Consider the following 57671-nt stretch of genomic DNA (forward strand, 5'->3'; position numbering starts at 1 on the left):
GAAGCCGAGCAATCGGCGGAGCTAACCGGTACTAATAGGTCGTGCGGCTTGACCATACTTCTAAGGCAAACATCGAAGCGTCGCGCCCGGAGTTCGGGTGACGAGCAGCGTGACACAGCTGGCCCTGCCGTAGAGCACCGCGAGAAGCGGGCTCCGGAGGGTTCCGATTGGACGCACCCACAAGTTTCCGGTGGTGATATCGAGAAGGTCACACCCGATCCCATACCGAACTCGGAAGTTAAGCTTCTTGGAGCCGATGGTACTGCCAGGGCAACCTGGTGGGAGAGTAGGACGCCGCCGGGATTTTCTTCGAACCTGCGCATGGTGAGAGCCGTGCGCAGGTTTTTTTTTGTCATTTTGCTTTGACCTCGGGATGCTGCTCTGCAGCATCTTCGCGGCGCCGAGCTCACCTTGGGACTTGGCTTCACTGGCGCTGCTTTTGATCAACGCGTCGCGACCCCCGCGATCGTTGGTCCCGACATGCGCCAGGAGCCTGTTGAAGGCTTTCGTTTTGCTGTCTGGCTTGAATTTTCGCTGGTCGCAGATCTGGGCGTTCGCGCGGCGTGCGGCGCGGCGCGCCGCGTGAGAAGAAGTGCCAGCGCAGGCGGCAGCGAGGGGGCCGGCAGGGGACGGCGGCGCGAGATCAAGATGACGCTGCGAGTTTCTTCCGGCCGCCAGGCGTTGCTACCCTAGGGGAACCTTGGGATTCAAGCGCAGGAGAATCGCTGCGGTCGCCGGGGGGGCCCTCTGTGGCGGGCTCGTCGTCGGGTTCGCCCCTTTTGTGCGCTACCAGGCCGAGCAGGCGGCTGATCGGTACGGGGCATCGCTGTCGATCGACCAGGTTCGGCCGACCTGGAGCGGCGTCTCCCTGAAGGGGGTGGACGTCCAGCTGCGCGGGGTGCCGAGCATCTCCATCCGCCTGGAGGAGGTCGCCGTCGGGCTGGGCGTTTCGGGACGGCGCGTGACGATGCGCGGGGGGACGGTCTCCGCCGTCGGCCCGCGCGAGGCGATCCTCCACGAATTGGAGACCTGGCGGGCGGGGCAGCCGGCAGGACGCGCCGGCACCGCGACGAGCGATGGGGGCGGTAGCACCGAGCTGGAGGGCTTGCGGCTCGTCTGGACCGATCGGGCCGACTCGCCCGCGGAGAGCCTGTCGGCCGACAACGTGCACCTGTCGCGCGCGGGAGGGCGGACAGCCATCGCGGCGCGCGAAGCGATCCTGTCCCTGGGACGGGCAGCCTTCTCGGTCCGACACGGCCGGCTGGTGCTCGCCCTGGAGCAGGGGCGGTACCAGGTGAGCGAGCTCTCGGCCGAATCCATCGACGCGAACGTGGCGCTCCCGGAGGGGACCCCTGAACCTCAGGTCGTGCCTGAGCAGAGCGGGCGCACCCATCCGGCACAGCTGACGAGGACGGCCGAGCGCGGCGACGGGGCCGAGGCGGGGCGGAATCGAGGGGCTGCGGTTCGAGAAGCCCTTCTGCGGGCGGCGCAGGGCATCGATCTGGCGCTCGGCAAGGACGCCAAGGTCGACGTCGCAGGTGTCACCGCGCGCCTCCGGCGCGACGCCGATCACCTCAACCTGGGACCGGGGCACCTCGCCGTGCGGCGCGAGGCGGGCTCGCTCGTGGTGGAGCTCTCGCCTGGAGAGGCCGCCATCGCGGCCGCCGGCGCCGACGCCCAGCAAGCGCTCACCTTTCGCCTTCGCGTGCCGCTCAGCGACGCGAAGGAGATCCCGCAGGAGATCGTCGCCGATGTGCAGGGCGGACCCATCTGGCTCTCCACCCTCGGCGTCCATGAAGGGGACATGGGCCTGTTCGATGTGGCGAGGACGTCGATCGTCAGCCGCGCGCGGGTCGTCCTCTCGGCCGACGGCCAGACGCTTGGCGTCGACGGCGAAGGAAGGCTGAGAAACCTCTCTCTGCGGAGCGCGGCACTGGCAGACGAGCCCATCGCAGGCCTCGACCTGGCATGGCGAGCGAAGGCGAACGGCAAGCTCGACGGGTCCAAGCTCGTCGCCGAGGACGCCGAGGTCGACCTCGGTGCGCTGAGGCTGATCGCGCACGGCGAGTACGAGCACGCCGGGAACTCACACCGGGTCCGCGGCACCTTCGAGGTGCCCCTCACGGCTTGCCAGTCGATGCTGGATTCAGTGCCCAAAGGGATCGTGGCGAAGCTCCACGGCATGAGGCTCGCCGGCTCGTTCGGGATCGAAGGGAAGCTCCGGTTCGATACCGCGAACCTCGACCGGAATTTTTTGCTGGACTGGGGCGTCTCCAACACCTGCCGCGTGACGGAGATGCCGCCGGAGCTCAGCGTCGATCGCTTCAAGCGCGCGTTCCGGCGCCTGGTTTACGGGCCCGGGAGCAAGCGCGTCGACATCGAGTCCGGGCCAGGGACCGCCGATTGGGTCCCCTACGAGGACATCTCCCGCTTCATGGAGGTCGCCGTGCTGACCACGGAGGACGGCGCCTTCCACCGGCACCACGGGTTCGACGAGGAAGCCATCAAGAACTCGATCCGCGAGAACCTCCGGAAGAGGAGGTTCGTGCGGGGGGCGAGCACCGTCAGCATGCAGCTCGCCAAGAACCTCTACCTCGAGCGGACCAAGAGCGTGGCGCGCAAGCTCCAGGAAACCTTGCTCACCATGTACCTGGAGCAGGAGCTCACCAAGGAGCAGATCATGGAGCTCTACCTGAACGCTGTGGAGTTCGGGCCGCTGGTCTACGGCATCGGCGCCGCCGCGCGGCACTACTTCAATGCGTCCGCGGCGCAGCTCTCGCTCGGACAGGCGCTCTACATCGCCTCGATCCTCCCAAACCCGAGCGTGCAGCACTTCGATGCGAACGGCGAGGTCACCGCTGCGTGGAGCGGGTACCTGCGCAAACTCATGCAGATCGCGCACAGGCGCCATCGGATCTCCGACGAGGAGCTGGAGAAGGGGCTCCAGGAGGTCGTGGTGCGAGGCTCCCCGGCGCCTCATCTGGCGCCCCGCCAGCCCTCCGAGGACGGCGGTGAAGCCGGCGAGGAGAGATCGGGAGAGGACGAGGGGGGTGCCTGGGCGGCGCCTTGACGCCCACACGCGCAGGCCGGGCCGTCAGCGCTTCGACGCGGCGGTCCGGAGCTTCGCGAAGAACGCGCGGAGCACGCCGGCGCACTCGTCTGCGAGCACGCCCGACGTCACCGCGAAGCGATGGTTGAGCCGGTTGTCGCGCCCGATCGCGAAGAGCGTGTCGACCGCTCCCGCCTTCGGGTCCGGGCAGCCGTAGACGAGCCGCGCAATCCTGGCATTGACGAGCGCGCCGGCGCACATGGGACACGGCTCCAGCGTCGCGTAGACCGTCGCCCCTTCGAGCCGCCAATGACCAAGCCGCCTGGCAGCCGCCCGCAGCGCGTCCACCTCGGCGTGCCCCGTCGGATCCTGGTCGATCTCGCGGCGGTTTCGACCGCGCGCCAGCACCGTCCCCGACGCGTCGACGATGAGCGCCCCCACGGGGACGTCACCGGCACCTGCCGCAGCCTCGGCCTCCGCGAGCGCCTCGCGCATCCACAGCGCGTCGACGCTCGCTGGTTCCTCCGGCTGTGCCACAGGGGAGAGGAGCAAATCCGCTCCGTCATCCATGACATCCATGAGAGGCTGAGGACCTTTTACATGACCGATCAGGCGCGCCCAGGAAGATTCGAACTTCCGACCCCCGGCTTCGTAGGCCGATGCTCTATCCAGCTGAGCTATGGGCGCTCTGGTGAAGGCAAGTGCAAGGCGTGGCTACGCCACCGCACTCCCGCGTCGCGCTCGGTTGCGCGAAGTGAGTGCCGGCGTTTATACGCCCCCGAGCGAGCTGTCAAAGGAAAAGTGATCGATGCCTGAGGGCGCCTGCTCGGAGCGCAGGACAAAAACAGGGCGCGCGGCGACTCCGTCACGGAATGGCCGCGCGCTTTCACACGCTCTCGAAGGGCAAGCGAAGCTCTGAAAGCGCACCACGGGACGAGCAGGCCAAGCTGACGAAACGGGAAGAAGCTGTAAGCCAAGCAGCAGCGGCGCCATGAAGAGGCGGGATGGCGCCCGCTGAACGACCAAGCACAAGCTAGTGAGGCCCGTTACGAGGGGAGGAGGACCGAGACACGCTGCAGCCCACAGCGCAGAACACGGCCAATTCCGCCTGGAGCAGCCTCTGTGCCATCTCCCAGCCTCGTCCTCGGCGCGTCCTCGCGCGCGCGTACGTCCAGCGGAATACTCACGTTTCGCCGCGGTTTCTTCGGCTGTCGTGGATCCGTGTCCGACGAGTGCTCGGGCAGCTGTGTCGCGTGCCATGCCGTGTTTCGCAATCTTTGCGGACCGAGAGCCCCGACCAACGGACGCTGTGACGCGTCGCGCTATCGAGGGCCACGCGAGCGCCTATCGGGGGCCGCCGAAGAGGTGGTCGTGCGGGGCGTCGGCATGACAGCGTTTGCAGAGGGGCAGGGCGCCGCGGTGGGTGGAGGTGCCCTGGGGCGTGAGGACGAGGTACTCCCAGTTGCCGCCGTCGGGGTCGTAGCCAGCCGGTCGCTTCACCATGGCCAGAAGCGTGTCGGGCTCCGATGCGCCCGCCCGGTAGTGGAACTCGACCACGGCCGCGCCAGAGGGGAGAACGCGATCCGGACCGAGCTGCGGGTAGGGCGCAGCCGCCGCGTTGACCCTCACCTCCGCGTCCATCTCGCCAGTGAAGTGCTGGGAGCGAGCTCGACCCGTGACGGGCTGGAAGCTCGCGAGCTGCCCGGCGAGCTCCCACGCCGAGGGCGCCGCGGCCGGCGGTGCAGCCGGCGTGGCGGCCGGCGCGCGCGCCTCGGGGACGGAGCTGGAACCGCGTCCGATCCACTCCGTGGTCTCCGCGACGTGAGCGGGGGACAGGGACGGCGGGGGCGGCGCACAGCCGAGCGGCAGGGGGGCCCACCCGGAGCGGACCCGCGCCTCCGTCGAGAGCGTCATCGAGGCGAGCGACGCCGCAGCGAGCGCGCACCACGCAGAGAGGCGGGTTCGGGACCGCACCGGTCGAGATGCTACACTGCCCGGATGTACCTGGCCTCTTCCAGGCGAGGCCGCGCATGGCGCGCCCTCTGGGCCGCCACGCTGGTGTCGCTGTCGGGCGCCGCGCTGCTGGGAGGCGCCCCGCACGCAGCCGCCGAGGAGGCGTCCCGCCGCGCCTGGCTGGGCGTGGAGCTGGAGCCGGGGCCGGCCGGGGGGGTGGTCGCGAAGCACGTCGTCACCAGCTCGCCGGCGGCCAAGGCGGGCATCGTGGACGGGGATCAGGTCATCGCGGCGGATGGCGTCCAGATCGACGAGCCAAAGCAGCTCGTCGCGCGTGTCGCGCTCGCGGGGCCTGGAAATGTGGTGAACCTCCGGATCCGGCGCGGCGGACGAGAGCGAGACGTCGCGCCGACGCTGGTGCCGTTCCCCGGGCACGATCAGATCCTTCGCCTCGACAAGATCGGCACGTTCGCGCCAGCCTGGAAGTCGCTCACCACCGTCGGAGGGACCGTCCCGGCGAACATCGGGACCCTGCGCGGAAACGTGGTGCTGCTCGATTTCTGGGCGACGTGGTGCGGGCCGTGCCGCTTGATGGCCCCGCAGCTCTCGGCGTGGCACGCGGCGTACGCCGCGCAGGGGCTGCGGGTCGTGGGCGTGACGACCGACGACGTGAGCGTCGCGACGAAGACAGCGCAGGCCCTCTCGATGCGCTACGCGGTCGCGGCGGACGGGTCGGAGTCGACCTCCGCGGCCTACGGCGTCAAGGCGCTCCCCACGATGTTCGTGATCGACAAGAAGGGCGTCATCCGGGACGTGGTGGTCGGGTACGACCCGACCCGGCACGCCGAGATCGAGAAGCTCCTCAAGGCGCTGCTCGCGGAGCCCGCGCCGGCGCCGTAGCCGCCGCGGAGCCGCGCGGGCTGGACCGGTGCGCTCTCCATGCTCCTCTCCATCGACGAGTTCCTCTGGGCGCTGCGCCGCGACGGCTTCGCCGTCTCGACGGCGCAGGCCATCGATGTCACGCGCGCGTGCGCCCTCGTCGGGTTCGGCGACCGAGGGACGCTGCGCGACGCCATCGGCGCGGTGGTCGTCGAGCGCGCCGCCGATCTCCGCCGGTACCGCGCCTGCTTCGACCGCTTCTTCTCCCCCGCGGGCGCGCACGTCGGCGATCTGTGGGGGCGCCTGCGGGAGCGAGGGTTCTCGGATGGGGAGCTCTCCGCCCTGCGCGATCTGCTGAGCGCGGCGGCGGAGCGGAGCGGCGCCTCGGGCGACGCGATCGCCTTTCAGGCGCTCGCAAGGACCGCGGGGGAGCTCGACCGAGCGCTCCAGGCGGCCGGCATCGCGCGCGTGCTCGCGCCGATGACGAGCTCGCTCCAGGTCGGGTTCTTCGCGCAGCGGGTGATGGATCAGCTCGGGGTGCCGGCCGTCGCGAGCGCGCTGCGGCGGATCCGGAGCGCGCTCGAGGAGGCGCTCGGCGAGGAGCGGGGGAGGGCCCTCGCGGAGGCGCTCGCCGCTGAGCTGGAGCGCATGCGGCATCGCGTGCGCGAGCACGTGACGCTGTCGCTCCGGCGCGTCGAGGGCGAGGAGCCAGCTGCCCAGGGCCGCATGGATGTCCCGTTCGCCTCGCTCGGCGAGGGCGAGATGGAGGAGGTGCGCCGCGCAGTGAAGGAGCTGTCCGTGCGGCTCCGGGGCGTGGAGCGGCTCCGGAGGCGCCGCGCGCGGCGCGGGAGGATCGATCCCCACCGGACGCTGCGGCGCAGCCTCCAGACCGGCGGCGTGCCGTTCCAGCCGGCGCGTCGAGCGCGGCGGCGCGACAAGCCGCGCCTGATGATCCTGTGCGACGTGTCGGACTCGGTCCGCGTCGCCGCGCGGTTCATGCTCGAGTTCGTCTGCGCGGCGCAGGAGCTCTTCGACCGGACGCGCTCGTTCGTCTTCGTGAGCGAGCTCGCCGAGACGACCGAGCTCTTCGAGGCGTTGCCGGCGAGCTCGGCGCTCGAGCGGATCCAGCGCGGCGAGGTGGTGAGCCGGGCGCACAACTCGAATTACGGGCGCGCCCTGCTGGCCTTCGAGGAGCGACACGGGCGTGACGTGGACCGGCGGGTGACCCTCGTGATCCTGGGCGACGGGCGCACGAACTACTTCGCGGACGAGGCGGAGGTCGTGAGGAGGCTCCGCGACCGGGCGCGGGCGCTCCTGTGGCTGTGCCCCGAGGGGCCGGGCGCCTGGGGGACGGGAGACAGCGCGATGCCGCGCTACGCCGCCGCGTCGACGAAGGTGCTGGTCGCCCGGACCGCGCGGGAGCTCGAATCGGCGGCGCGGGAGGTGGTCGCCCGGCGCGCTTAGGGCTATGGGTCGCGCCATGTCGCTCGATCAGAAGCTGCGGGATCTCACGGCGCGCATCGAGAAGGGAGGCGCGCAGAAGTACCACGACAAGAACGCGGAACAGGGCAAGCTGTTCGCGCGGCAACGCGTCGCGCTGCTCGTCGATGAAGGCAGCTTCATCGAGGACGCGGCGCTCGCCAACGCGCTGGATCCCGAGCTGCCGGCCGACGGCGTCATCACGGGCACCGGGACGGTGGGCGGGCGCCCCGTGTGCGTGATGGCGAACGACTCGACGGTGAAGGCCGGCTCGTGGGGGCGCCGCACCGTGGAGAAGATCCTGCGCGTGCAGGAGACCGCGCGGCGCCTCCGGTGCCCGCTGCTCTACCTCGTCGACTCCGCGGGGGCGCGGATCACCGATCAGATCGAGATGTTCCCCGGGCGGCGCGGCGCGGGCCGGATCTTCTACAACCAGGTCGAGCTGAGCGGCCTCGTCCCGCAGATCTGCCTGCTGTTCGGCCCGTCGGCGGCGGGGGGCGCGTACATCCCGGCGTTCTGCGACGTCGTGTGCATGGTCGAGAGCAACGCGAGCATGTACCTGGGCTCTCCGCGGATGGCCGAGATGGTGATCGGCGAGAAGGTCACGCTCGAAGAGCTCGGCGGAGCGCGCATGCACTGCTCGGTCTCGGGGTGCGGCGACGTGCTCGTGAAGACCGAGGAGGAGGCGATCGCCTTCGCGAAGCGCTACCTCGCGCTGATGCCGCAGAGCTCCGCCGAGACCGCGCCCCGCGTCGAGCCGAGGCCGGAGAAGCCAGGGCAGCGGCCGCTCGAGGACGTGATCCCCGCCGACGAGAACAAGCCGTTCGACATCATGGCCGTCATCGACGCCATCATCGACGAGGGCAGCTTCGTCGAGATCAAGAAGCTCTATGCGCGAGAGATCGTGACGGGGCTCGCGCGCGTCGAGGGACGCGCGGTCGGCATCGTCGCGAACCAGCCAAAATACAAGGGCGGCGTGCTGTTCGTGGACTCGGCCGACAAGGCGGCGCGGTTCATCTGGCTGTGCGACGCCTTCAACATCCCGCTCCTGTACCTCGCCGACGTGCCCGGCTTCATGATCGGGACCGTCGTCGAGAGGCAGGGGATCATCCGGGCCGGGGCGAAGATGATCGCCGCGGTGAGCGAGGCGAGCGTGCCGAAGCTGTCCGTCGTCGTGCGCAAGGCGTACGGGGCCGGGCTCTACGCGATGTGCGGGCCGGCGTTCGCGCCCGACGAGTGCATCGCCCTGCCCTCGGCCTCGATCGCGGTGATGGGGCCGAGCGCCGCGGTGAACGCCGTCTACTTCAACAAGATCCAGGCGATCCCGGCGGGACCCGAGCGCGAGGCGCTCGTGCAGAAGCTGCGCGACGAGTACCGGGCCGACGTCGATCTGGAGAAGCTCGCGAGCGAGCTCGTGATCGACGCGATCATCCCGACGGCGAACCTCCGCCGCGAGGTGGCGCGCCGCTTCGAGCGGTACGCTGGCAAGATCGAGGAGAGGCCGCGAAAGAAGCACCTCGTGCCGCCGGTGTGAGCGGCACACGGCGCGCTCCGGAGAGCGCGCGGTGAGGGCGGCGCCCTTCGAGACCTCGGCCGCGCGCGGACGTGGTGACGTGGTGTAGACTCGCGGCGTGCTCGCCCGCAGGTTTCCGCTCTCCATCGCGCTGCTCGGCCTCACCCTCGCGGCGGGTGAAGCGCGCGCCGACGTCTCGGCCCCGGCGGTGGCGCGCCTGCTCGGCTCGCGCCTGGGTCGGCACCCGCTCGCCGATCCGCGGGGGCGCATCGCCGTGACGGTGCCGCTGCCCGCCGGCGCCGACGCGCGAGCGCTCGGGCTCCTCCCGGTCGCGCCAGGCTTCGGGACCATCCGGCTCGCGCCCGGCGACGTCGGCGCCTTCTCCGCCGCGCACCCGGAGCTCAGGCTGCTCACAGGACCGCCGCGGCGGCCCCTGCTGGATCGGTCCAAGGGGTGGATCCGCGTCGAGCCGTACAGGAAGGCCACCGGCGCGGACGGCAAGGGGGTGGTCGTCGGCGTCGTCGATACCGGTCTCGACGTGACCCACCCGGATTTTCGAGACAAGGACGGCAAGACACGGATCCGATGGATGCTGCAGGCCGGAAGCCCGAAGGGGCTGCACGCGGCGCTCGAGCACACGTACGGGTGCGATGATCCGGACCAGTCGGCGTGCGCGATCTTCTCCGACGCCGACATCGACGCCCTGCTCGCGCAGAGCAAGCCCGGCATCCTCCGCGATATCGCGGGGCACGGCACGCACGTGGCATCCATCGCGGCAGGCAACGGCGGGCCGATGGTCTCGGAGCGGCCGCGGTACATCGGCGTGGCGCCCGCCGCGACGCTGATCATCGCCGCGCCGGCGCGGCCCGGCGAGGGCTTCGACGATCCGGACATCCTCAAGGCGGTGCAGTTCATCTTCGACCGCGCCGAGGAGCTGAACATGCCGGCGGTCGTCAACCTGAGCGTCGGGAGCGATTTCGGGCCCCACGACGGGACCAGCCCGCTCGAGGCAGGGCTCGCCGCGATGGTCGGCAGCGCTCATCCGGGGCGGGCGATCGTCGTCGCCGCCGGCAACAGCGGCGCGACGTACGAGATCGACGGCGAAGGGTCGCTCGGGATCCACACCGAGGCCCACGTGTCGGCGCACGCCGAGACGCGCGTGCCCATCCGCACGCCGAGCGCGGAGCGCGGCGAAGGATACGTCTGGATCACCTTCCGGCCCGGGGACGAGGTGTCGGTCGGCCTCGACGGGCCAGGCGGCGAGGCGTGGATCGGCCTGATCGAGCCCGGAGACGACGCCGGCTACACAGGCGACGACGGCGAGACGACCGGCGCGGTCATCAACCGGCTCGCGAACGGGAAGTCGCCCATTACCGCGGCGACGAACAGCGCCGTCGTGGCCTTCAGCGGGGCGTGGAAGGCGGGCGAGTTCGCGATCCGCCTGCGAGGCCAAGGAGACGCGCAGCTCTGGGTGACAGGGCTCGGCGACGTCTCGCCGTCGCACGATCTCGGGCTCCTTTTCCCGCGCGCCATCAAGCAAGGGACGATCAACGTGCCCGCGAGCCACCCCGGGCTGCTCGCCGTGGGGTGCACCATCAACCGCGTCCGCTGGCAGCCGCAGGGCAGCTCCACGAGCGTGCGCCTCACGAGCCTCGACGGCGTGGACATCGAAGAGGACAGCGCCTGCTACTTCAGCGCGGCTGGCCCCACGCCGTTCGGCGTGGCCAAGCCGGAGATCAGCGCGCCCGGCGGCCTTGTCGCGGCCGCCATGGCGAGCGGCGTCGACCCGCGCGACGATCCCGGAGGGCTGTTCGATACGCCCGGGTGCCCCGGTGACGAGCCTTGCTTCGTCGTCGACGACTACCACGCGATCGCGTCAGGGTCGTCCATGGCGGCGCCGCAGGTCGCAGGGGCGATCGCGCTCCTCTTCCAGGTCAACCCGAACCTGACCCAGGCGGAGGTCACGGAGGCGCTCCAGGCAGGCGCGCGGTACCCGAGGGGCGCGGTGCCGCTCGACGCGCAGCTCGGTCCCGGCGTGCTCGATCTCGAAGGCGCGCGCCTCGCGCTCGAGGCCGTCGAGACCGGCGAGAACGAGCCGGCGCTCGACAAGAGCTGGTACGTCCTGTCGAGCACCTACGCGAGGCCCGACCCGTCGTGGCCGGTCTGGGGGACGATCGAGCTGCGACGCCCTGACGGCGCCCCGGTGAGGGGCGTCGATGGGAAGCTCACGGTCGCCGTCCGCGGCGGGGTGATGCACACGCCGCTCCGGGAGGTGCGCCGCGGGCTGTGGCAGTTCGCGGTCGCCGCGCCGCGCGGCTCCGGAGGGGCGACGCTGGCCGTCGAGGTGCTCTACGACGGCGCCTCGCTCGGCGCGCGCGAGCTCCCGGTGGGGAGCGACGTCTGGATGGCGAACGGAGAGCTCGAGGCGACCAGCGGCGCGTGCGCCTGGGCCGCGGGTCGCCCGGACGGCACGCCGCCGTCGAGCCGCGCCGCCTGGGGCCTCGCGAGCCTCCTCGTGGCGGCGTCCGCGGCGCGCCGTCGGCGCCGCGGCTGAGCACCCCCGCTGCCCGCGCGCCCTTGCGTCGCCCGGGCGCGCGCGGCTGCCGTCCGCCGCCGTCCGTGTCACCGTGGCCAAGCGGCGGGGCGGGGTAGAGCACGACGGCGATGGAGCATGGACGAATGGAGAAACGGGTGATCGTGGATCGACCTCCCGCGGCAGAGGCGGACGCGGGGCACGCGCGCGCGCCCCGGCCGCTGCGGTTCGCGGCGCGCACAGGCTGGGATCTCTCGGGCAACAGCCTCGCCTCCGTGCTCGCCGAGGCGCGCGGGGCGGGGCGCGCGCTCGTCGATTTCACCGAGTCGAACCCGACGCGCTGCGGGATCGCCGAGACGGCTCACCTCATCGCGCCGCTCGGCGAGCCGCGCGGCGCGCGGTACGCGCCGCTGCCGCTCGGCGATCCGGCGGCGCGCGCCGCGGTGTCGCGCTACTACCAAGAGCGCGGGCTCGACGTGGATCCGTCGAGCGTCGTGCTGACGGCCAGCACCAGCGAAGCGTACGGATGGCTGCTCAAGCTGCTCGCCGAGCGCGGCGACGACGTGCTCGTCCCCGTGCCGTCCTACCCGCTGCTCGAGTACCTCGCCTGCCTCGAGGACGTCGCGCTCACGCCCTACCCGCTCCTCAGGGAGGAAGGATGGCGCATCGACCTCGGCGCGCTCGAGCGCGCGGCCGGCGAGCGGACGCGCGCGGTGGTGCTCGTCCATCCGAACAACCCGACCGGCTCCTTCGTGCGCCGCGACGACGCCGCCGCGCTCGAGGCGTGCGCCAGGGAGCGCGGGCTCGCGCTGATCGTCGACGAGGTCTTCGGGGACTACGCCCACGGAGACCTCGCCCCGGACCGCTTGCCGAGCTTCGCCGGCTCGCGGCAGGCGCTGACGTTCGTGCTGAGCGGGCTCTCCAAGGTGATGGCGCTGCCGCAGCTCAAGCTCGGCTGGATCGCGGTCTCGGGGCCGCCGGAGCTCGCCGCGGCGGCGCTGGAGCGGCTCGAGGTCATCGCGGACACCTACCTCTCGGTCGGCACCCCGGTGCAGCTCGCGCTGCCGGAGATCCTCGCCTCGCGGGCGCCCGTCCAGCGCGCGATCCTGTCGCGCGTGCAGGCCAACCTGGCCGCGCTCGACGCGGCGCTCGCCGCGCGCGCCGGGGGCGCGGTCCGGCGGCTCCCGATCGACGGCGGCTGGTACGCGACGCTGGAGGTCCCGCGCGTGCATGACGAGGACGGCTGGGTCGAGCTCCTCGTGCGCGACGAGGGGATCATCGTCCACCCCGGCTACTTCTTCGATATGCCGCGCGACGGCTTCCTCGTGGTCGGCCTGCTGCTCGATCCGGACGTGTTCGCGGAAGCCGCGCTGCGGCTCGTGGGCCGGATCGCGCGCGCGATCAGCGGTGAATGAGGACCACCGTGGAGCGGCCGGCGTCGCGGGAGGCCCGCAGGCCGTGCCACCCCTCCGGCACCGGCGGGTCGGTCCAGGCGAACATCTGCTTCGCGTCGATGGGGGAGAGGTTGACGCAGCCGCCGCTCTTCGGCTCGCCCCAGGCGTCGTGCCAGTACGCGCCGTGCAGCGCGTGAGGTCCGCTGAAGTTCTGCACGAACTGCACCTCGGAGTGGACGATCTTGTCGTTCGTGCTCGAGACCATCGTCGCCGTCACGAACTTCCCGTCGATGCGGAAGCGCCCGGTCGGCGTCGCCGCGGTCTCGATGGCGGGGATGCCCTGCCTCGGGACGCCGCCGCGCCCCGGTGAGATGAGCGTCGCGAAGACCGGGGTGAGCTCTTCGTAGGCGACGAACCACCCGCCGAGCACGCTGACCTCGATCCACTTGCGCGGCGACGACGGATCGCCGTCGCCATCGAGCGGCGAGCTCTTCGCCGCCTCGATCACGACGGCATCGTCCGCGCGCACGTAGATCCCCGGCTCCTGCGTCTCGAGGAGCCGCTCGCCGTCCTCGACCTCGGCGCGACCGGTGAGCCCGACCGAGGCGAGCCGCGCGAACGACGCGCCGGTCGGCTCGAAGCGGCCGCCGGCGCCCCGCTGGTACTTCGGCCGATCGGTCTTGCGGAAGAACGCGAGCGGGAGCGAACGCCCGTCCTTCAGCCAGACGCCCTGGAAGCTCGAGCGCGGGTAGGGCTTCAGGCGATCCTTCGGCATGTACGCCTGGTCCGAGGTCACCACCCAGGTCCGATCCTGCGCGTCGAACGCGCGGGTGAACGCCACCGTCGAGCCGTTCACGATCCGGTCGCGCCCCTCGCGCACGAGGCCGCCGAATGGAAACAGCGCCGGGGCGGCGACCCCCGCGGGCTTCAGGTCGACGCCCACGAGGGCCTCGTCGATCTCGCGGATGGCTTCCTCGCCAGCGCCCTCGGCGGCGCGCACCTTCGCGATGTTCGCGAGGTGCTCCTCGAGGTCCCACTCGGAGCGCCGCTGCTCCTTCGCGCTCGGGAGCTGCGGGTAGCGCGGCGCGCCGGTCGACTCCGCGTAGTCATAGGGCCACGGGGAGTCGACCCTGGGCGCGTGAGGCCGCAGCGCGGCCACGACCGGGTCGTTCGGGTCGACCGCGGCGCTGGCGCCGGCGCAGACGTAGCCCCGCGGCTCGATGGCGTACCACGCGTCGCACCCCTCGCCGGGCGTCCGCGCGGACTCGAGGCTGCCGCCGCGCAGCGCGACGGAGCCGCCGAGCCCCAGGTAGCCGCTCCAGCCCCGCGTCGGGTAAGGGCCAGGGCTGATCCACGCAAACCGCGCCTTGGAGTAGATGCGCGCGCCCTCCGCCGCCGCGCTGGTGGGCGGCGGCGTTGCCGCCGCGCTCGCCGCGGGCGGCGCGTCGGCCTCCGCCTGGGCCGGGTCCGACGCCTTCGTGACGTGCGCCGCCTCGACGACCGCGGCGCGCGGCGCGGCCGCTCCCGAGGACACGCGCGGCGCGTCCGCCTCGGGGGGCGCCCGCAGGGCCTCCGCCTCGAGCGAGGCAGGCGCCGCCTCGGCGGGGCTCTCTTCGGAGCAAGCTGCGGCGCCCCCCGACGCGATCGCGCACGTCAGGGCCGCGAGGAGGAAGGAAGGCGGTGAGCTAGCCATGCAAGCGGGAGAGACTAGTTGCCGGATGCGGCCGCGGACAAGCGAACGACAGCCGCGCCGCCGGCGGCTGCCAGCCGGGGAGCCGCGCTCGCTGCTAAAGCCTGCCGAGCACGGCCACCACGAGCAGGATGACCCCGACGAGCGCCGCCGTGATCATCGCGAACCTCATGAGGCGCGGCTTCAGCCACTTCCACAGGACGAGGCGAGCCACCTTCCACAAGAGCACCAGGATCTGCCGGAGGACCTTGCCCACGACGAGAGCGTAGCGCAGTCCCGCGGCGCGCGCTGCCAGCAAGGGCGGTAGAATTCGCGGCCAATGGACGAGCCCTGCGGCCCTCGCCGCCTCGGACCAGGCGGGACGCAGCGCGCCTGCCGGGCACCTCAGCCAGCGGCCAGCCCGGCGTGCGGGCGGTCGCTGCGCAGGGTGCGCGACGTCACGTCAATTGATGTCGACGCTCACCTTCGATGCATAGCTGCCAGGAGAGGGGAAGGTGATCTCGCGCAGCGCACCGGCGACACACTCGGCCGCCTCCTCGCCCCGTTCGTCGTTGCTGGACACGCCCACGCTGAGCGGCTTGCCGTCGGTGTCGATGTAGAGCGTGGCCTTGATCTGGCTGGCGCCCGCCTGGCTCCGGCACGACGCGAGCGCCGGCCTCGCCTTCTTGTACGGCGTCCCGAGCTGGTCGGGCGTCCAGGGCACGGGCAGGCGCTCGTCGCTGCTCGGCTCGAAGGTGAAGCTGTTCTCCGCCAGGCCCTCTCCGCCGACCGGCTTCGGCCACCTCGTCGCCTTCAGGACGCTCAGCATGCACGCCTCGGTCTCGCGATCGCCCAGGTTCGAGTCCTTCACGAACGCCCAGCGCGCCGTGCCCTCCTCGGTCACCCGGACCTTGAAGCGGATCTCGCCCCCGAGATAGGGGATCCGCTGGACGCCTTTCTGGTAGCAGCGCGAGAGCCGCGACGACGCGCGCTCGAACGCCGCTTGCACCTTCTCCTCGTTCATGCCGCCGATCTCGGAACCCGAGCTCATCTTCGGGCCCGACGTCTCGACAGGCTCGGCGTCGACCATCACCGGCGCCACGGACGTGGGCGCGGCGCCGCCGCAGCCCAGCTGGGCCGCGAACGTCGAGAGAGCAACGACGGTGATGGTACCCCTGAGTAAGCGCGTGAATTTCATGATCGAACGAGGACTCTATACGAGCCGCGTCTTGGGCGAAAAGAGCGCGATGAGGGGAACGCTCGCTGCAGTGCGTGTGAGAGATTCTACGCCAGCGCGAACGCCGACGCGCCGCTCCGAACCCGCGCCCGCTCGGACAGGAGGCGTCCGCAACGCACACGGTAGAGGCGTAGCGGTGAAGGTCCGTCCACGAGCGCCTGAGCGCAGAAGATGCGAGGCGGCGCGCCTGAGCGCACCGGCGCGTCGTGCGCTCGGTGCGTATGGCCGTGGATCACGTGAAGGTGATCGTGCTCGTGGAGCAATGCCATGAGCTCAGCGCTGTTAATGAGCCCGTCCAGCCACTGCATCGCGCCGATCGGATGGCGGAGAGGCGGGTGGTGCTGGGCGAGCACGAGCGCGTCGCCCGAGCGGCGCGCCTCGGCGGCGAGCGAGGCGATCCACGAGAGCTCGCGGGCCGCGATCGCGCCCGCCGAGCGGGTCACCGGCTGCATCATGGCGGTCGAGACCGCGGCGACGACAGCCCCAGGCAGCGCGACGGCCGTCCCCTGCCTGCTCGTCGCCGCGAAGGGGCGGAGGCAGCCCTCCAGCGCGCGCTCCCACGCGCCTTCGGTATACGCGTCGTGGTTGCCAGGCACCAACGTGACGCGGGCCGGGTCCCAGCCGCTCTCCGCCAGGACGGCGGCGAGCACCTCGAACTGGGCAGGGGTCCCGTCTTCCGTGAGGTCGCCGGTGAGCACCAGGTGGTCCGCCCCGCTCCGCCCCGCCTCGATGAGCGCGGCCAGCGTGCGACGGCGGCGTTGCGCCGCGTCGATGGGGCGGCCGAAGCTCAGGTAACGAAGCCGCCACCGCTCGGCGCCGCGGCGCCGGTCGTGATCCGCCTCGAGGAGATGGAAGTCCGTGAGGTGCGCGATCGTCGTCATCGACGCGATCGTGAGCCCTGACCGACGTCGTTCTCGCGACATCGACGCAAGCTCTCGGCGACGCAAACCGCGAGCGTCACGGGGCGGGCGTGGCGCTGCTCGGGACGGGGAGCGCGCCTTGGGCGAGCCGATCGCTCTCCTGGTTGCCCTCGAAGCTGTTGTCCTCCGACACCGACGGCGCCTGCGCGCCCTGCACGACGAGGCCAAACCGGTTGCCGGTGGACTCCGAGCTCGCGAGCGCGCCGTGGCTGTCGCTGAACAGCAAACCGGCGCGCGCGCAGCGCTGCACCTGCACCGAGCTCACCTGCGCCGTCGAGCCCAGGACCACGAGGCCGTCGCCCAGGTCGGGCACCGATTCCGCCTGCCCACCGGAGCCCAGGGCCGAGAACGTGCCGCCCTCGACCCCGAGGATGACCGTGTCCTCCACCGTGCTCGGCGAGGCCAGCAGCAGGCCCGCCACGCGGCTCTCCAGCACGGCCGACCTCTGGACGAGGACCTGCGCCGCCCCGGCGCTCAGCAGGCCGACGCCGCCCGTGCCGTCGCGCTCCTCCGGCAGCGAGCGCTCGATGAGGCTGTCCGAGATCTCGAGGGTCGCGCCCCGGGACGCGGACACGCCCGCGACGTGGGGCTCCAGGACGTACGTCGACGCAAGCGCGGCGCGGCCACCCTGCACGAGCACGCCGGCGGCGCGGTCCCGGTGCAGCGGGTTCGCGCGCGTGCCCTCGATGACCACGCCGCTCGTCGAGAGCGTCCCGCCCGAGACGACCAGCCCAGCGTCGCCGGCCTGGCGCACGAGGCTCGACGACAGCGAGAGCGCTCCGCCGCGCTGCTCGACGGCGACGCCGAGGTGAACGCTCTCCGAGGCGGACGCGACGTCGAAGAGGTTGCCAGAGGCCTCGACCTCCGTGCCGGCGTCCGCGACGGCGAGCAACGCATCGCACGCGCCGGACAGGACGCTGGACGCGAGCGACGCGCGCGCGCCCTGCTCCACGGCCAGGCCGCCGGCCTCGGGCGCCGCGTCCGCCGGGGCGGCGATGAGGTTGCGCGCCGCCACGAGCTCCGCGCCGGCGCCCGTCACCAGCGCGCCCAGGTGATGGTGGACGAGCGCGTTCGCGTCGAGCCGGAGCGTGCCGTTATCGAGGTGCACGCCGACGGCGTCGCTCGTCGCCCACCGCAGCGCCGCGGCCTCCAGCAGGTTGCCCTCCGCGACCACCTCCGCCGCCTCGGAGCTGATCCGCAGGTTGACCGCGCCGCCGACCAGCGCGTTCTCGGTGAGCCGCGCTTCGGCCCCGGAGACGACGAGCACGCTGGTCCAGACCTCGCCCGCTCCATCGTCCGCCCACGACGACTGGACGAGGCTGCGCGACAGATCGAGGCTCGCGCCAGGGAGCGCGACCACGAGACCATTGCCGCTCTCGCCCGTCACCCGGATGTCGCGCACCGAGACCGCCGCTGCCTGGATCAGCACCCCGATCGAGGCGCTGAGCACGCTCACGCCGCGCACGCCGGCGCGGTCGACGTCGTGGATCCAGACCGCGCTGACGTTGCCGCTGGGATCGCTCTGCTCGCCCCGGAGCACCACCCGCGAGGCGCACCTCCCGACGATCTCGATGGGCTTCGCGATCTCGATCGGCTCGTCGTACTCGCCCTCGGCCAGGACGACGCGCCCGTCCGCCTGGACGCCCGCCAGCGCCTCCGCCAGCGTCGTGAACGGCCTCTCCCGCGACCCGTCGCCGTCTTCGCCCTCGTAGCCAGGATCGACGTGGAGATCGCCGGGCGTCTCGACGATCTCGCCCCATGGCGCCGAGCCACAGCCGTCCGGCCCGTCGATGGAAACACAGCCCTTCTGCGGGACCGCGAATGTCCCCTCCGGGCACCTGGCCATGGTGGGATGGCAGGCACCGTCCTCCACGAACTCGGTCGCACAGCCGGGGATCCCGACTTCGATGCAGCCCTCGTCGTGCTTCGGGATCGTCCCGGGCGAGCACTTCGCGAGCGCGGGACGACAGAAGCCGTCCTCGTCGACGAAGGCGTCGGCGCAGCCCCGAATGCCCACCTGCGCACATCCGCTGGCGCCGCTGATCTGCCCCGGCGCACACCCCGAGCCGCCGCCGCCCTCCCCCGGGAGGTGGGTATACGGCGGCAGGTCGGTGCTCTCGCAGCCGAAGAGCGAGACCGCGCACAGGCTGGAAGCGAGAGAGAAAAGACACCAGAGCGCCGAGTGTCCAAGCTTCGCGCGCAACACCCCACCAACCTAGCAGATGCTCCGATGCACACGCCGGCAATGCGCGCCTCTCTCGCCGTCTCCAGCCGCTCGAGACCGGACATTCACGGGCGTGACCCGGACAGCCGCACGTCGGCTCGCGCCCAGGCGCGCTTGAAGCGCGCGTGTGCGGCGTCCGCTTCCTCTTCCTTGCCCTGTGCGCGGAGGCTGCGCTCGAGCCCGCACAGCGACCAGCCATTCTGCGGGTTCTGGCGCAGGTCCTCCCGGTAAGTCGCCTCCGCTTCGCGCGCGCGGCCCGCCGTGAGGAGCACCGCGCCGAGCGTGTGGCGGACCGGCTCGGGCCAGTCCGGCGGCTCGAAATAGCGCAGCTCGTCCTCGATGCGCGCGGCGTCCTCGAGCATGCGAGCAGCGGCGCCGGTGTCGCCGCGCTCGGACGCGATCTGGCCCTCGAGCACGAGCGAGGCGATCTCGAGCAGATCCTTCGCGCGGTTCCTGCCGATCGTCGCGTCGTCCCGGCTCTCGGACGCCATCGCCCGGAGCACCGCCGCCTCGCGCGCGGCATCGTCATGGCGCCCGGTCGCGGCGAGCGCGCGGCCGCGCGCATAGCGCCAGATCCCCGTCGTGTACCGCAGCTCGGGCGGCGGCGCCGGCGCTGCGAGGACGTCGTGCCACCGTCCGAACCGGACGAGCGCGAACAGCAGCGCAGGGCGGAACATCTCGAGCATCGGCATGTGTCGGACGTTGTGGTCGGGCACCGCCGCGGCCAGCTCTCGCGCGGCGCGCACGGCGACGGCGCTGCGCCCCTCCATGCTCGCCGAGACCGAGAGGAAATGGAGGTTGTGAGGGAAGTACATCATCGGATAGATGCCCTCCGGCCGCCGCTCGCGGATGTACCGGCGATCGGCCAGCACCGCCTGCTCGTTCGCGTCGGAGGCGTCGGCGTAGCGACCGACGCGCATGAAGATGTGCGACGCCATGTGCACGAGGTGCCCAGCGCCAGGGGCCAGACCGCCGATCCGCTCGGCGCTCGGCAGCGCCCGCTCCGGCGCGCGCGACGCCTCGACCGCGTGGATGTAGTAGTGATTCGCGCCGAGGTGCTCGGGATCTCGCCGGAGGACGCCCTCCAGCGTGGAGATGATCTCCTCGGTCCCGGGCTGCGGCCGGCCGTCCTGTGTCCAGAGATCCCACGGGCGCAGATCCATGAGCGCCTCGGCGAAGAGGACACCCGCGTCGAGGTCGTCGGGGAAGCGACGGGCGAGATCGCGCATGGCGCTCGCGTAGGCGCGGTCGAGGTCAGCGCGGTCGCGGGCCGACGTTGAAGCGTGGCGCTCCGCCAGCGCGTCGATGTACGCGCGCTCGCGCTCGCTGGCGGACGCGGCGAGCGCGCGCGCCTCCTCCACGGCCTCGAGGGCGGCCCGCTCCCGCGCCGCGTCGGCCGGCTGGTTGATGTTGGGGCCGAGCGTGAGCGCGATGCCCCAGCGGGCCATGGCGAGGCCGGGATCGAGGCGGGCGGCCTCCCGGAATGCCTTCCTCGCCTCGTCGTGGTTGAACGCGTAGACGAGCCGCAATCCCTGATCGAAATAGCGTTGCGCGAGCTGCGATGACGTCGTCACGGGGTGATGGAGAGCGCCGATGTCCTCGAACAGAGGGACGCGCTCGGCGTCGGGCGCCTCCGTAGGCGCAGGGCCGGTCGGCGGCTCCGCTCCGGGCGAGGCGGGGCGTGGCTCCGCGCCGCACGCCGCAAAGGCGGCGCAAGCGCAGAGCAGGGGCAGGCCGAAGAGCGCGCGTCGAGCTGTCATGGGCAACCTCCCTGGAGCCCGGATCGCCACGGGTTCCGACGGTCCAACATCCCCTCGCGGGGTCGCTTTGCCTCGGGCGCCGCCCTCCGGCGCGATCGCGGAGGTCGAGCCGAGCGAGGGCCATGCACGCGCGGTTCCCGCGGCGCGGGAAGGCAGCGCACAGAAGGCCCGCGCGTGGCCGGGCCTTCGACGCGCCCGCGCCGTCAGCGCGGTGCTCGATGGACGGACGGCGCGACTTGCGGCAACCTCGGGACATGACGACGTGCAGGGATGAAGCTCTCCGCTGGGTTCACCGCTACGCGATCGGCGGGGCGGCGTTCGCCGCGCTTCCGCTCCCGATCTCGACCTCCGCCGGGCTCGTCGCGATCGAGACGCACATGATGGCGATGGTCGGCGAGATCTACGGCGAGAACATGGGATCCGTGGTGACGACCGCCGCCGGCGGGAGCTTCGCGATCCTCGGGCAAGGCCTGAAATTCCTGGCCACCCGGGCGGTCGGCTTCGTCCCCCTGATCGGGCCGGCCATCAAGATGGGCATCGCGGCGCTCACCATCGAGGCGATCGGCCGGGGCGTGGTGGGGCACTTCGAGCGAAAGTACCCGGGCAAGATCTTCGAGAAGGCGTGAGCCGACGCGGCGTGCGCGGCGCGCGGGCGAGGCGCGCTGCGCGCTGCCTGCCGCGCACACGAGGCGCAGCGCGCGCAATGCGCGGCCTGCCGCGCGCACGAGGCGCGGCGCGAGCAATGCGCCGACGCGCGGCGCCGCCTGGCGCGCCGCGCGTCGCTATCGACGTCCGTCAGTTCTCGCAGCCGCTGCAGGCGAGGGGGCAGGTGCCGTTCACCGTCGCCTGACAGTGAAGGTCGGGCGCGCCGGCGCTGTCGCCGTAGTCGCAGCAGATCTCGCCAGCGTCGCAGCATCGCACGCCGCAGCAGAGGCCTTCTTCGCAGCCGAAGCCGGGGGCGCACGCATCCGCGCACTCGCCCTGGATGCAGACCTGAGTCTCGGTGCAGGTCGTGCCGCACGACCCGCAATTGCGCGGATCACCGGCCAGGTTGACGCACTCCGATCCACAGCACGAGAGCCCGGGCTCGCACGTGCACATCGTGCCGCCCTCGCCGCCCATGCCGCCTTCGCCCCCCGAGCTCGTCGTCGCGACGGTGGAGGTCGCTCCGCCTTCCCCGCCCGCGCCCCCGCTGGAGGAGCTCGATGCGGTGACATAGGTCGGCCAAAGGTCCACGGTGCCCGGGTCAGCTTCACATCCAGCGACGGCGAACAATGCGGCCCACGACAGCAACGCGATCACCCGATGACAGGGCATGAGCACCTCCAAGCCGAAAATCACACTACCACGGAGGGGCGCGGCCACACGAGGGGGGCATGGCACACGGCGCAGCGCCGGCTGTATGCACCGCGTCGTGCGCCGCTTCACGCGCGTCACGACGATGAATGCAGCGGCGCCTGCGACATCAGGGGGTGATGAGCTTGCAGTCCGACAGGAGCCCCGTGTACCAGTCATCGGTCCTGTCGAGCCATGCGCCCTCGCTGGACCAGCGGATGCCGGGCCGCTTCATCCTGCCTTCGACGGTGTAGGTGCACTTCAACGCGAACCGCGCGGACGGCAGCTTGCCTGAGGTGAGCGCAGGCTCGCTCCAGAGGCCGGCGGCGAGGAACTGGACGCGGTCCGTGGTCGTGTAAGGACGGAGCAGCTTTTTGTCGTCTGCATCCCCCTTGGACCAACCCTGGGTGGGCGACTCGAACGCGCAGTGCCGGCCGCTGACTTCCTCGGCCGACCAGCAGGCGAGATCCTTGATGTCGGTGGACACGAGGGTGACCTCGACCTGGGACTTGTCCCCGGGTTTCCACTTGGGGCCGGCCGTGCCGGCCGCAGGCTCACGCCCGAAATAGGCGAAGGCCGCGGCGAGGCCGCCGATGATGATGAGGAACAGGATCATGCTCTTGCCGAGCGAGCCGCCCTGCGGTTGGGCGGCGGCGCGAGGCCGCGCGCCGGGCTTCTTGCCGGCCGGGCGCCGCGCTGCGCCAGCCTGCTTTGCAGGACGCGAGGCTCTGGCGGGCGCCGCGGCGTCGGCGCGGCCCTCGCCGTCCTCCTCGCTGGGGGTGTCCTGCGCGTCGGCCTCGCCGGGAGGCGCTTCATCCGTGTCGGGGCGGTCTCTGTCTTCGGAGCTCGTAGCCATCGAGGCGCTTTATGTACCGGAGCGCGCCCGCGACTCAAGCATTCCGTGGACCGAGCGGCAGGGCACGATCGCCCGTTCCAACGAGCAGCCCTTGATGTAGGCTGCGGCCGCGATGACGTTCGATGCCAGAAATCCACGCGCGCGCATCCTCGGCACAGGCCGCTCCCTGCCGCTCGCCGTCCCGACGGGCGAGGCGCAGGCGGGCGCGCCGCCGGCGGACGGCGCGGCGGGCGACCCGGGCGCGAGCGACGAGCGGCGCCGCGTCGCGCCCGGCGAGCGGACGAGCGACCTGGCGGCGCGGGCGGCGAAGGCGGCCCTCGAGGCGGCCGGCGTCGGGCCGCGGGATCTCGAGATGATCATCCTCGCCACCTCGAGCGGCGACGCGCCGATGCCGGCGACCGCGGTGTACGTGCAGCAGAAGCTCGGCGCAGAGCACATCCCGTCGTTCGACCTCTCCGCGTCGCTGACGGGCTTCCTCTACGGGCTGTCGGTGGCGAACCAGTTCGTGACGGCGGGGACCATGAAGCACGTGCTCGTCATCGGTGCGGACCTGCTCTCCCGCCGCCTGGATCCGCGGGACAGGGCCTCGGCCCAGCTGTTCGGCGACGGCGCCGGCGCGGTGGTGATCGGGCCGGCGACCGGCGATGGTCGGGGGATCCTGAGCGTCGGCTTGCGCGCCGACGGGAAGAGGGCCGATGTTCTCCAGGTGCCCGGCGGAGGATCCGCGGAGCCGCTCACCGTGGAGCGGCTGGCCGACCGGCGGCAGTACCTGCGCGTGAAGCAGCCCGAGCTGCGGCAGGCCGCGGAGGAGCACCTCGGGGCCCACGCCCTCTCGGCGGTCGCGGCCGCCGGGCTTGCGCCCGCGGACGTCGACTGGGTGATCCCGCACCACGCCGACCCGCACCTCGTCGCCCTCCTCGCCGAGCGCCTCGGGTGCTCGCCCGAGCGCGTCCTCGGCGCTGTCGACGGCGCCGGCGCGGCCGGGACCTGCGCGGGCTCGGTGGCCATGGCGCTCGACGAGGCGCTCCGCGATGGCCGGATCCTGCCCGGAAATCACGTGCTGCTGTGTGCGCTCGGCGGCGGCCTCACGTGGGGCAGCGCCGTGCTCCGCGTCTGAGTCGACGGGGGCCGCGGTCTCTGGCGGCGCGCGACCCGGCCGGCACACGGCCCTCGAGGGAGCCCGCGCGCTGCGCTCGGTGGTGGGGGGGATTCCCCCACCGCCACGCTCGCGACGAGCGCGACGGTGGACTTGTCGCCGTGCGCTCCCCATCGTGCAGGAGAACCCATGAACGACGCTCCTCTCTACAAAGATGCCAAGCAGCCCGTGGGAAAGCGGGTGGAAGACCTCCTGAGTCGGATGACCCTGGACGAGAAGGTGGGGCAGCTCATGCAGCTCGACGCCCAGGGAGATCTGGAGGACGCGATCGGGCGGATGAAGGTCGGCAGCCTCCTGCACTGCAACGGGAAGGACGCTGACACGGCGATCCGGCGCGCGCTGGACACCCGCCTTGGCATTCCGGTGCTGATGGCCGACGACGGGATCCATGGCCATTCCTTCTGGGCGGGCGCCACGATCTTCCCCACGCAGCTCGCCATGGCCTGCAGCTGGGATACGGGGCTCTTGGAGCAGGTCGCGCGGGTGACCGCCGCCGAGATGCGGGCCACGGGACTCAAGTGGACGTTCTCTCCCGTCCTGTGCCTCACACGCGATCTCCGCTGGGGCAGGGTGGGGGAGACCTTCGGCGAGGATCCCTATCTGATCGGCGAGCTCGCCTGCGCGATGATCAAGGGCTATCAGGGCAAGGGCCTGGACGATCCGGACGCGGTGCTGGCGACCGCCAAGCACTACGCGGGATACTCGGAGACGCTGGGCGGCCGCGACGCCTCGGAGGCGAACATCTCGCGGCGCTACCTGCGCTCGTATTTCCTGCCGCCCTTCGAGCGGGCCGCGAGGAGCGGCTGCATGGCCTTCATGACCGGATATCAGTCCATGGACGGGATCCCGGCCACCGCCAACCGCTGGCTCCTGACGGAGGTCCTCAAGGAGGAGTGGGGGTTCGAGGGGATCCTCGTGACCGACTGGAACAACGTGGGCAATCTCGTGCTCGATCAGAAGGTCTGCAAGGACATGGCCGAGGCGGCCACGGTGGCGGTCCGGAGCGGAAACGACCTGATGATGGCGACACCGCAGTTCTACGAGGGCGCTCTGGAGGCGGTGCGCCGCGGGCTCCTCGCCGAGGCCGAGATCGACGCGGTCGTGCGGCGCGTCCTGTCGCTCAAGTTCTCCCTGGGGCTCTTCGAGGACCCCGGGTACAGCAGCGAGCAGCGCATCCAGGAGATCATCGGGTGTGCGGCCCACCGGGACCTGAACCTGGAGGTCGCGCGGGCGTCTCTCGTGCTGCTCAAGAACGACGGCGTCCTGCCGCTCGCGGAGGCGGCGTCGAGGCCCTTGCGGCGGATCGCGGTGATCGGCCCCAACGCGGACGACACGATCGCCCAGCTGGGCGACTGGTCGCTCGGCTCGGGCCAGATGAGCGGCGGCAACGGGTCGCAGCACCCCCGCTCGAGCATCGTCACGATCGTGGATGGGATACGGGAGCTCGCGCCCCCGGGGTGCGAGGTGGTCTATGCCGAGGGCTGCTCGGGTCTCAGCGAGGACGAGTCCGGCATTCCCGCGGCGGTCGAGCTGGCGCGGGGCGCAGACGCGGTGGTGCTTGTCCTGGGGGACAGGATCGAGCTCATCGGCGAGACGAAGAGCACGGCGACCCTCGAGCTCATGGGCGGACAGCGGGCCCTCTCGGACGCGATCGCAAGGACCGGCGTTCCCACCGTCGTTGTCCTCGTCAACAGCAAGCCGCTGGTCCTGCCGCGCTCGGCGCTCGGCGCGGCGGCGATCCTCGAGGCGTTCAACCCGGGGATGATGGGCGGGCGGGCCGTGGCCGAGGCGGTGTTCGGCAAGATCAACCCCTCTGGCAAGCTGACGATCTCGTTCCCCTACCACGTGGGCCAGCAGCCGATATTCTACAACCAGGCCCGCGGTCAGCACGGGAATCGCTACGCCGATCTCACGCAGGAGCCGGCGTTCGCCTTCGGCTTCGGCCTGAGCTACACGCGCTTCACCTACGGCGATCTGCAGGTCCTGACGCCGAGCGTGGAGCGAGGCGGCACGGCGTCGTTCGAGGTGACGATCACCAACGCTGGCGGGCGTGAGGGCGTCGAGATAGCCCAGCTGTACATCGAAGATCTGGTGACGTCGTCCACGTGGGCGCAGAAGGAGCTGAAGGCCTTCCGCCGCGTGAGCCTGGCCGCGGGGGAGGCGCGCAAGGTGCGCTTCGACCTGCCCGTGGCGGAGCTGTCCCTGGTCGACGCGGAGGGGCGCCGCGTGGTGGAGCCAGGGGATTTCCGTGTCCACATCGGCTCGTCGTCCCGGCCGCAGGACCTGCTCAGCGCCGGCTTCGCCGTGGCGTGACGCGACGGCAGAGACACGGGAGACCAGGACGGCCAGGGCGCGAGGAGCTCCAGGGATCTCGCGCCGGGTCGCCCTGGTTCGTCTCTCAACATCGCTTCCGAGGATCACGGCTCCTCACCCCACGCGGGTCGAAGCGCGGAGCAGCCCCGCCTCGCTGAGGGGGGCGCATCCGCCGGCGCTCTCGGCTAGTGTGCCGGGCCGTTCATGCAGCCCATTTCCCTGTCCCCCCTGGCCGCGTCGGCGTTGCTCTGGCGAACGGCGAACGGACCCTGTGTGACCGTCGCCGTGAAGGCGACGTTCCAGCTCTCGCCCGACGGCGTCGCCGCGTTGGCCGCGCCGCTGCCGCTCTTCGACGACGTCTTCCACGAGCAGAACGCGGGCCGGAGCCTCTATGTCGCCTCGGATGCCGTGCCCCACAAGCCCCGCGCCGACGTCCTGCTCACCGGCAGCGCGTACGCCGCGCCCGGCCAGCGCGTGAGCCACCGGTGGGTGCGCCTCGCCGTCTTCGATGCGCACGGGCAGGTGCCCGCTATCGACAAGCGGCTCCAGGTCGTGGGCGAGCGGCAGCGCGATCCCGCGACCGGCCAGGCGACGGCGCCGGCCCCGTTCTCCAGGCTGCCCGTGCGCTACGAGCTCGCCTTCGGCGGCGCGCGCTGCCCCGAGAACCCTGTCGGAAGGGGGGCCGACCCCGCCGACCTCCGGCTGCCGAGCATCGTCAACCCCGCTGCGCCCGACGCCCCCGACGGCTTCGGGCCCATCTCGAGCGCGTGGCCGCAGCGGCGGCGCGCGCTCGGCGCGTGGGATCCCGCGAAGCTCCTGCTGCCTGTCCCGGAGCTCCCTATCGCCATGGACTGGGGCTACTTCAACGCGGCCCCGCGCGACCAGCAGATACGCTACCTGCGCGGGGACGAGTGGATCCTGCTGGAAGGCCTCCACCCCACGGCCGCCCAGGTGCGCTCTCGCCTGCCCGGCGTGACGGCGCGCGTGCTCCTCCGCGCGCCGCGGCTCGCCGACCCCGCCGGCGTCGAGCTCACCGTGCGCTGCGACACGCTCTGGATCGACGCCGACGCGCTCCGGTGCACCCTGACGTGGCGCGCGTCCCTGGCCGTCGCCGAGCGCGCCCTGGAGGCCGTCGAGCGCGGCAGGATCCTGGTGACGCTGGCGCCCCTCGACGAGCGCGCGGTGTGGCCTGCGCCGGAGCCCGCCGCCGCGGGCGCGCCGGCGGTCGGCGCGACGACAGCGCCGCTGCCCGAGGGCGTGAGGCCGCCCGCGGGCGCGCGGCTGTCGCTCCCGATTCCCGAGCCGGATCCGTCGGTTGTCCGCGGCATGAGCGCCGAGGAGTGGGCCGCGCGCGGCGCGGGCGCGGAGGCGGCGCGCCCGTCGCTCGACCTGACGCAGACGCGCCCCCTCGACCCCGCTGCCTTCGCCGAGGCCCTCCGCGCGTTCGACCCGGCGCCGCCCGGCGCCGTCGCCGGGGAGGCCTCGGAGGCGCGTCCCGGGGCCGGGGAGGCGGCCGGAGGCGCGGGCGGGCCGGCGCCGCCGGTGTCCGCGCAGCTGCCGGTGTCCGTGCAGCCGCCGGTGTCGGGGCAGCCGCCGGTGTCCGTGCAGCCGCCGGTGCTCGTGGACACGCGCGAGTTCAATCTCCAGGACGTGCTGCGCGGCGCGCGCCAGGAGGACGCGCCGTTCCCGATCGCGCCGCCCCGGCCCGCGGTGCAGGCCGAGCCCGCGCGGGCACCCGCCGAGGTCTCGCTGGAGGCCCTCCGGCAGGCCTTTCCCGCCATGGCCGCGCACATCGCGGCGCACGCCGGCGCCCCGCTGCCCACGGCCACGCTGCCGCTGCCCGAGCCGGAGCCGTCGAAGCCGACCAGCGAAGATCTCGCCGGCTCGCCCGACCTGCCGCCGCCCGCGAGGACCACCGAGAACGTCCCGATCCTGAACCTCACCCCGTTCGCCGCCTTCACCATCCCCTGGCAGGCCCGGCCGCCGAGGGACTCGCTCACCGTCGTGGTCAAGGGCACCTTTGACCTCGTGCCCGGGGCGCCGGCGGTCATCGCGGCCGATCAGGAGCTCCCCGGCGGCGACGTCCACGTCGACGACGATCCCGAGAAGAGCCTCCGCTACCCGTCCGATTTCGCGATCTTCAAGCCGAAAGCCGACGTCCTGCTGGTCGGGCATGCGCACCGCGACGGCGACGGCGACGCCACGGCCCTCGTCCGGCTGCGCCTGGGCGACGCGCTCGACCGCTCCGTCGCGGCCGTCGGACCGCGCCGCTGGGACGCGCTCGGCGCGCCCACCGCGCCCGGGCCGTGGGACCGCATCCCCCTCCGCTTCGAGAGCGCCTTCGGCGGCGCCGGGTTCGGCCCGAACCCCGTCGGGACCGGGTACGGCGCGCGGGCAGGCGGCGCGCTCCCGTCGCTCGAGCTGCCGGATCGGGTGATCCGCTCGGCGGGCGACAGGCCCTCTCCGGCGTGCTTCGCGCCGATCGCGGCGACGTGGAGCGATCGCCTCGAGAAGATCGGGTCGTACGGCGAGCGCTGGAGGAAGACGCGCTGGCCGTTCTTCCCCGACGACTTCGACTGGACCTTCTTCAACGCCGCGCCCGCGGAGCAGCAGATCGCCTATCCCCGGGGGGACGAGCCGTTCGAGCTCTGGTCCGTGCGCCCGGAGGGCGAGGTCGTCCGGGGGCGGCTGCCCGAGCTGCGGGTCCGCGTGTTCAAGCAGGCGACGGAGAAGGCCGGCGGCGGGTTCTCCGAGGTCCCGATGCGGCTCGACACCGTGTGGTTCGACGCCGACGCGCTCCGGCTCGTGCTGGTCTGGCGGGGCCTGCTCGACGTGGCCGACGAGGACGCTTCCGAGATTGCGTCGCTGTTCGTCCTGAGCGAGCCGATGGCGCAGGGCGGGGCGAAGAGCGAGCCGACGGCGAAGCACGACGCGCGGGCGCGCTTCTTCGCGGAGCTCGCGGCGCGCGAGGCGGCCGAGGCGCCGGCGGCAGGCGAGGAGGGGGCGGCGAACGACACCGCGGCCGAGGAGGGCGCATCGGCCCTCGAGGCGCGCATCGCCGAGGCGCTCGCCCAGGCGCGCGCGCGGCGGCGCACCGCGGCCGGGAGCGGCGCGGCGGCGGCGGGGGCGGCCGCGTCGGAGGCTGCCGCAGCGCCGGCGCAGGCGGAGGAAGGCGACGTCCCCCCGCGAGAAGACGCTGCTCCCCGCGATCCCGTGGCGGCGCCGCCGACCGCCGGCCGCGACGCCGTCCTCGAGCTCCTTCGCCTCGGCGAGCCGCTCGCCGGCATGGACCTGACCGGCATCGACCTGTCCGGCGCGGACCTCGCCGGGGCCGACCTGGGCGGCGTCATCCTGAAGCGGGCGAACCTCCGGGGCGCGTGCCTGGACGGCGCGCGGCTCGTCGAGGCCGTGCTCGCGGAGGCCGACGCCGAGGGCGCGCGCTTCGAGGGAGCCGACCTCACCCGGGCCGACCTCACCGGCGCGAGCCTCAAGGCCGCGCGCTTCGCCGGCGCCGTCCTGGAGCTCGCGGCCGCGGCCGAGGCGCGCTGCGAGGGCGCCGTCTTCGAGGGGGCCCGGGCGCCCGGCGCCAGCTTCGCGGGGGCCACGCTCACGAGGGCCTGCTTCGATCGCGCGGACCTCACCGGCGCCGAGATGATGCAGGCCGCCCTCGACGAGGCGAGCTTCCGCGACGCGACGCTCGATGATGTGAAAATCTATGGTGCTGCAGGGGCGCGCGTCACCCTGGACGGGGCCTCGGTCGCCGACCTCCGCGCCGACGACGCGGTCTTCCGGAACGGGTCGTTCCGTCGTGTGCGGGGCCCGGGCTCCGTGTGGGAGGGCGCCGACCTCACCGAGGCCGTCTTCGCGGGCGCGGCGCTCCCGGAGGCGAGCTTCACCCGGGCGACGCTCGACCGGGCCACCTTCGAGGGCGCCGACCTTGTCGACGCCCGCTTCCGCAAGGCGCGGCTCCGCGGCGCGCGCCTGCGCCAGGCGAACCTGATGCGCGCCGCCTTCGACAGCGCCGATCTCGAGGGGGCCGACCTGCGCGGCGCCAACCTGTATCAGGCGGAGACGTGGAAGGCGCGCACGGCCGAACTCCACATCGCAGAGGCCTTCACGGCAGGGACCAAGCTGGAGGAGCGATGAGCGGCACGGATCACACCGCCACGAACACCTTCACCTGCGAGGGCGCGACGTGGGCGCCGGCGGGCATGTTCGCGTTCGAGCCGTTATGGGCCGACATCGCGGTGTGATAGACGATCTTCTTCCCCTTGGCGTAGACCTTCGAGCTCGCGCGCTTGAAGGTCACCTGCCCTCGGTTCACGTTCGAGACCATCCCGCCGAGCGTGCCGGCCTCATCCCCCTTGCTGCTCGGCATCTTCGATGCTTCGGTCACTGTCTCCTTCTTCTGGACGAGCACCTTGGAGACGGTCGACTCGCAGCCGTTCAGCGTCCCGATGTTCGGGAACGGGGTCGGCACCGGGGGCGCCGGCGGCGCTGGCACCTTGCACACGTCCGGCATGGCGAAGCACATGCCTCCGGCCTTCGTCGCTGCGGGCATCTTCATCTCGGGATCCCTCCACTGCCACGCTGGCTCATCCGAGCAGCACGCGCTCGCCGTCGATCGATGTCTCCTTCTTCGAGACCATCGATGTCCGCTCGCTGACGAGCTGATACGCCTCGCGGATGAGCGAGCGCGCGCGCCTCGCCCGGGTCTGGAGCAGCCCGTCGACGTCGCGGTAAGCGTCCTTTGCCCGCTCGATCAGCCGCTCGGCCTGGATCTCCATCCGGCCGGCGGTGGCGGCGATCTGCGCGGCGGTCGTGGCGATCCGCTCGGCGAGCACGGTCGCCTCGGTCGCGTGGAGCGACGCCCTCTCCGACGTCACGTCGACCGCCGCCGCGGACACGCGCACGGCCGCCCGCTCCACAACGAGCGCCGGCTCGCCGCCCTCACCGACCACGCTCGCCACGCGCCGCCCCGCGCTGTGCCGGACGTCGCGCCGCGCGCGGAGCTCCACGTCCGTGGCCGCCTCGACGACGACCTTCCCCCGCGGCGCCGCGAGCGTCAGGTCCCCCGCGGGGGCGGCGACGCGCGCCGCGCCCGTCGCGGCGTCGTACGTGACGGCGACAGCGCCCGACGCGTCCCGGATCGCGATCGTGCTCCCCTCGGCCGACGCCGTGGCCCCCTCGGCCGTGTGGATCACGGGCCCTCGGGCGGCGAGGAGGATGCCGACGATGTAAAAATCCGACGTGGCTGCGTGTTTCGAGACGAGCACCCGGTCGCCGGGGGTGGCCTGGTAGCCGGGCACGGCGAGCCGCGCGCGCGCCGTGGCGCCCTCGGCGCCGGGGGCGCCGGGCCGGACGAGGCGCACGACGGCGCGCGCGGCGTCTTCCAGGTCGACGAGGGTGGCCTCGAGCACGCCGCCCGGGGAGGGCTCGTGTTCCAGGGCGACAGCGTCGTTCGCGTTCATCGGGTCTCCGTCCGGAAGTCTTCCGCGCGCGCGCGGTCAGGGTCGGTGTTCTTCATGTTGCGGGTGCGCGCCCCGAGCAGCTCGGCGTCATCGAGCCTGGCCCGGTGCAGGTCGGCGCCCTCGAGGTTGGCGTTCACGAGGTGAGCGCGCTCGAGGCGTGCGTGCGAGAGATCGGCCAGCGAGAGATCGGCGTTCGCCATCACCGCGTCGCGCAGGTCCGCGCCCGGGAGCCTCGCCGCGCCGAGGCTGGCCTCGCGCAGGTGGGCGCGGCGCAGCACGGCGTCGTTGAGCGCGGCGTCGGAGAGGTCGGCGCGGGAGAGATCGGCGCCGTCGAGGATCGCTCTCTTGAGGTTCGCGGAGGGGGCGCGCAGGCCCGCGAGCTTCGCGCCCTTCAGGTCGGCGCCTTCGAGGTTGAGCTGAGAGGCCTCCACCGAGGTGAGGTTGGCGCCGCGGAGGTTCGCGCCCGACAGCGTGGCATTCGTCAGGACGCAGCCGCGGAGATCGGCGCCCTCGCCGTTCGCGTCGCAGAGCAGCGATTGTTCGATCACCGCGCCGGCGAGCTGCATGGTGCGGAGATCGGCGCCGGAGAGGTCGGCCGCGAAGAGCCGTGTCCGGCGGAGGTCGGCCCCGGCGACGGCGGCGGTGGACAGGGCGGCTTCCGAGAGATCCGCGTCGGAGAGATCGGCCTCGGTGAGGTCGACGTCGGCGAGCTGCGCCCCGCGGAAGGCGGCGCCGCCGAGCTTCGCGCCGGCGAGGCAGGCGCCGGAGAGGTCGGCGTCCGAGAGGTCGGCGCCCGCGAGGTCGGCGCCGCGCAGGTCGGCCTCGGCGAGGTCGGCGCCGGAGAGGTTCACGCCGGCCCACGAGAGGCCCGTGAGCGCGGCCTTGCCGAGGGAGACGCCCGCGAGGTCGAGGCCGCGCAGGTCGACGCCCGCGAGGCGGACGCCCTCGAGCGAGCAGCCCTCGAGCTTCGCGCCGGCGAGAGACGCCTCGTCGAGGGTGGCGCCGGCGAGGTTGGTGTTGCGGAGATCGGCGCCGTCGAGGGAGGCGCCGGTGAGGTCCGCCCCGGCGAGGGAGGCGCCGCGGGCCCGCCAGCGCTGGAGCTGGGCGCCCCGGAGCGAGGAGCCGTCGAGGACAAGCCCGTCGCAGCTCGCGCCGGAGAGGTCGGCCCGGGCGAGGTCGCACTGGACGAGGCGCGCGCCCTCGAGGGCGGTGCGGCGGAGATCGATCGCGGTGAGGCGGGAGGCGTGGAGCTCGGCGCCCGCGAGGGACGCCGGGGGGCCCGAGGCGGAGAAGTCGAGTCCGGCGGCGGCGGCGCGCAGGAGATCGGCGCCGCCGAGGAGGAGGCCTGTCGTGACGGCGGCGCGGAGATCGACGTCGCGGAGCGAGGCGCCCGTGAGGTCGGCGGAGGAGAGATCGGCGCCGTCGACGGCGGCGCGGTCGAGGCGGGCGCCCTGGGCGTCGCAGCGCTGGAGGCGCGCGCCGGAGAGGACCGCGTCGAGGAGCTCGGCCTTGTGGAGGCGCGTGGCGCGGAGATCGGCTCGCTCGAGCAGGGCGCCGGAGAGCTTGGCGCCGGTGAGGTCGACCTGGTGGAGGGAGGTGTTGGAGAGGACGGCGTCGCGGAGATCGGCGCCCGCGAGGCGGCAGGCCTCGCCGGGAGGGCCGCCGAGGAGGGCGCCGGTGAGGTCGGCGTCGGTGAGGTCGGCGCCCTCGAGGTTCACGTTGCGGAAGATGGCGCCGGAGAGCGTGGCGCCGGCGAGGTTCGCGCCGCGCAGATCGACGTCCTGCCAGAGGGCCTTGGAGAGATCGGCGCCGCGGAGATCGATGCCGGGGGCGACGGCGCCCGAGATGTGGCTGCCGGCGAGCTCGTCGCGCTGGCTCTTCTGCAAGAGCTCGGCAGGCGTCGGGGGTGAGCCATCGTTGCGCTCCGCGGGCATGGTTCGGGCGAGGCTAGGCCATCGCGCGGGGGGTGTCACTGAGGTAGCGTGCAGCCTGAAGTGCCTTCGCCGCAGTTGCTGGACGGGCGTTGGCTGGGGGCGGGGGAGGGGAGAGGAGCGGAGAGGCATGATCAGCGTCGCGGTGAGGATCGAGACGGAGTGCGGCACCTGCAGGATGCCGATGCCGATCAACACACTCGCTCGCGAGGTGGGCTGCCCGAGCTGCGGGAGGCCGACGGAGGTGAGCGACGATGTCTGGCAGGCGCTGCTGCGCGATCCGGTCTACGACGGGCCGAGGATGTTAGCGAACGAGGGGCGGCAGTGCTCTGCGAGGAAGCTCTCGGCCGCTTACACCCGGCGCGGTCCGTGCTGCCAGGGATGCGAGAAGGAGATCCCCGTCGCGAGCATCGTAGAGGTGCGAGAGCAGGCGATGCTCCAGTGTGACCGTTGCGCCAAGCAGACCTGGGTGCGAGCGGTGCCGGTGGAACTCGCGGGAGCGCTCCCGGACATCACGCACCTCGTGGGCGAAGATCCTGACTCGCCCGCGATGGCGCAGGCAAATGCGGCGGAGGCGGCGACGTTTCCATGCCCGCAGTGCGGCTCACCCGTCGCGTTCGACGGCGTGAACCGAGCGTACACGTGCCGCTTCTGCAGCGCGAACGTGCACGTACCGGACGACTTCGTATATCGCGGGCGAAGGAAGGTGGCGGCGGACTGGTTTCTCATCTTTCATCCGTCGATCGCCGACAGCGCACCGGCCCCGCAGGCCGTCGCCGCAGGGCTGTTCGACTGGGAAGAGCCGCCTGTGGCGGCGGTCGACGCGGAGGGCAACCTCTACTGCGCGGCGAGGCAGACGCACTGGGTCCCCGGCGAGGGAAATTCCCCGAGAGAAAGCCCTGACAACGTCCTTTGGTCCATCGACCCGTCGCTGAACGTTCGTTGGCTTCACCGCAACCGGAGGGCAGCCGTGCACCTCGCGCTCTCCCCGCGTGGTGCGCTCCTCGTGACAAGTCGCGGGAAGTCGTCCATGCCCTGGTTATCTTCCTCGACTGGCTCGCCGATCGAGGAGGCCGGCGGCACGGAGACGAAGATCGACGGCGAACTGCTCGACTGCGAGGATCTAGTCTGTGACCGTGATGGCTCGCTGCTCATCCTCAAAGAGGACATCGTTCGGCGAATTTCGCCGAGCGGTGTCGGGATGCCGGTACGGCCTGGCGGCACTGCACAGGGCGTGTCTCCTGTCGAGCTTCAGGCCGGGCTCAAGCGCATTCATCCCGGCCCTGGTGGCGCGATCGACTGCATGTATATGAATCGATTCGTTCGGGTCGACGTCGATGGTCGTGTGCTCCATGAATTCGATCTGTCCTCTTCGGAGTCCGATTTTAGATATCGTACCATCGGCGTCGACGTCGCTGGGAATTCCTATTTGCTTTGCCGCGAGCAGGTCGTTCGTGTCAGCGCGGCAGGTGAGCCGAGCGTCGTCCTGGAGTCGAAGCGCGACGATCTGCCGCGAGCGGAGATGAGCATTGCTGTGTGTCCCGATGGGTCGTACTGGCTCTTTGGCACGAAGGGGCGCGCCTGGAGGTTTGACCGCGACGGCGAGCTTCTCTTCGCGAGCGAAAAGGAGTCCAGACCCAAGAAGTTGACGCGCCAGCAAGTCTTCGAGCGACAGATGGATGCGGTCAAGGCCAAGATTCAAGCAAAGAACGAAGAGTCGGATCGGCTCATGCGTGAGCGGAGAGCAGAGGCGGCGAGAGTAGAGAGGATTATTGGGATTATTGCAGCTATCGTTGTGCTGGGGCTCTTGGCGCTATTGATGGTTGCTGCTGCAATGTCGTAGATTGGTCTCTGGTGCAGGGAGCGAGAGGCTCCTGTTCAATCAGAGCGTGTATGCGTCTGCTAGCCGAGCTCGATCCGGCCGCCACGGATAGTTACCCTGGAAGAAGAGCACGCTACGCTGGTCCCGCCTTTTACCAGCTTGGCTGCGCTGGCCCCCAGAATACACTGGGAACCTCCGTTCTTTACCGACACTGTCCCGCCCTTGACAGACAGACCGTCGGTCCTTGAGCCGACCGTGACGTTGCCAGGCTTTGCGCTCATTCCCCAGCCTCCGGACGTGACCTCTGCCTGCGTTGCACCATCGATCTTGGCGTCGCCGGTGGATTTGATGTGGATACTGGCCGCGTTCTCTTGCAGGCTTCCCGATGCCTTTATGGTTGTGTGAGAGGCGGATTGGATGTTGATGGACGCATTAGACTTTATTTGAGCATCGCCAATGGCGCTGACGTTGAGCGATTTGCCTGTCTTGAGCCGCATGAGCCCGCCGCTCTGGACTTTGGTCGATCCGGATGACTTTGATATGAAGGCGCCAGATTTGAGGTCGATCTTGGAGCCGGCTGTGATGAGCGTAGCGCCGCCGGCGCCCACGGACGCCCTGCCTCCCGATTTCAGCATGGCGATCGCGCCGCCAGAGACGATGGCGTTGCCAGCGGAGGAGAGCGCAGCGGACGCGGCGCCGCCGACGAACGCGTCGACCTTGCCCATCAGCACCGCTGAGTTGTCCCCGCCACCGAGGAAGAAGGGGGCGCCCATGCCAGGTATGACCGCCGAGACGCGAGGGACCGCGGCGATCCCGTTGGCCGCGCCAATCATGCTGTTCGCAATTCCGACTTGCGCGGCTTCCATCGCCTTCCCGGCCTTCTTCGCGGCGTCGCTCAGCAGTTCGACTCCGGCCTTCTTGCCCTCGCGGAGCGCCTTCGCGGCCCCGCTGGTCCCCGATACGATGTCATGCACGATCCCGGCTTTTCGTCGCGTCTGTTCTTCTTCGGCGATCTTCTTCGCCAGATCTTCGGCTCTCTTCTTCGCGTCAGCGTGTTGTTTGGTGGCTGCGACCGCTGCCTGGTACTCGGGGGCCTCTTTCTCCCATTCTTCCTTCGTCATGGCCCTGAGCAACCCGTAATGATCCTTCTTCGGCGGCGGGTTGTTCTCCGGGTAAGGAGCCTTCGCCTGGGCCGCCGCGAGCACCCTCTTCATGTGCTCCTCCGCGATGACGACCTCCTCGTTCGCCTTCGCCTGCTGCATCGCGTCCCATTTCTTCGGTAGTTCGAGCGCGGTCTTCGCGACGCCGAGGATGTCGTCCACGATCTTATGATGCTTGTCATCGGTCAGCGCCTTTGAGAACGCTTGCGCGGCAGTTGCGTACTGTGTGATGCTCGAGGACGCCACGACGGACGCGATGTCCGTGAGGGTCGTGGCGACCGACGTCAATGTGCTGACGCCGGCAGCGCCGAGCGCCGTGATCGCCTCCTTCGTGGTGAGCGCCGCGCCGGACTCCGGCGTGTTCGGGGATCCGAGCTGGAAGGTCGCGCCGCCGTACGGCGTCGAGAGCTTGATCCGCTCCTCGCCCTCGTTGTCATCGATGTTGATCTCGTTGCCGCCGCCGGTCCGGATGACGTTCCTGCGCGCGTTCTTCGCGTCGACCGTGCTCGGCGTCTGCGGGTTCGGCACCGCGCCGGCGATGATCGGCCGGTCCGGGTCGCCGTCGATGAAGGTGAGAATCACCTCCACTCCGCTGCGAAGCGGGAAGTGGAACCCGTAGCCCGCTCCGGTATGGGGCTGGGCCATGCGGATGAGCCTCGATGCCTTGCCGTCCTCGGCGCTGCTGGTGTCGAACAGGAAGCGCACGCGGTAGCGGCCGCTCTCATCGACCTCGGCGTACTGGCCCTTGGCCGCGGCGTCGATGACGCCCGTGATCACGCCGTGCACCTTGGGCTTCGGGGTGACGCGCGGCGGGCGGTACGTGGTCGCATAGGGGATCGCGCGGAAGTCGTTCTCGTAGGCGCGTTCCTCGCCCGTGCCCGCGTTGAGCGTGGCCTGCTGCAGCCGGTGGCGCACCTCGACGAGCAGCAACTCGATGTCTCCGCGCGGGTGTCCCTCGAGCGTGAGCCTCGCGCCGGCGCCGAGGGCCTGCACGTCGCTGGCTCCCTCGAACACCCTGCGGCCGGCGCGCAGCTCCTCCGCGCGGAGGACCGCGATGCGCTCGCCCTCGTCGGGGGTCTTGAAATGCGCGCCGTACTCGACGATGCCGCCGCCGGACGCCTCAGAGACGGTCGCCGCGGCCATCAAAGGCACGTGCGGTGCGCGGTAGTTGTAGTCCTTCACCACGTACCGGCTCGGGACGGTGCGCGTCGTGCCCTCCAGGCGGTGGACGCCGATGCGATCGCCGCGCGGGTAGAAGTGCGCGCGCCCGTCGCCGGCGACCGGCTGAAAACCGCTGTTCGTGTCGGAGAAGACCACGACGTCGCGGCCGTCGCGGTGCTCGAAGAAGAACGAGATGCCGAGGTGCTCGGCGAGGCGCGAGACGAACTGGAGGTCGGTCTCCTTGTACTGCACGACGTACTCGCGCGGCGGGTACGTCGAGACAAGGCGGAGCTCGAAGTCGTCGCCCTCGTGGAGACCGGCCCGCTCGAGCTTCTTCTTGATGATCTCGGGGACCGAGAGATCCATGAAGATCTCCGACGTCTCGGTGAGGGTCAGCCGGAACGCGCGCGGCACGAAGGTGAGCGTGTACGCCATGTGCAGTGTCTCCGTGTGGAGCGCGTCGCGCACGACGGAGATGACGCCGAAGAGCCGCCGCTCCTCGCGGTCGCCCCTCAGGAACACGAGCGCGGCGGGCTCGGCGAGGAGCGCCTCCTCGTCGAGCCCCTCGGGGCTCTTGCACACGACGTGGAGCTGGAACTCGAACGGTTGCGAGATGACCTCGCGCCCGGTGAGGTCGTGGAGCTCGACCGCGTCGGCCGAGAAAGCACGCGATTCCAGGCGAGCAGAGAGGATGTCCTTCATGAGCGTCCCTCGGGTGAAGAGACGCTACCATCGCCCGTCGACGAGCTCTCTTTCAAGGTGCTCGTGCAACGGAGCGTCGCCGCGCTCGGCGCCGCTCGCGGCAGTCCATCAGCCCTCCAGCGCCATCTCGGGCGCCTGCCTCCGCGACAGCATCCGGAGCTTGCTCAATGCGTTCTCCTCGATCTGCCTGACCCGCTCGGCTCGTCGTCCCAATCATAGGACGTGCTCTGCGCCGGGTTCGCCGTGGCGTAGGGCCTGTCGGCGGCGAGCGCCGACGCCTCCTGTTTGAATTTCAATCCTGGCTGGATGTTGCCGTGCACCTCCATCCGGAATTCCAATTTTCTCCGGCTCGTGTATCACCGTCGACGGGGCAACGAGGGCCGCGTGAGGCCTCGGCGCCCGAGGAGGGAAGGACCGATGACGGCGAAGCGGGTGGCGCTGGTGACGGGCGCGAGCACGGGGATCGGCCGGAGCGTGGCGGAGACGCTCGCGAGGAACGGGTATGTCGCCTTCGCGGGCATGCGCGATCCCAACGGCAGGAACCGAGCGGCGCGCGACGAGGTGGCCGGGCTGGCGACCGCGGGGATCCCCATCGAGGCGGTTGCGCTCGACGTGACGGACGACGCCTCCGTGGCCGCGGCGGTGGCGACGGTGGTGGAGAAGACGGGGAAGATCGATGTGCTCCTGAACAACGCGGGCGGCTGCCTGATGGGGCTGACCGAGTGCGGCAGCGTCGATCTGCTGCAACGGCTCCTCGATACCCACGTCCTCGGGACGCAGCGCGTCTGTCGCGCCGTGCTGCCGCACATGCGCCGGCGAAAGACCGGGGTGCTCGCCTTCACGTCCAGCTTCGGCGGGCGCATCGTCGTACCGACCACGACGCTCTACTGCGCGGCCAAGGCCGGGATGGAGATGATCGCCGAGGGCTACAAGCGCGAGCTCGCGTCGTTCGGGATCGACGTCGTGATCCTGGAGCCGGGAATGGTCCAGACGAAGATCTTCGACAACATGTGGCTGGACGACGACACGGCGCGCGCCGCCGAGTACGGGGCGCTCGGGGGCGTGGGGCGCGCCACGCTCGAGATGGCCAGGACCATGAAGGGGCCATCCCCGGAAGAGGTCGCGGGCGTGCTTCTGAGGCTGCTGGAGACGCCGCACGGGCAGCGGCCGCTGCGCACGACGTTCGGCGCGGACGCGGCGCTGGCCGACCCGGTGAACGTCGCTGCGGGCGAGGCCGCGCGGGCGCTGTACGCCCTGTTAGGCATGTCGTAAGACGACATCCATCCGTTCGCGCTGGCGCTCCTCCTGCGCGGCGGCACCTTCTCGCGCGGCGTGCCGTTCACCCGCCGCGGATACGGGGTCATCCCGGAGCCTTCGGAGCCCACCATGTTGAACGTCCTTCTCGGCCTCTCCCCGCTGCGCCCCGCCGTCCGCCTCGAGACCGTCGAGCGGCGCGACTTCACCGAGCCGCGCCTGCGCGAGCTCCACGCCCTCTCGAACGCGCTCATGGCCGAGGACTTCGGGCACTTCTGCGTCCACGCGAGGACCAACGATGTCGTCCACGTCTTCCGCCGCGCCGACACCGGGGCGATCGTCGGCTTCCAGTTCTGGAAGACCGCGCCGCTCGCCTTGCCCCGCAGCCGGGCCATCGTCGGCGGGAAGCTCAGGATCTCGCCGGACTTCCGGACCCGCGGGCTGCACCTCGTCTCCGGCCTCCTGTTCTTGCTCGAGACGAAGCGCCGCGCCCCGCGGACCCGCTTCTACCGGCTCTCGATCGCGAGCCTCTTCGGGTTCGTCTCCATCACCGAGGCGCTCGCGCGCTACGAGCTCTTCGATCCGAAGCGCCGGGGCGCCGCCGAGGACGAGGCGGTGCGCGAGGCGTTCCTGAAGCTCGCCAGGGAGAGCAACTACCACGTCGACGACGAGACCGGGCTCTTCCGCGTCAACATCTTCATGACCGAGGAGACGGTGAGCCGGTATCCGCCGCGCTACTTCGAGCGCCCGGCCGCGCGGCGCTACGCCGCGGCCAACCCCGGCTTCCGCACGAACGGCTGCTACGCAGGCTTCTGGTTCCGCTTCACCAGCGAGAACCTCCTCACCATGACCCGCGCCGTCATGAGGAGGCTCTTCCGGCGGGACCCCCCCGTGGATCCACCCGGCGCTATCGGGCGTCCGCAGCCAGGCTCTGAATCTGCTCCTTCTGATTCACGATGACGCTCACTTGCGCCTCCGCTTCGAATTCCTGGAAGCGAGCGCCCCTCAGGATCTTGGCCGCCCGCCTCGAAGGGCGGCGGCGTGCCAGAGCGCTCCCCATCAGCGCCGTGGGCGAGATCGGCCATCCGGTGAGAGAATCCCCGGAGCCTCCTCCGATCCGCCACATCTCGCGCGCAGCCCGGCCACGGCGCCGCGCCACGCTCCGTCCCATGACCGACCTCTCCTCCACCGCCGGCGTCGTGGTTCGCCCTGCGGCGGCGGGCCGCCTGCGCCGGCTCGGCGCCGCCGCGCTGTCGCTGCTGGTCGCCACGGCCGTATGGCTTCCGTGCCTCCACCTCTTCTTCCGGAGCGAGCCGGGCGAGCACGGCGCCTCGGGCGCGCTCTCGCCGCGTGGCCAGGCGCTGCTCGCGCATCAGCTCTCGCTCTGGGAGAAGGACAGCGCCGCGCAGGGCGCGGCGCTCGCGCGGATGCGGGCCGCGAACGCCGAGTGGGACTTCATGGGACGGACCTTCCTCGTCCTCGGCCTCGCCAACGCCGCGCTGCGGGATCCGGGCGCCCAGGCGCGCCACCTCGCCGTCATCGACCGGATCGTCGACGAGACCCTCGCGATCGAGCGCGAGCGGGGGATGCTGCACTTCATGATGCCGTACGCCACGCGGCGGCCGTTCGTGCAGCAGCCTGCGCGCAGCCTCTTCGTGGACGGCGAGATCGCGCTCATGCTGGGCGCGCGCGCCCTGGTCGCGCGACGCGCCGATCACGAGGCCGAGCTCGACGCGCGCGTCGCCGAGATGCGGTCCCGCATGGAACGGAGCCCCGTGCTGTCGGCCGAGAGCTACCCCGACGAGTGCTGGACCTTCTGCAACACGCTCGCCCTCTCCGCGATGCGCATGGCCGACGCGCTGCACGGCGAGCGCCGCGGCCTCGATCTCGGCCGCCGCTGGCTCGCGGCGGCGCGCGCCCGGCTCCTGGACCCGAAGACGGGGCTGCTCGTGTCGAGCTACACCCACGACGGCAGGATCCTGGACGGCCCGGAGGGGTCGTCCCTCTGGCTGGTCGCGCACGCGCTGCTCCTGATCGACGCTGATTTCGCGCGCGATCAGTACGCGCGGGCGCGCCGCGAGCTCGGGGCAGAGCTCCTCGGCTTCGGCTGGGCGCGCGAGTGGCCGCGCTCGTGGGCCGGCCCGGAGGACGTGGACTCGGGCCCGATCGTGCCGCTCGTCGGGGCGAGCGCCGGATCGAGCGGCCTCGCGCTGCTCGGCGCCGCGGCCTTCGGCGACGCGCCGTACCTCGGAGGGCTGCTCACGTCGCTCGACCTCGCCGCGTTCCCGATCCGCGAGGGCGACCGGCTGCGGTACGCCGCGAGCAACCAGGTCGGCGACGCGGCGCTGCTCTACGCGCTGAGCTTCGGCCCGCTCTGGGAGCGGATCGCCGGCGCGGGAGGTGCCCTGTGAGCCGACAGCTGGCCCTCGGCGCCGCGATGCTCCTTGCGGCCTTCGTTGCCTGCCACGTGCTCGGCCTGCGCGAGCATGTCTCGGTGCTGAGCGGCACGCCCCCGCCCGCCGGTGGGGGCGATCCGTCGCTCGGCGTCGCCTACGCGCTGGCGTGGTTCGGCGGCGTGATCTTCGCGCCCATCCTCGCGATCGCGGCGGGCGTGCTCGCGGTCGTCGACCGGCTCCGGTCGCGGTGACCCGCGCCCTCTCGGGCGGCTCGCCGCCGCGCTGAGCCGCTGCCTGCGCCGCCTCGGCGGGCTCGCGCAGGGCGCCCTCGCGCGCCAGGCGCTCGCTCCGCGCGCCTCGGCGGCGGGCGAGCTGCTCCACCCCCAGCACGTCGCCAGCAGGCTGCTGCCTGCGAAGCAGACACGCCGCCCGGCCTGCCGGCGCACGGCCGGAGCCGGAGAAGGACCTCGCCGCGTCGGTGAGCATCGGCCGGATCGTCGACTCCCGCGAGGTCGCGTGGGTCGTCGCGTTCCTCGCCTCGTCGAGGAGCGTCGCGATCAACGGCGATGCCGTCGTCGCAGGCGGCGGCAGCGTCGGGCCGATCTATTATTGAGCCCTGACCGACGGGCCCGCGCCACGCGCGGGAGCTGAAGACGAGGGCGCCAGCTCGACGCCTCGAGCCAACCTAGCCAAAGCACCAACGGAAAATCATGAGCATCCCGACGACCCGACTCGGCCGTACCGGCCTCACCGTTTCTCGCCTGTGCCTGGGCACGATGACGTTCGGCTTCCAGACGGACGAGGAGACCTCCCGCGCCATCCTCGACAAGGCCGCTGCGGCCGGCGTCAACTTCCTCGACACGGCCGACGTGTATCCGCTGGGCGGCGGTCTGGAGGCCGCCGGGCGCACCGAGGAGATCGTCGGCCGCTGGCTCAAGGGCAAGCGAGACCGCTTCATCCTCGCCACCAAGTGCGTCGGCCGCGTGGGCCCGAACGCGTGGGATCAGGGCGCCTCCCGCAAGCACATCCTGGACGCGATCGACGCCTCCCTGCGCCGTCTCGGCACCGATTACGTGGATCTCTATCAGCTCCACTCCGACGATCGCGACACCCCGATCGACGAGACGCTGGAGGCGCTCGACATCGTCGTTCGCTCAGGCAAGGCGCGGTACATCGGCGTCTCCAACTACCTGGCATATCGCCTGGCGCGCGCGCTCGGCCGCGCCGACGTGCGCGGGCTCGCGCGGTTCGTGTCCGTGCAGCCGCGTTATGCGCTGTTGTTCCGGGAGATCGAGCGCGAGCTGCTCCCGCTCGCGCAGGAGGAGGGGCTCGGCGTCATCCCCTACAACCCGCTCGCCGGCGGGCTCCTCACGGGCAAGCACCGCCGCGGCGAGCCGACGACGGACACCCGCTTCACGCTCGGCACGGCGGGGACGATCTACCAGCAGCGCTACTGGAACGAGCGCGCGTTCGCGACCGTCGAGAAGCTGCAGGGCATCGTCGCCGAAGCAGGGCTATCGCTGACGAGCGTCGCGGTCGCGTGGGTGCTCGCCAACCCGGCGATCACGTCGGCGATCATCGGCGCCAGCCGGCCGGAGCAGCTGGACGCGACGATCGCCGCGGCCGAGCTGGCGCTCGATCCAGCCCTCAAGGCCCGGCTCGATGAGGCGACCGCGGAGTACCGCCGCGGGGACTCGCCGCGCTGAGCGGGGGCTGGCGGGCTCCCGCCAGGAGGCCCGAGGCCGTCCCGACGCCCCCGGTCGGGGTGCGCGGCGCGCCAGAACCCCTCTGGATGGCATAGCGGTTCACGTTGCGGAAGACGGCGCCGGAGAGGCTCGCGCCGCGGAGATCGATGTCGCGCCGGAGGGCCTGCGAGAGATAGGCGCCGCGGAGATCGATGCCGGGCGCGGCCGCGTCCGCGATGTGGCTGCCGGCGAGCTCGCCGCGCTGGCTCTTTTGCCGGAGCTCGGCTGCGGTCGCGGCGGAGCCGTCGTTGCGCTCGGCGGACAGGGGCGCGGCGAGGCTAGGCCATCGCGCGGCCTGTGTCGCTGAGGTAGCGTGCGGGCTGGGCGTGAGCTCGCCGGGGGTGCCGGGGGCGTTGGCTGGGAGCGGGGGAGGGGAGAGGAGAGGGATGATCAGCGTCGCGGTGAAGATCGAGACGGCGTGCGGGACGTGCAGGATGCCGATGCCGGTCAACACGCTGGCTCGCGAGGTGGGCTGCCCGAGCTGCGGGAGGCCGGCGGCGCTCGGTGTCGATCTCTGGCAAGCGTTGCTCCGTGATCCGCTCTACAACGGCCCAAGATTGCTCCCCAACGAGGTGCGTCGCAGCGCGGCCGGCAAGCTGTCGGCCGCCTACATCCGGCGCGCGCCCGCGTGCCAGGGCTGCGAGAAGGCGATCCCCGCATCGAGCATCCAGGCGGTGGTGGATCAAGCGATGCTCCGTTGCGATCGCTGCGCGGTGCAGACCTGGGTCCGGCGGGTGCCGCCGGAGCTGGCCGGAGCGCTCCCTGACATCACGCACCTGGTCGGCGAGGAGCCGGACCGGCTCGCAGGAGCCCCTGCGCCCCAGGCGGAGCCGGCGACGTTTCCGTGCCCGCAGTGCGGCTCGCCGGTCGCCTTCGACGGGGTGAGCCGAGCGTGTGTGTGCCGCTTCTGCAGCGCGAGCGTCCACGTCCCGGATGAGTTCGTGTACCGGGGACGAAGGCGGGTGGTGGCGCACTGGTATCTCTGCTTCGCGCCGTCCGTCGTCGTGCGCACCCCCGCCGCGCAGGCCGTCGCCGCGGGGCTGTTCGACTGGGAAGGGCTGCCGGAGGCGGCCGTCGACGCGGAGGGGAACCTCTACTGCGCAGCCACGCAGTCGCGCTGGTTCCTCGACCAGGCTGGAAGAACGCAACACAAGATCGACAGGGTCCTGTGGTCCATGGATCCCTCGCTGGGCATCCGTTGGCTCCAGCGCGATCGATCGGAGGAGGTGCGCTTCCTTGGATGCGCGAAGGACGCGCTCCTCGTGATCGACGCCGGAGGTGCGCCACCGCTCCGGCTCGCGTCGGCGACGGGTGCGCCCCTCGAGCGCGCAGGCGCCGTGGCGCCGAGCATCGAGCTGAGTTTGATCGAGCAGGGCTGCCTGAGCTACGATCATGACGGCTCGCTGCTGCTCCAGAAGGATGGCAAGCTCCAGCGGATCGGGGCGGACGGAGCGGCTATGCCCGTGTGGACCAACGGCGCCGCGCGGGACGACACCGGCGAGGGGTCCTGCTGGAGCTTGACCTCGCTCGCCGATCATCCGGTGACGCTTTCGTCCTTGGCGAGCACGTCTATACATTGCGGTCCGGATGGTTCTCTCTACCTGCTCGACGGGAACCTGCTCGCTCGCTTCGAACGAGGCGGGCGCAAGGTATACTGCGTCGAGATCGGCGGCGGCTCCGCGGATCGGCAGAGTGGTGCGCTAGGCGCCGATCGTGACGGGAATGCTTATGTCATCCGCGGCGATCGACTCGTGCGGGTCGGCGCAACGGGCAACGAGAGCGTGATCCTGTACGCGGAGCGCGACGCCCTGCCGCGCGCGGACATGACCATCGCTGTATGTCCAGACGGGTCGTTCTGGCTGTTCGGCAAGGAGGGGCTCGCCTGGAAGTTCGACCCGAGGTGCAAGCTCCTCTTCGCCAGCGAGAAGGAGCCCAGGCCGAAGAACCCGAGCATGGACGAGGTCTTCCAGCAGCACGTTGAGAACGTCATGGAGATGGCAAACGTGCGGGCCAATGCCTGCCAGGAGGATTTGCTGCGAGTTCACGGGGAGCTGACGAGGCGGGAGAAGGCGAGCAAGAGCTTCATTAACAAGATCTCATGGGTGCTCACGATTTTACTGATTCTTGCGTTCTTTGCGTATGAGAGTTGCAGTTGAATGCCGGAAGAATCGGTTTGGCTCTATCCAAGATCGATGCGGCCTGCTCTGACCTTGAATGCGCCCTTTCCGACGGTGACCTTCGCCGATCCGGCAAACAGTTCGATAGTGCTGCTCGTTACGCTGCACATGGAGCCTCCCTTGATGAGGCGCGCCTGGCTCCCTGTGACCGCCAAGCGGCAATCTTTGTTCCCAACGGTGACGGTGGCGTCATCTGCGCTCAGGCTCCATTGCCCCCCCTTGACGAGCGCGGAGCTTCCTTCTATCTCGAGTTTGCCGGCGCTCTTGATGCTCGTCGCACCTTTGGACTTGATGTTGACGGCGCCGCTCGACTCGGCGACGAGCGGCCCTGTGGCTCTCATCTCGAGCGAGCTGCCAGTCTTCATGTCGAGCCTTGTGCCCGACTCTATGTGCACGACATTGTCGCTGTCGATTGTGATCGCGTGGCTGCTCTTGAGCTTTAAGAGACCGAGCGACATCAGGTCCACGAGCGCATCGGATGTGACCAGGGCTCTGGCCCTGCCTGCGATCTCGACGGCGCCGCCGGACTTCAGTACCGCGGCCGCCCCGCCTGCAACGATAGCTTGCCCATTGGCTGACATTGTCGCATTGGCGCCGCCGAGCACACAGGCGCTCGTGAGCCCCGTGATGGCGGATGTCACCATGGAAGAATTCAAGTTGATCGGGGTTCCAGGTGCGGGGACAGGAGATGGGATCCGGCCCGCCGATGCGAAGCCGTTGGCCAGGAGAGCCATGCCTTTCGCGCCCGCGACGCTGGCATGATCCGTGTTTCGTTGGGCGATCTTCGTGGTGGAGCTGATGAGGTCACGCCTGGCATTTAATAGCGCACTTCCCGCCTTTGCCCTCTCGAGCGAATCCCCGGCGGTTCGCCAGGTCACCGCGTCGTCGCTCTGCGCGTTCAGCGTCTTGTACGAGTCGGCCAGGGCCTTCGCGGCCTTCGCGTCTTCCGTCGCCTTTGCGATCCTCTGGACGTCCTCGGGATGGCTGGCATCCCACTCCTGGCGTGTGGTCGGCCGGCTCGCGCCCTTGGCGTTGTCACCCTCGGGGCGCGTCATGAAGTCGATGGTTTGCATCCTGCTAGTCACCGAGCGTTCGAGGGCGTCGACACGCGCCTGCGCTTTCACGGCTTCTTCGTCGAGCCTTGCGTGCTGAAGGCCGTGCCATTTCGTGTTGGTGTCCACGACGCTCTTTGCGACGCCGAGCACGCCGTCCAGCAGCTTCTGCCCCTTCTCTCCCTTGAGCGCCTCCATGACGCTCGCCGCTCCAGCGTGATTGACGATATTTCCGGAAGCCAGGACGGAGGCGACGTCGGACATCACCGTGCTCACGGATGTGAGCGTGCTCACGCCTGCGTTGGCGACGGCCGTGTAGGCCTCCTTCGTGGTGATCGCAGCGCCAGCCTCCGGGGTGTTCGGAGAGCCGAGCTGAAAGGTGGCGCCGCCGTAGGGGGTCGAGAGCTTGATGCGCTCCTCGCCCTCGTTGTCGTCGATGTTGATCTCGTTTCCGCCGCCGGTACGGATGACGTTCCTGCGGGCGTTCTTTGCGTCGACGGTGCTGGGCGTGTGGGGGTTGGGGACGGCGCCTGCGATGATGGGCCTGTCGGGGTCGCCGTCGATGAAGGTAAGGATGACCTCGACGCCGCTGCGCAGGGGGAAGTGGAAGCCGTATCCGGCGCCTGCGTGGGGCTGTGCCATGCGGATGAGGCGCGAGGCCTTGCCGTCGTCGGCGGCGCTGGTATCGAAGAGGAAGCGGACGCGGTAGCGGCCGGTCTCGTCGACCTCGGCGTACTGGCCCTTGGCGGCGGCGTCGATGACGCCGGTGATGACGCCGTGGACCTTCGGCTTCGGGGTGACGCGCGGCGGGCGGTACGTCGTCGAGAAGGGGATGGCCCTGAACTCGTTGGCATAAGCGCGCTCCTCACCGGTGCCGGCGTTGAGGGTGGCCTGCTGGAGGCGGTGGCGGACCTCGACGAGCAGGAGCTCGACGTCGCCGCGGGGGTGTCCCTCGAGGGTGAGGCGAGCGCCGGCGGCGAGGGCCTGGACGTCGCTGGCGCCCTCGAAGACCTTGCGGCCCGCGCGCAGCTCCTCGGCGCGGATCGCAGCGATGCGCTCGGCCTCGTCCGGGGTCTTGAAGTGGGCGCCGTACTCGACGATGTCGCCGCCGGACACGGCCGAGACCGTCGCCGCCGCCATCAAAGGCACATGTGGTGTCCGGTAGTTGTAGTCCTTGACGACGTAGCGGCTCGGGATGGTGCGTGTCGTGCCCTCGAGGCGGTAGACGCCGAGCTGATCGCCGCGCGGGTAGAAGTGGGCGCGCCCGCCGCCGGCGATGGGCTGAAAGCCGCTGTTGGCGTCGGAGAAGACGATGACGTCGCGGCCGTCGCGGTGCTCGAAGAAGAAGGAGATGCCGAGGTGCTCCGCGAGTCGTGAGACGAAGTGGAGGTCCGTCTCCTTGTACTGCACGATGTACTCGCGCGGTGGATAGTCGGAGACCAGGCGGAGCTCGAAGTCGTCGCCCTCCTGGAGTCCGGCGCGCTGGAGCTTGGTCTTGATGACCTCCGGGACGGTGAGATCCATGAAGATCTCCGAGGTCTCGGTGAGCGTCATCCGGAAGGCGCGCGGGACGAAGGTGAGGGTGTAGGCCATGTGCAGCGTCTCGGTGTGGAGCGCGTCGCGCACGACGGAGATCACGCCGAAGAGGCGCCGCTCCTCGCGATCGCCGCGGAGGAAAACGAGCGCGGCGGGCTCGGCGAGGAGCGCCTCCTCGTCGAGGCCCTCGGGCGTCTTGCAGACGACGCGGAGCTGGAACTCGAAGGGCTGCGAGACGACCTCGCGCCCGGTGAGCTCGTGGAGCTCGACGGCATCTGCAGAGAAAGCACGCGATTCCAGGCGAGCGGAGAGGATGTCCTTCATGAGCGTTCCTCGGGTGAAGAGACGCTACCATCGCGCGCAAGTGCGCTGTCGCGCAAGCGGTCCGTGCGGCGGAGGGCCGCCGCGACATCGGCGCGTCCGCCCATCGCGGCGCGACGGCTGCCCGGGTCAGCCGCCGCGCCGTGCCCCTCAACCCCCGAGCGGCGTCTCCAGCGCTTGCCTCCGCGACAGCGTGCGCAGCTTGCTCAGCGCGCTCTCCTCGATCTGCCGGACGCGCTCGCGGCTCACCGAGAACATGCCCCCGATCTCGGCGAGCGTGTGCGGCTGCCCGCCGTCGAGGCCGAACCGGAGCCGCAGCACGTCGCGCTCGCGCGGCGTCAGCGACTCGAGCAGCGCGGAGACCTGCGCGTGCAGGCGGCGGTGCACAAGCAGCTCGTCCGGCGCGGCGCCCTCGCTCGCGAAGAAGTCCCCCTGGCGCGCGCCGTCGTCGTCCCCCACCGGAGCGTCGAGGTACACCGGCGGCAGCGCCATCTCCCGCAACGTCTGGAGCTTCTCCATCGACAGCCCGCTCCGCTCGGCGACCTCCTCGGGCGCCGCCTCGCGCGCGTGCTCCTGCTCGAGCTCCCGCCGCGCCTGCAGCGCCCGGCGCCGGGTCTCGGCGATGTGGACCGGCACCCGGATGACCTGGCCCTGATAGAGCAGCGCGCGAGAGAGCGCCTGCTTGATCCACCACATCGCATACGTGCTGAACCGATAGCCGCGCCGGTAATCGAACTTCTCCGCCGCGCGGATCAGCCCGAGATTGCCCTCCTGGATGAGGTCGAGCAGCGGCACGCCGCGGTGCCGGAGCTGGCGGGCTGCCGCCGCCACGAGCCGCAGGTTCGCGCGTACCATCTCGGCCCTCGCCTCGACCGCCTCCCGGCGAGCGGCGCGCATGGCGGAGAGCGTCCCCTCGATCGCCTCGCGCCCGAGCCTGTCGACCGCGGGGATCGCCGCGCTCAGCGCGCGCTCGATCCGCGCCTCCACCAGGGGGCCCAGGCGCACGTCGGAGAGCCCGGCCGAGAGCGCGGCGCGCGCTCGCTGCCCGCTCGCCTCCGTCCGCCCGGCCTCCGCCAGGGACCGCGCGAGCCCGAGCAGCCGCGCCATCCTCACGGACGTCGCGTCGCTCGGCGCGTCCTCGGCGTCCGCATTCAGAAGCAGATCGCTCGTGTCCACCCGCCCCGCCCGCACATCGTCCGCCAGCGCCGCGAGCGCCCGCAGCGCGACGGGCGACGCGACCCAGGCCTCGATCATCGCGCGCTCCGCCGACTCGATACGACGGCCGAGCTCCACCTCGAGCTCGCGGCTCAGCGGCGCGCTGCCCGAGATCTCCTGGAGATAGACAGCGGCGACGTCCTCGCTCGGCCGCGAAGGCGGCGCGGCCCGCCGGCTGGCGGGCGCCCCCCGCCGCGACGACGGGGGAGGGCGGGGGTCGGCGCCGCTCTGCTCCTCGGCCCGCGGCTCGGCGACAGCGCCCCTTCCCTCCGTGATCGTCGTCTCCGCCTCGCCCAGAAGGCGCGAGTTCGTGGGACTCTCGTTCATCTCGCCTGCTCCACCCTGGTGCCGCGTCGCGCGGTGATCGGCTCGGGCGCTCGACGGGACACGCGCCCTGAGGGCAACCCCCCAGGATGGACCATGGAGCGACTCCGGTCATGCCGCGACAGAACAAAGGGGCTCCGCCGGTCCGCGTGATCCAGCGTCGGCGACAGCCACGCTCACTCCAGATCGCCTGTCAGCGCGGCCAGGCGCCTGGGCCGCGCGGGCCGCCTGGCCCGCCTGGCCCGCCTGACCGAGAGGCGCTGGACCTCACAGCAACACGGCCAGCGGGAGGACGGCGGGGCGCCGCGAGGCCTCGCGCCGGAACACCCGCCGCACGCCGCGGCTGAGCGCGTCCTCCAGCGCCGGCGCCAGCGTGCGCGCCGCGGGCGACATCGCAGCGAGCGCGTCGCGCGCGCTGTCGAGCGCGGCGGCGTACAGCGGGCCGCCCTCCTCGAAGTGCGCCACGCCGCGCCCGAGGAGATCGGGGCCGCGCAAGATCTCGCCCGTCTTGCGGTCGGCCACCACCAGGACCATCACGAGCCCCTGATCCGAGATCTGCTCGCGCTCGCGGAGCACCAGCTCGGAGACGTCGAGCCCGCCGCGCGCGTCGAGCCACACCCGCCCGCTCTTCACCGTCTCGCCGAGGCGCATCCGGCCGTTCTCGAGGATCAGCGAGTCGCCGTCCTCGACGACGAAGACCCCCGACGCCGGCACGCCCATCCGGAGCGCCGTGCGCGCGTGGGCGAGCAGCATCCGGTACTCGCCGTGGATGGGGACGAAGTGCTCCGGCCGGACGGCGTCGAGGAGGACCTTCTGCTCCTCGGCCTGCGCGTGGCCGCTCGCGTGGATGGGATCGAGGCCGCGATCGAGCACCACCGCGCCGCGCTTCGCCAGGCGGTTGGCGAGCTGACTGACGGCGATCTCGTTCCCGGGGATCGCGCGGGACGAGAAGATCACCGTGTCGCCCGGATCGACCCGCAGCCGGTGGTGGTCGCCCATGGCCATGCGCGCGAGGGCGCTGTTCGGCTCGCCCTGCGCGCCCGAAGCGAGCACGACGAGGCGCTCGGGCGGGAGCGAGGCCGCCGTGGCGTCGTCGACGAGCACGCCGGGGGGGACGCTCAGGATGCCGATCTCCTGGGCGATCCGCGTGTTGGTCGCGAGGCTGCGCCCGGCGAGCACCACCTTGCGGCCGAGCTGGGCGGCGAGGTCGAGGACGCTCTGGACCCGGTGGACGTTGGAGGCGAACAGCGCGACGAGGATGCGCCCCTTCGCCTCGCGAAACCGCCGGGTGAACCCCTCGGCCACCGCGGTCTCGCTGACCGACCAGCCGTCGCGCTCCGAGTTGGTGGAGTCCGAGAGGAGCGCCGCCACGCCGGCGCGGCCGTACTCGGCGAAGCGGCCGAGATCGAGCCGCTCGCCGGCCACGGGGGTGAGATCGATCTTGTAGTCGCCCGTGTGGATGAGGATCCCCTCGCCCGTCTCGATGGCGTAGCCGACCGCGTCGGGGATGGAGTGGGTCACGCGGAGGGGCTCGGCGCGGAACGGGCCCGCCGCGAAGTGCTGTTGCGGCTCGACCTCGCGGAGCGGCACGTCGATGCCGTGCTCGGCGAGGCGCTCGCGCACCAGCCGGAGCGTGAAGCGCGTCCCGTACACGGGGACGGGGAACTCGCGCAGCAGCGACGGCAGCCCGCCGATGTGATCCTCGTGGCCGTGCGTGAGCAGCACCGCGTCGACCCCGCCCGCCTCGCGGACGTAGCTGAGGTCGGGGATCGCGACCTCGACGCCGAGCACCTGGTCGTTGGGGAACATGACGCCGCAGTCGACGAGCACGCGGCGGCCTTCCTCCTCGATCAGCATCGCGTTCATCCCGACCTCGCCGAGGCCGCCGAGAGGAATAATCCGGACTCCCATGGGCGCAGCCTAGCATCGCGGATCGCACGAACAGAGGCCTCCGTCGGGCGCGCCGCGCGCGCGGACCGATCTGCGCGAGGCGAGGGGGGAGGGCCGAGCTCAAGAGAGCTGGGCACCGCGCCGCGAAGGAGGCCTGTCCCCGGTCTGTGGATTGCCTCTGCGCAGGGCGGGAGGACATCATGGCACAATCCGACGTTCCGCTGGGCGCATACGAGCTGCCGACGACCTACCTGCCGCCGGACGACGTACCGGCTGCAGAGCTCGCCTCGCTCGCCCCAGGCGTGCGGGAGGCGCAGCGGACGACGACGATCCCCTCGAGGCCGCTCCTCGGCGCCGCGCCCCTCGCGCGGATCGTCCCCGAGGACGTGCACTCCGCCCTCGATTACTCGAACGGGCTCATCGTCGCTCTGGCCGGGCTCTCCGCGCGGACGAAGGCCGCGAGGATCGCGGGTGTCGCGCTCGGCGCGTCGGTGATCTTCGTCTCCCTGCTCACCGACTACCGGCTGAGCCTGGCAAAGCGGATACCGATCGAGGCGCACGAGGTCATCGACCATGCCTTCGGCGTGTCGGCGATCGCGGCGCCGTTCGCGCTCGGCTACGCGAAGCGCGACCCGCTCGCCGCGGTGATCCACGTCGCCGCGGGGGCGGTCACGATCCTGGGGTCGCTCCTCACCGACTATCGCGCGGTGAGGGGCGCCGGGCGCCGGCCGCGGCGGGCGTAGCCGCTCGCGGCCGGCCAGCGCCGGCACTTTCCGATGTGCCGAGTCGCCCCACCCTCGGTCCCACCAACGCTCCCCAAGGCTCCACGCGAGCCGCTGTATCCAGGCAACGGGACGCGCGATGACCGTACCACAGCGCACGTCACACACACATCTACCGCTGCAGCGAGGCTGAGAGGTTCTCTTGCTTCACTGCTGGGAGTCGCCCCGGATCAGCAGAGGAACCGCCATGGCGCCAAGGTCGCCAAGAAGAGAGGGAGGGCTGTCGCTGGCGCCGCGACGCCTCGCGCGCAGGGGTGGCCGGGGCGCGGAGGATCGGGACCGAGGGTGCCGAGGAATACGAGCGCCAGGCGCCGTCGTTGGCTCGGGCGACCGATGAAGCACCGACCATCAACCCTCCTCCTGGCCGCGCTCCTCGTCGCGGCTTGCTCGCGCCCCTCCAGAGAGACGCCGGCCGTCGAGCGCAGCGCCGAGGTCGCCGGGACGGCGGCGCCGGGTCCGCCGGCCTCCCCGCCGCCGCAGAAGCTCAAGGCCGTCACGCGGGTCGGCGGCGCGCTCGCGCGCGCGCCGGAGGACGACGCGCTCTATCTGGCCGACGAGGACCACGCTGTCCTCCGGCGCATCCCGCTTCCCGTCGACGTGAGCACGCCGCCTGTCGAGATCGCCATGCCGGGGCGGCCGGCGCAGGTGATCGCGCTCGCGGACCGCGTGCTCGTCACGATCCGCGATCCCGGGCTCCTCCTCATCATGCGGCCCGATCCGGCGGCGGGGCTCGTGGAAGCGGCCCGCGTGCCCCTGGCGGCCGACGCCTGGGGGCTCGCGATCACTCCCGATGAGCGCACGGCGCTCGTCACCAGCGCATGGGCCGGCAAGGTCTCTGCGGTGGACCTCGCGACCGCGACCGCGACATGGGCCATCGATGTCCCGCGCGAGCCCCGCGGCGTCGTGATCCGCGAGGACGGCGCGGCCGCGTACGTCACGCACCTCACGTCCGCCGCGCTCACCCGGATCGCGCTGGGTGGCGCTCCCGAGGCCCGTCCGGTCGCCCTCCCTCCGTCGCCTTTCCGGGCTCCTCATGGCAAGTCGCTCTCCGCGTCGCTCGGCTACGCGGCCGCGCTCTCGCCGGATGGCCGCCGCCTCTTCGTCGCGCGCCACGCGCTCGGCGCGCTCGGCGAACAGGCGTGGTTCGGCGCCTCGACGGTCGACGTCCTCATGACGAGCGACGAGGCGCCCCTCGCGCCCCGGCGCCGCCAGGGCGCGCCGCTATGGCGGGCGAGCGCGCTCGACGATGCCCCGTTCAACGATGCGGAGCTGGAGCTCCCCAACACCTCGCTCGCCCCGTTCGTCCAGCCGCGCGCGCTCGTGTACCGGAAGAGCACCCGCACCCTGCTCGTCGCCAGCGAGGGCACCGACACCTTGGTGGAGCTCGACGCGCTCGCGGTCGATCCGGTGCTCCGGCCGCTCCGCACCTACGATCTCGGCCGCCATGCCGGGCCTGACATCTACGTGGCGACCCTGTGCGGCGCGCCCAGCGGCGTCGCGCTGTCCGCGGACGAGTCCATGGCGTGGGTGGTTTGCCGTTCCACGGACGCCCTCGCGATCGTGCGCCTCGACGAGCACCGCGACGACGCTCCGTTCGAGCCGAGCCCCGTGCCGTACATCGCGCTGGCCGGCGCGCCGGTCCCGCAGCAGGCCGCCCTTGGCCGGAAGCTCTTCTACAACGCGGTCGACTGGGGAACGAGCGGCGGCCTCGGGTGCGCTGGCTGCCACCCGGACGGGCGCGACGACGGCCATGTGTGGCACGAGGCCCACGTGATGGACATCGGCGGCGAGAGCGTCAATTTCCTCGGTTCCGCCGAGAACCAGCCGGTCGACGTGGAGCCGCGCGGCGGCGTGCCCCGGCAGACTCCCATGCTCGCGGGCCGCGTGTCGACCGAGGGGCCCTATGGCTGGAACGCCCAGAGCGAGAACCTGGCGGAGCGCCTCCGCGAGGGGTTCGGCCTTCACCGGTGGGGGCCCGGTGGTCTGGGCAACGGCGAGCTCGCCCTGAGGGCGCGCCACCTGGCCGCGTTCCTGCGCGCGGGCCTCGTGCCGCCGCCCAGGGAGGCCCGGAAGCTCACGCCGCAGGAGGAGCACGGCCGCGCCCTCTTCCTGAGCGACACGGCGCAGTGCGCACGCTGCCACGTGCCCGAGACGGAGCACACCGACCGCATGGGCTACCCGATGCCCGGGTTCGCTGCGCGGCCCGGGTTCGCCGAGGAGAAGGCGGGCCAGGTGTTCAAGACGCCCTCGCTGCGCTTCGTCGGCGGGACGGCGCCCTATTACCACGATGGATCCGCGAAGACGCTCGAAGAGCTCCTCGACGAAAACCGGGACCGGATGGGTCGCACCAGCCACATGTCGAGGAATGACAAGGCGGCGCTCGCCGCCTTCTTGAGGACGTTATGAAGAAGAGAGCGGTGATCGGGATGGTCCTGCTCGGCGCGCTCGCGCCGGCGCAGGCGGCGGAGTCGGTGCTCGCCCCGGCGGGAGACGCGGCGGCCGGGCCGCAGGCGGGAGCCGCGGGACGCTCGGCGGACGCGGAAGGAGGTGCGGCGGTGCCGCAGAGGCGCGCGCTCGAGGCGACGCCGCCGCGGCCCGAGCGGACGGCGCGGCCGGCAGCGGCCGAGTGGGACGCCGCGGAGCAGGTGTCGCTCGCGCGCGTCGCGAGGGGCGGCGCGTGCAAGGCGCGCCTGCAGCGCGAGTGGCTGCGGATCGATTGCAGCGTTCCGTCGGTGGTCGCCGTGAGGTCGCTCGGCGCGGGGGCGGGAGGTGAGTCTGTCTCGGTCGGCGAGCACAGGGCCGACGAGGACGGCCCCTTTCCGTCGAGCGTCTCGGTGATCTTCCCCGTCCGGATCGGCGACAGGAGGGTCATCGAGATCCTCTCGATCGAGGAAGGATACCGCTTCCAGACCGGGCTCTCGACGAGCGTCATGATCTCCGAGCAATGGCTCGAAGGCGACGCCGGGCCGCTCGTCAGCGCGCTCTGAAACCACGCCGGCGCGACGCGCGACGCGCGACCGTCGACGCGCCGCACGGCGCCTGCCTTGCGAGGCGCCACGCGCCCGGGCGACATCCACATGAATTCGGAGGCATCCCGCGCTCCGAGCCGGCACGCCACGATCGAGCGGGCGCGCTCTGCATCGAGAGCCTGTTCGCGAAATGTTGCGGTGCTCACCCCACGACGCCGCATCGTGTGCGACTTCCACCTGCTACCGGTGCTCACGCGTGGCGCGTGGCGCGTGGCGCGTGACGAGATCGACGACCCGCGCGGCTTGCGGGAAGGGATTGGATCCGGCGCGACTACGTCGTAGTGTGGAGAGCTCGCATCGACCATCGCGCTGGCCGTCGGCTGCGGCATCCAGAGGAACGATCCGGCGGTCGTCCCGCGCTCGGTCGAGAGATGGAGAAGAGATGAGCTGCTTGAGCGTGGATCCTGTCGTCACCGACAGCTTCGGGATCGAGCCAGCCTTGAGGGACGACACCCTCAGCGTCAAGCTCACCGGCACGGGGGACATGGCGGCATCTCCGCCGCTCAGCAGGTACGTCAAGGCGCTGGAGGGCGAGGTGATGCGCCTCTCGGTGAGCACCGTCGAGTTCGACGTGCGCGAGCTGCGCTTCATGAGCTCGAGCTGCCTCAAGGCGTTCGTCGGCTTCATCTGCGGCCTGATGGGCCATGGCCTCAAATGCAGGATACGGTTCGTCACGGACGCGCAGCGGACATGGCAGCGCCGGAGCCTGAAGCCCCTGGATCGCATATGCCCGGAGCTGGTCTCGATCGCGGATGCATGATCGAGAGCCCGAGGCCATGACGAGGAAGCGTCGGACGCTCGCATTTCTGATCGACAATGTCGTTGGCGACTACCAGTCCGAGCTGCGGGCCGGGATCGAACGTGGCGCCGCGGCGCACGACGTCAACCTGCTGACGGCGTTCAGCGATCCGGCCATGGCTCGCCGGCCGGAGGTGGCCGACCGGGGCACCTTCTATCACCTCATCGGCCCTGAGACCGCCGACGGCGTCATCGTCGCCTCGTCGACGCTCTCCCCTTACGGCGGCATGGAGGTCATGCGATCGTTCTGCCGGTCCTTCGCGCCGCTGCCGGTCTGCAGCATCGGGACCGCGATCGACGGTGTGCCGAGCCTGATGGTCGACAACGCCCTCGGGAGCGAGATCTCGGTCGGACACATGGCGGACGAGCACGGGTGCCGGCGCATCGCGTACATCGGCGGCCCGAGCAGCAGCGAGGAGGCCGCGCTGCGCGCCGGCGGGTACCGGAGGGCGCTTGCGGCGCGGGCGATCCCTTGCGACGAGCGCCTCCTCGTGTTCGGTGGGTTCACGATCCCGACGGGGCGCGCGGCGATGCGCGAACTTTTGGCTCGCGGGGTGGCGTTCGACGCCGTGGTGGCGGCCAACGACAGGATGGCGCTCGCGGCGATCGAGGTGCTCAAGGCCGAGGGACGCCGC

At 71.5% G+C, this 57671-nt stretch carries 42 protein-coding genes, 1 tRNA gene and 2 rRNA genes (2 of these 45 cut by a window edge); 26 read left to right on the top strand and 19 right to left on the bottom strand.

The window, feature by feature from the left end:
* From WMF45_RS14965 to WMF45_RS14980, 4 genes are all read left to right on the top strand, one after another.
* Positions 1-56, top strand: a 23S ribosomal RNA gene (locus WMF45_RS14965) (it extends 2949 nt beyond the left edge of the window).
* Between the two features lie 130 nt (positions 57-186).
* Positions 187-303, top strand: a 5S ribosomal RNA gene (gene rrf / locus WMF45_RS14970).
* A gap of 108 nt (positions 304-411) precedes the next feature.
* The gene (locus tag WMF45_RS14975) at positions 412-693 is read left to right on the top strand and encodes a hypothetical protein (protein WP_437717561.1); all 282 of its coding nucleotides are present in this window, start codon (positions 412-414) and stop codon (positions 691-693) included.
* Between the two features lie 7 nt (positions 694-700).
* Positions 701-3070, top strand: a complete 2370-nt coding sequence (locus tag WMF45_RS14980) for a transglycosylase domain-containing protein (RefSeq protein WP_437717562.1) — start codon at positions 701-703, stop codon at positions 3068-3070.
* Between the two features lie 24 nt (positions 3071-3094).
* On the opposite strand, the gene tadA is transcribed toward WMF45_RS14980, so the two are convergent.
* The 3 genes from tadA to WMF45_RS14995 form a co-directional block, all read right to left on the bottom strand.
* Positions 3095-3619, bottom strand: coding sequence for a tRNA adenosine(34) deaminase TadA (gene tadA, locus WMF45_RS14985; protein WP_437717563.1), 525 nt, complete (start codon positions 3617-3619; stop codon positions 3095-3097).
* Between the two features lie 43 nt (positions 3620-3662).
* Positions 3663-3736 (bottom strand) — tRNA-Arg (locus WMF45_RS14990).
* Positions 3737-4393: 657 nt separating this feature from the next.
* Positions 4394-5023: a hypothetical protein gene (locus WMF45_RS14995; RefSeq protein WP_437717564.1), complete on the bottom strand. Its 630-nt coding sequence runs from the start codon at positions 5021-5023 to the stop codon at positions 4394-4396.
* Positions 5024-5047: 24 nt separating this feature from the next.
* Between WMF45_RS14995 and WMF45_RS15000 the strand changes: the two genes are divergently transcribed.
* The 5 genes from WMF45_RS15000 to WMF45_RS15020 all read left to right on the top strand — a co-directional run bounded on the left by WMF45_RS15000 (position 5048) and on the right by WMF45_RS15020 (position 12821).
* Positions 5048-5902 carry a redoxin domain-containing protein gene (locus WMF45_RS15000; RefSeq protein WP_437717565.1) on the top strand — a complete coding sequence of 285 codons (855 nt, stop codon included), beginning with the start codon at positions 5048-5050 and terminating at the stop codon, positions 5900-5902.
* Between the two features lie 39 nt (positions 5903-5941).
* The gene (locus WMF45_RS15005) at positions 5942-7345 is read left to right on the top strand and encodes a VWA domain-containing protein (RefSeq protein WP_437717566.1); all 1404 of its coding nucleotides are present in this window, start codon (positions 5942-5944) and stop codon (positions 7343-7345) included.
* A gap of 16 nt (positions 7346-7361) precedes the next feature.
* Positions 7362-8894, top strand: a complete 1533-nt coding sequence (locus tag WMF45_RS15010; RefSeq protein WP_437717567.1) for an acyl-CoA carboxylase subunit beta — start codon at positions 7362-7364, stop codon at positions 8892-8894.
* Between the two features lie 97 nt (positions 8895-8991).
* A complete protein-coding gene (locus WMF45_RS15015; protein ID WP_437717568.1) occupies positions 8992-11427 on the top strand; it encodes a S8 family serine peptidase in 2436 nt (811 codons plus the stop codon).
* A 143-nt stretch (positions 11428-11570) separates the two neighbouring features.
* Positions 11571-12821, top strand: a complete 1251-nt coding sequence (locus tag WMF45_RS15020) for a pyridoxal phosphate-dependent aminotransferase (RefSeq protein ID WP_437717569.1) — start codon at positions 11571-11573, stop codon at positions 12819-12821.
* Here the strand turns inward: WMF45_RS15020 and WMF45_RS15025 are convergent.
* The 6 genes from WMF45_RS15025 to WMF45_RS15050 all read right to left on the bottom strand — a co-directional run bounded on the left by WMF45_RS15025 (position 12808) and on the right by WMF45_RS15050 (position 20610).
* Positions 12808-14493: a L,D-transpeptidase gene (locus WMF45_RS15025; protein ID WP_437717570.1), complete on the bottom strand. Its 1686-nt coding sequence runs from the start codon at positions 14491-14493 to the stop codon at positions 12808-12810. The two genes, WMF45_RS15020 and WMF45_RS15025, sit on opposite strands and share 14 nt — an antisense overlap.
* 94 nt (positions 14494-14587) lie before the next feature.
* Positions 14588-14746 carry a hypothetical protein gene (locus WMF45_RS15030; RefSeq protein WP_157906653.1) on the bottom strand — a complete coding sequence of 53 codons (159 nt, stop codon included), beginning with the start codon at positions 14744-14746 and terminating at the stop codon, positions 14588-14590.
* Between the two features lie 186 nt (positions 14747-14932).
* On the bottom strand, positions 14933-15667 hold the full coding sequence (locus WMF45_RS15035) for an AgmX/PglI C-terminal domain-containing protein (RefSeq protein WP_437717571.1): 735 nt from the start codon (positions 15665-15667) through the stop codon (positions 14933-14935).
* Positions 15668-15753: 86 nt separating this feature from the next.
* Positions 15754-16587, bottom strand: a complete 834-nt coding sequence (locus tag WMF45_RS15040; protein WP_437717572.1) for a metallophosphoesterase family protein — start codon at positions 16585-16587, stop codon at positions 15754-15756.
* A 76-nt stretch (positions 16588-16663) separates the two neighbouring features.
* Complete coding sequence (locus tag WMF45_RS15045; protein WP_437717573.1) at positions 16664-18829, bottom strand: DUF1565 domain-containing protein; 2166 nt, start codon at positions 18827-18829, stop codon at positions 16664-16666.
* 86 nt (positions 18830-18915) lie between these two features.
* The gene (locus WMF45_RS15050; RefSeq protein ID WP_437717574.1) at positions 18916-20610 is read right to left on the bottom strand and encodes a hypothetical protein; all 1695 of its coding nucleotides are present in this window, start codon (positions 20608-20610) and stop codon (positions 18916-18918) included.
* 254 nt (positions 20611-20864) lie between these two features.
* Between WMF45_RS15050 and WMF45_RS15055 the strand changes: the two genes are divergently transcribed.
* Complete coding sequence (locus WMF45_RS15055; RefSeq protein ID WP_437552426.1) at positions 20865-21236, top strand: hypothetical protein; 372 nt, start codon at positions 20865-20867, stop codon at positions 21234-21236.
* A 169-nt stretch (positions 21237-21405) separates the two neighbouring features.
* On the opposite strand, the gene WMF45_RS15060 is transcribed toward WMF45_RS15055, so the two are convergent.
* Together WMF45_RS15060 and WMF45_RS15065 are read right to left on the bottom strand one after the other, a co-directional pair.
* Positions 21406-21846 carry a hypothetical protein gene (locus WMF45_RS15060; protein WP_437717575.1) on the bottom strand — a complete coding sequence of 147 codons (441 nt, stop codon included), beginning with the start codon at positions 21844-21846 and terminating at the stop codon, positions 21406-21408.
* Positions 21847-22075: 229 nt separating this feature from the next.
* Complete coding sequence (locus WMF45_RS15065; RefSeq protein WP_437717576.1) at positions 22076-22801, bottom strand: hypothetical protein; 726 nt, start codon at positions 22799-22801, stop codon at positions 22076-22078.
* 112 nt (positions 22802-22913) lie between these two features.
* Between WMF45_RS15065 and WMF45_RS15070 the strand changes: the two genes are divergently transcribed.
* The 3 genes from WMF45_RS15070 to WMF45_RS15080 all read left to right on the top strand — a co-directional run bounded on the left by WMF45_RS15070 (position 22914) and on the right by WMF45_RS15080 (position 30416).
* On the top strand, positions 22914-23918 hold the full coding sequence (locus tag WMF45_RS15070) for a 3-oxoacyl-ACP synthase III family protein (protein ID WP_437717577.1): 1005 nt from the start codon (positions 22914-22916) through the stop codon (positions 23916-23918).
* Between the two features lie 168 nt (positions 23919-24086).
* On the top strand, positions 24087-26270 hold the full coding sequence (locus WMF45_RS15075) for a glycoside hydrolase family 3 N-terminal domain-containing protein (RefSeq protein ID WP_437717578.1): 2184 nt from the start codon (positions 24087-24089) through the stop codon (positions 26268-26270).
* A gap of 204 nt (positions 26271-26474) precedes the next feature.
* Positions 26475-30416 carry a DUF2169 domain-containing protein gene (locus WMF45_RS15080; RefSeq protein ID WP_437717579.1) on the top strand — a complete coding sequence of 1314 codons (3942 nt, stop codon included), beginning with the start codon at positions 26475-26477 and terminating at the stop codon, positions 30414-30416.
* A 10-nt stretch (positions 30417-30426) separates the two neighbouring features.
* Here WMF45_RS15080 and WMF45_RS15085 read toward each other — a convergent pair whose 3' ends face one another.
* The 3 genes from WMF45_RS15085 to WMF45_RS15095 are packed head-to-tail and all read right to left on the bottom strand — an operon-like array spanning position 30427 to position 33675.
* The gene (locus tag WMF45_RS15085) at positions 30427-30837 is read right to left on the bottom strand and encodes a PAAR-like domain-containing protein (RefSeq protein ID WP_437290455.1); all 411 of its coding nucleotides are present in this window, start codon (positions 30835-30837) and stop codon (positions 30427-30429) included.
* 28 nt (positions 30838-30865) lie between these two features.
* Complete coding sequence (locus WMF45_RS15090; RefSeq protein ID WP_437717580.1) at positions 30866-31741, bottom strand: DUF3540 domain-containing protein; 876 nt, start codon at positions 31739-31741, stop codon at positions 30866-30868.
* Entirely contained in the window at positions 31738-33675 is a 1938-nt protein-coding gene (locus tag WMF45_RS15095; protein WP_437717581.1) for a pentapeptide repeat-containing protein, read from the bottom strand. Before WMF45_RS15095 ends, WMF45_RS15090 begins: the two co-directional genes overlap by 4 nt.
* Positions 33676-33802: 127 nt before the next feature.
* Here WMF45_RS15095 and WMF45_RS15100 point away from each other — a divergent pair, with 127 nt between their 5' ends.
* Complete coding sequence (locus WMF45_RS15100; RefSeq protein ID WP_437717582.1) at positions 33803-35515, top strand: hypothetical protein; 1713 nt, start codon at positions 33803-33805, stop codon at positions 35513-35515.
* 59 nt (positions 35516-35574) lie between these two features.
* Here the strand turns inward: WMF45_RS15100 and tssI are convergent, their stop codons facing one another.
* The gene (tssI, locus tag WMF45_RS15105) at positions 35575-38517 is read right to left on the bottom strand and encodes a type VI secretion system tip protein TssI/VgrG (RefSeq protein ID WP_437717583.1); all 2943 of its coding nucleotides are present in this window, start codon (positions 38515-38517) and stop codon (positions 35575-35577) included.
* Positions 38518-38934: 417 nt separating this feature from the next.
* Between tssI and WMF45_RS15110 the strand changes: the two genes are divergently transcribed.
* From WMF45_RS15110 to WMF45_RS15135, 6 genes are all read left to right on the top strand, one after another.
* Entirely contained in the window at positions 38935-39789 is an 855-nt protein-coding gene (locus WMF45_RS15110; protein WP_437717584.1) for an SDR family NAD(P)-dependent oxidoreductase, read from the top strand.
* Positions 39790-39903: 114 nt separating this feature from the next.
* Positions 39904-40731, top strand: coding sequence for a hypothetical protein (locus WMF45_RS15115; RefSeq protein WP_437717585.1), 828 nt, complete (start codon positions 39904-39906; stop codon positions 40729-40731).
* Between the two features lie 209 nt (positions 40732-40940).
* Positions 40941-42182, top strand: coding sequence for a hypothetical protein (locus WMF45_RS15120; protein ID WP_437717586.1), 1242 nt, complete (start codon positions 40941-40943; stop codon positions 42180-42182).
* The gene (locus tag WMF45_RS15125; protein WP_437717587.1) at positions 42179-42418 is read left to right on the top strand and encodes a hypothetical protein; all 240 of its coding nucleotides are present in this window, start codon (positions 42179-42181) and stop codon (positions 42416-42418) included. Before WMF45_RS15120 ends, WMF45_RS15125 begins: the two co-directional genes overlap by 4 nt.
* Positions 42419-42645: 227 nt before the next feature.
* On the top strand, positions 42646-42780 hold the full coding sequence (locus tag WMF45_RS15130; RefSeq protein ID WP_437717588.1) for a hypothetical protein: 135 nt from the start codon (positions 42646-42648) through the stop codon (positions 42778-42780).
* 97 nt (positions 42781-42877) lie between these two features.
* Entirely contained in the window at positions 42878-43873 is a 996-nt protein-coding gene (locus tag WMF45_RS15135; protein ID WP_437717589.1) for an aldo/keto reductase, read from the top strand.
* On the opposite strand, the gene WMF45_RS15140 is transcribed toward WMF45_RS15135, so the two are convergent.
* Positions 43815-44366: a pentapeptide repeat-containing protein gene (locus WMF45_RS15140; protein ID WP_437717590.1), complete on the bottom strand. Its 552-nt coding sequence runs from the start codon at positions 44364-44366 to the stop codon at positions 43815-43817. The two genes, WMF45_RS15135 and WMF45_RS15140, sit on opposite strands and share 59 nt — an antisense overlap.
* Between WMF45_RS15140 and WMF45_RS15145 the strand changes: the two genes are divergently transcribed.
* Positions 44353-46068 (top strand): hypothetical protein, encoded by a 1716-nt coding sequence (locus tag WMF45_RS15145; protein ID WP_437717591.1) that lies wholly within the window; start codon positions 44353-44355, stop codon positions 46066-46068. The genes WMF45_RS15140 and WMF45_RS15145 overlap by 14 nt on opposite strands.
* A 23-nt stretch (positions 46069-46091) precedes the next feature.
* On the opposite strand, the gene WMF45_RS15150 is transcribed toward WMF45_RS15145, so the two are convergent.
* The 3 genes from WMF45_RS15150 to WMF45_RS15160 form a co-directional block, all read right to left on the bottom strand.
* Positions 46092-49001 (bottom strand): type VI secretion system Vgr family protein, encoded by a 2910-nt coding sequence (locus WMF45_RS15150; protein ID WP_437717592.1) that lies wholly within the window; start codon positions 48999-49001, stop codon positions 46092-46094.
* A 147-nt stretch (positions 49002-49148) separates the two neighbouring features.
* On the bottom strand, positions 49149-50540 hold the full coding sequence (locus WMF45_RS15155; protein ID WP_437717593.1) for a sigma-70 family RNA polymerase sigma factor: 1392 nt from the start codon (positions 50538-50540) through the stop codon (positions 49149-49151).
* 264 nt (positions 50541-50804) lie between these two features.
* The gene (locus WMF45_RS15160; RefSeq protein ID WP_437717594.1) at positions 50805-52448 is read right to left on the bottom strand and encodes a ribonuclease J; all 1644 of its coding nucleotides are present in this window, start codon (positions 52446-52448) and stop codon (positions 50805-50807) included.
* A gap of 179 nt (positions 52449-52627) precedes the next feature.
* Here WMF45_RS15160 and WMF45_RS15165 point away from each other — a divergent pair, with 179 nt between their 5' ends.
* The 5 genes from WMF45_RS15165 to WMF45_RS15185 all read left to right on the top strand — a co-directional run.
* Positions 52628-53170, top strand: a complete 543-nt coding sequence (locus tag WMF45_RS15165; RefSeq protein WP_437717595.1) for an SPW repeat domain-containing protein — start codon at positions 52628-52630, stop codon at positions 53168-53170.
* 372 nt (positions 53171-53542) lie between these two features.
* On the top strand, positions 53543-55615 hold the full coding sequence (locus tag WMF45_RS15170; protein WP_437717596.1) for a hypothetical protein: 2073 nt from the start codon (positions 53543-53545) through the stop codon (positions 55613-55615).
* A complete protein-coding gene (locus tag WMF45_RS15175) occupies positions 55612-56196 on the top strand; it encodes a hypothetical protein (RefSeq protein WP_437717597.1) in 585 nt (194 codons plus the stop codon). The genes WMF45_RS15170 and WMF45_RS15175 overlap by 4 nt, the downstream gene beginning before the upstream one ends.
* A gap of 424 nt (positions 56197-56620) precedes the next feature.
* Positions 56621-56998: a hypothetical protein gene (locus WMF45_RS15180; RefSeq protein ID WP_437717598.1), complete on the top strand. Its 378-nt coding sequence runs from the start codon at positions 56621-56623 to the stop codon at positions 56996-56998.
* 16 nt (positions 56999-57014) lie between these two features.
* Positions 57015-57671, top strand: the 5' portion of a protein-coding gene (locus WMF45_RS15185) for a SpoIIE family protein phosphatase (RefSeq protein WP_437717599.1). Its footprint extends 1803 nt past the window's final position; the window shows 657 of its 2460 coding nt (coding positions 1-657); the start codon lies at positions 57015-57017; its stop codon lies beyond the right edge, outside the window.

The sequence above is a fragment of the Sorangium sp. So ce448 genome (genome assembly GCF_051520915.1).
In the GTDB taxonomy this organism is placed as follows: Bacteria; Myxococcota_A; Polyangia; order Polyangiales; family Polyangiaceae; genus Sorangium; species Sorangium cellulosum_B.

Bases quoted from the DNA above. Each gene is read 5' to 3' on its own strand.
- WMF45_RS15055 (WP_437552426.1), top strand. From the start codon at position 20,865: ATGACGACGTGCAGGGATGAAGCTCTCCGCTGGGTTCACCGCTACGCG.
- WMF45_RS15160 (WP_437717594.1), bottom strand. From the start codon at position 52,448: ATGGGAGTCCGGATTATTCCTCTCGGCGGCCTCGGCGAGGTCGGGATG.
- WMF45_RS15090 (WP_437717580.1), bottom strand. From the start codon at position 31,741: ATGAACGCGAACGACGCTGTCGCCCTGGAACACGAGCCCTCCCCGGGC.
- WMF45_RS15120 (WP_437717586.1), top strand. From the start codon at position 40,941: ATGACCGACCTCTCCTCCACCGCCGGCGTCGTGGTTCGCCCTGCGGCG.
- WMF45_RS15080 (WP_437717579.1), top strand. From the start codon at position 26,475: ATGCAGCCCATTTCCCTGTCCCCCCTGGCCGCGTCGGCGTTGCTCTGG.
- WMF45_RS15095 (WP_437717581.1), bottom strand. From the start codon at position 33,675: ATGCCCGCGGAGCGCAACGATGGCTCACCCCCGACGCCTGCCGAGCTC.
- tssI (WP_437717583.1), bottom strand. From the start codon at position 38,517: ATGAAGGACATCCTCTCTGCTCGCCTGGAATCGCGTGCTTTCTCGGCC.
- WMF45_RS15180 (WP_437717598.1), top strand. From the start codon at position 56,621: ATGAGCTGCTTGAGCGTGGATCCTGTCGTCACCGACAGCTTCGGGATC.
- WMF45_RS15100 (WP_437717582.1), top strand. From the start codon at position 33,803: ATGATCAGCGTCGCGGTGAGGATCGAGACGGAGTGCGGCACCTGCAGG.
- WMF45_RS15040 (WP_437717572.1), bottom strand. From the start codon at position 16,587: ATGACGACGATCGCGCACCTCACGGACTTCCATCTCCTCGAGGCGGAT.
- WMF45_RS15050 (WP_437717574.1), bottom strand. From the start codon at position 20,610: ATGACAGCTCGACGCGCGCTCTTCGGCCTGCCCCTGCTCTGCGCTTGC.
- WMF45_RS15115 (WP_437717585.1), top strand. From the start codon at position 39,904: ATGTTGAACGTCCTTCTCGGCCTCTCCCCGCTGCGCCCCGCCGTCCGC.
- WMF45_RS15035 (WP_437717571.1), bottom strand. From the start codon at position 15,667: ATGAAATTCACGCGCTTACTCAGGGGTACCATCACCGTCGTTGCTCTC.
- WMF45_RS15005 (WP_437717566.1), top strand. From the start codon at position 5,942: ATGCTCCTCTCCATCGACGAGTTCCTCTGGGCGCTGCGCCGCGACGGC.
- WMF45_RS15165 (WP_437717595.1), top strand. From the start codon at position 52,628: ATGGCACAATCCGACGTTCCGCTGGGCGCATACGAGCTGCCGACGACC.
- WMF45_RS15025 (WP_437717570.1), bottom strand. From the start codon at position 14,493: ATGGCTAGCTCACCGCCTTCCTTCCTCCTCGCGGCCCTGACGTGCGCG.
- WMF45_RS15175 (WP_437717597.1), top strand. From the start codon at position 55,612: ATGAAGAAGAGAGCGGTGATCGGGATGGTCCTGCTCGGCGCGCTCGCG.
- tadA (WP_437717563.1), bottom strand. From the start codon at position 3,619: ATGGATGACGGAGCGGATTTGCTCCTCTCCCCTGTGGCACAGCCGGAG.
- WMF45_RS15065 (WP_437717576.1), bottom strand. From the start codon at position 22,801: ATGGCTACGAGCTCCGAAGACAGAGACCGCCCCGACACGGATGAAGCG.
- WMF45_RS15135 (WP_437717589.1), top strand. From the start codon at position 42,878: ATGAGCATCCCGACGACCCGACTCGGCCGTACCGGCCTCACCGTTTCT.
- WMF45_RS15150 (WP_437717592.1), bottom strand. From the start codon at position 49,001: ATGAAGGACATCCTCTCCGCTCGCCTGGAATCGCGTGCTTTCTCTGCA.
- WMF45_RS15070 (WP_437717577.1), top strand. From the start codon at position 22,914: ATGACGTTCGATGCCAGAAATCCACGCGCGCGCATCCTCGGCACAGGC.
- WMF45_RS15145 (WP_437717591.1), top strand. From the start codon at position 44,353: ATGCCGGTCAACACGCTGGCTCGCGAGGTGGGCTGCCCGAGCTGCGGG.
- WMF45_RS15075 (WP_437717578.1), top strand. From the start codon at position 24,087: ATGAACGACGCTCCTCTCTACAAAGATGCCAAGCAGCCCGTGGGAAAG.
- WMF45_RS15085 (WP_437290455.1), bottom strand. From the start codon at position 30,837: ATGAAGATGCCCGCAGCGACGAAGGCCGGAGGCATGTGCTTCGCCATG.
- WMF45_RS15010 (WP_437717567.1), top strand. From the start codon at position 7,362: ATGTCGCTCGATCAGAAGCTGCGGGATCTCACGGCGCGCATCGAGAAG.
- WMF45_RS15110 (WP_437717584.1), top strand. From the start codon at position 38,935: ATGACGGCGAAGCGGGTGGCGCTGGTGACGGGCGCGAGCACGGGGATC.
- WMF45_RS15155 (WP_437717593.1), bottom strand. From the start codon at position 50,540: ATGAACGAGAGTCCCACGAACTCGCGCCTTCTGGGCGAGGCGGAGACG.
- WMF45_RS15170 (WP_437717596.1), top strand. From the start codon at position 53,543: ATGAAGCACCGACCATCAACCCTCCTCCTGGCCGCGCTCCTCGTCGCG.
- WMF45_RS15000 (WP_437717565.1), top strand. From the start codon at position 5,048: ATGTACCTGGCCTCTTCCAGGCGAGGCCGCGCATGGCGCGCCCTCTGG.